We start from the raw sequence: 57671 nt of genomic DNA on the forward strand, positions 1-57671 counted from the left end.
GATGATAGTGTAGCATTTGCTATGTGAAAGTAGGACATTACCAGGCTTCAAATTGTAGAAAGCCCGACTAGCGATAGTCGGGCTTTTTTACGTCTACAGAAAAGTAAAATTAAGCATTCCCTTCTCTAAAGCGTAGCGTCTCCAAAGCGAAGCGCCTCTTTGTGAACATTATTCTAGCTATCCAATACATTGAGCGATGAGAGTTCAGCATTGCACTGTGGCTCTCCACTGCTGTGGGCTCCACGACATTATCAGGCTTTAAATAAGCGAAACCCGTTACAGCAATGTGACGGGTTTTTTGCTGTTTGGGGTTTAGTAAATTCACTATCCCTATACTGAACAACTATTTCTTCATAGCTACCCGATAAATAACATAATTAGATGCACAGTGTTGCCCTAGTTAACTCCATATTTCTCAATTGTGCTAAATGCAGCAAGGTAATAACTTGTATGGTATTAAAAATAATGCGTCTGTTTTATATGCTCTAATTTATATTTCACACGTTCCTTATATCTCTCATCGACTCTTAATAGTTATTGATCTAAGCTAATTAAAAAATAATCTTGCGTACTACATTTCGAGATTATGTTTAATATAAAAATAACAAAGGCTTTAATATGGATAATTATCCTCAGGGTATTTTTTGTTGGTCAGAGCTTTGCACACATAATTGGAAAGAAGGTAAAGCCTTTTATACCTCTCTATTTAATTGGGATTGTGATGATCAGCCAATTGGCGATGGTATTTTTTACACTATGCTCCAGAAAGAGGGTGACGACATTGCCGCTATGTACGAAATGCCAAAAGAGCAAATTCAGGAGGGTGTTCCAAGCAGTTGGTTAACTTACATTGCTGTAGATGATGTAGATCATTGTGCAATTAAAGCGAAAGAGCTTGGGGCTAAAATAATTGCGGGTCCGCACAATGTTATGGATGCAGGTCGTATGCTGATGTTTACTGATCCGGGGGGAGCAACCGTTGCATTATGGCAAGGAAAAGATCATAAAGGATGTAAACGTTTATCAGAGCTATCAACGCCTTATTGGCATGAGTTAGCGACGCGAAATAGCAAAGTAACTAATGAGTTTTACTGTGCTTTACTAGGTTGGAAGAGCGAAGTGAAACCTATGGACAACATGGAATATACTTTATTTATGGTAGATGGTAAGCCGATTGCTGGAATGCTGGAAATGAGTAGCGAATGGCCTGATGATGTCCCACCTCATTGGATGATTTACTTTGCAGTTGACGACTGTGATTCTGCCCTTAATAAGGCGAAAAAGCTGGGAGCCCAAGTATGTGTACCTTCTACTACAGTACCAGACGTTGGCCGATTTGGTGTTCTTTGTGATCCTCAAGGTGCTGTTTTTTCGGTGATCCAAACGAAGGATTAAAGCGTTTACAATATGCTGATAAGTACATGAGAGAGTTGTCTTGCACTTAGCTACTTTGGTTATTGGCATTAACGTTTAATTTTTTGTTATTTTGTTATAATGCCAGTTATATAAATTATGCATGTTGAGTAGACCATGGAATTTGAACAAGATAGCAATTTAACGCTCCCGTTATTTTTATTAAACGAGTCCTTAAGTGAAAGGGATGTAGAGCAGCCTGATTTTGAAATATCAGTAGCGCTCGATGATGAGTTACTTGCTCAAATTTGCCAAAATCCCTCAGAAGACAGCAGCATAGCTATTACAATAACAAGTTATGAGCTGTTGATTACCGATCTTTCTTACAAATATATGTTAGAACAATCACACAACGCGCAAATAACTTTAAATCATGGCCCTCTATTGAGTGTTGTACTAAATACTGAGAATCAAGATGTATTTATATCTCCGCAAATGGATATGATGCCGACCTTTGATTTAGGTGATGAAGGCGAATGAATAAACTCATAGGCATCGTTACATTAGTTATTTTAAGTGGTTGTGCATACTTAGGTAATGCTCATTACAATGAGCTATTTGGCACTGAGCAGGCCCAGCAGCGTATCGTATCTCATACTACTGGCGAAGGGGCTAATTTTTTACAGAATGTGAAGCCGGTGCTCGATACTCGGTGTGTTGTGTGTCATGGTTGTTACGATGCACCTTGTCAGTTAAAGCTATCATCCCCTGAAGGAATAGATAGAGGGGTAAGCAAAGACCTTGTCTACGACGGAACTCGTTTACTTGCTACAAAGCCGAGTCGATTGTTATTTGATGCTACAACCACAGAGCAATGGCGAGAAAAGAACTTTACTCCTGTTTTAAATGAGCGAGTACAAACTGAGGAAGCTAACTTAGCTGGTAGCGTCTTGTTTAATAGTTTAGTACTGAAACAAAGCCATGAATTGCCTGCAAATGAAATATTAAATAATGAATTTGATTTTTCGCTGAGCCGCTCTCAAACCTGTGCCACTATGGGAGAATTTGATCAATTAGCGGGTGAGCAACCTCATGCTGGTATGCCTTATGGATTACCGGGCGTATCCCGTGATGAATTTAATCACTTGCAGAAGTGGCTCAAAGCAGGTGGTAAAATGGCGCATATTGACCCGCCAACAGAGTTTGAACTTGAGCAGGTAAAGCGTTGGGAAGCATTTTTAAACCAAGATGACTTAAAGTATCAGTTATCGGCTCGCTATATATACGAGCATTGGTTTTTAGCTCATATATATTTTGACCAAAAGACCCCAGATAACTTTTTTAAGCTTGTTCGCTCGAGCACGCCACCGGGTGAAAAAATAAAACTAATAAGCACTCGTCGACCTTATGACGACCCTAAGGTTAACCGTATTTACTACCGATTTTTGCATGATCGCAGCACTGTTTTATCTAAAACTCACTTACCGCTTAAGCTAAATGATGAAAAGTTGGCCCGTTTATACCAACAGTTCATTGCACCAGAGTATACGGTTAAAAGCATGCCAAGCTACCAGGCAGAGTCTGCATCTAATCCGTTTAAAACGTTTGAAGTGATCCCAATTAATTCTAAGTATCAGTTTATGCTTGATGAAGCTGAGTTGATTATTATGGGCTTTATTAAAGGGCCAGTTTGCCGTGGTCAAATTGCGTTAAATGTGATTAACGACCACTTTTGGGTTGCTTTTGCTGATCCAAAAAAAGTGGCAACCCCAGCGGTTGGACAAATGATAATGCAGCATGAAGACGCACTTGAATTACCAGCTGCAGAAGAAAGTAATGCGTTCCCAATTGCTAATTGGGTTAAATACTCAGCTCTGGAGCAAAAATATTTAAAAGCAAAGGTCAATTTAGCTAATGAGATGTTTAAAGGCGGTGAGCATTTAACAACAGATCTATTGTGGAAAGGAGATGGCCACAATAAAAATGCAGCGCTGACTATTTTTCGTCATTTTGACAGTGCCACCGTGGTGAAAGGTTTTATTGGCCAAGAGCCAAAAACAACTTGGATTTTAGATTATGCCTTATTTGAGCGCATACATTATTTACTGGTTGCAGGTTTTGATGTTTACGGCAATATTGGGCACCAGTTAGTTACGCGTTTATATATGGATTTTTTACGCTTAGAAGGAGAACAAAACTTCTTAGCATTATTACCAGAAAACAAACGAGATAAAATCAAAGACCAGTGGTATCGTAAATCACCACCAAGTCTTGCTGAGTTTTTTAAAAATAACCGTGAGTTTAGCCAGCCAAGCGGGGTAACTTATAAAACAAACACCCCTCAAAAAGAATTGTATGCACTAATGAAAGAGGCGCTAAGTCCAGTGCTAAGTGAGCACTACAATTATAAGCAAGTACCTAAACCGCTAAGTGCTATTAATGCTATGCCGGCTAAAGCAGTAAATTTATTACCTCAGTTATCGTTTTTATTAGTAAAGCAAGATGACGATAGCCATAAGGCTTATACGATTATTCATCACAATGCGCATTACAATATTTCGAGCTTGTTAAATGAAGACGGTCAACGAGCTTTTGAAGAAGACACTGCAACAATCGTCCCCGGTTTTATAGGTGACTACCCAGCTTCCATTTGGTATTTGAATAATAAACAACAGGTTGAGGCTTTTGCTGAACAGTTACCTATGATGCAAGTAGAAGCTGATTACGCAGCCTTAAAAACTAAATTTGGAATTAGACGCTCTCATCCACAGTTTTGGCAATACAGTGATATTTTACACGCTACAGCAAAAAAATACCGTGGTGTTGAATATGGCTTATTCGATTACAACCGTTTAGAAAATAGGTAGTAAATCCTCTTACATAGCCCAGCTTTGAGTTGGGCTTTTTTATATTTATAGATTAAGCATAAATATTGATATAATTGGACTAAACTTAAACCAAAAAGTTAGGCTAACTATGTTTGAAATTGTTGCAAATATTCGCCTACGTAATCGGTGGGCGTTAATCGCTATTGCGCTATTAATTAGTGTTTCTGTATCACTAATGCAGTACTTTTTTTCAGTACAAAAAAATGATGCAAACATTATTAACATTGCTGGTAAACAGCGAATGCTGTCGCAAAAAATTGCATGGCATGGTGATAAGTTATTAGCCTCGCAAGTACGTAGTACAGATCATCAGCAGTCTTTAGATGCATCGCTCAGCCTATTTAAAGCAAACCATCAATATTTATTGTCAAAAAACGATAATGGTCAATATAAATATCTCAGCCCTGAGCTTACCAAGTTATATATACAATCACCTATTGAGCTAGATTTGCGTGTGCAAAAATTTATCCAACAGGTCGAAGAGCTACTGTATAAACAAGAAAAAATAGACCCCAATGTGTTTTCTGTTAAGCACATGGAAGAATTACTAAAATATTTAGACCAAGCTGTTGGCTTATTTGAAAAAGAGTCTGTAAAAAAAGTAGCGTGGGTGTCTTCAGTCGAGTTACTTTTTTGGTTGTTAACTATGTTATTGCTTATTGGTGTATTACGCTTTGTGTTTATGCCGATGGAAAAGCAGGTCACTAAGGCTTTATCAAAGTATCAACAGCAAAAAGATTTTGCGCAGCAAGTGAGCAAAAATAAAGAGCACTTTATAGCTCGGGCAAGTCATGAATTTAGAACACCCCTACAAGGCTTTATCACCTCGATTGATTCATTAGAGGTTAGTAATAGCCAAAAATCGATTAAAACACAGGCCTCTTATTGCGCATCAAGAATAATAGCAATGCTTGACGAGCTACAAGATTTACAGGCGCTTAGTTTAGGTCGTTGGGCATTGAAACCGTCAAATGAAAACTTACTTCAGTCATTCAATAAAGTGCTTTTAGGGTATGAATTTGGTTACAGCCAAAAAGGCATTACCTTAGTTACAACTCTTGATTCGACACTTGATCAAGCTATAAAACTAGATCATCAACGCTTTCAGCAAGTGTTAGCTGAGTTAGTTGGCAACGCATTAAAGTTTACAGAAGAGGGGGCTGTTACTGTTAAGGCTTGTGTTAGCAATAAGCAATTAACAGTAACAATCACGGATACAGGTTCAGGATTAACCAAGCCAGTCAGCAGGTTAACTTTTAATTCATCTAATCAAAATAATCACTTTCAAGGGTTAAGAACAGGCCTTGCAAGGGTGCAGTATATTGTTGATGCTTTTGACGGGAATATTGTGTTTGAAAATACATCGCCAAATGGGGTGCGCGTTACGCTGAAAATGCCCGTTGAGATTGATGAAAATACACCTTCGTTAAGTGCGCTGTTACCTAAAAATCTGCATTGTTTAGTTGTTGAAGATAACCCCTTAAACATGCACATATTAACGCGTATTCTTTCACAACTTAACTACAGCTATGAATGTGCAGAAAACGGAAAGGTCGCTTGCGAGATGGCCACTAAAAACGAATACCAGGTTATTTTTATGGATTTAAATATGCCAATAATGGATGGCTTTGAGGCTATAAAAAAAATACGCATTTTTGACGCTAATACGCCTATTATTGTGGTTACCGCTAATACATCTACAGAGGATATGCAGTTAGTATATGAGTATGGTGCCAGTGGGCATATTCATAAACCAATTGGTAAGCAAGCAATTGTCGATGCGCTAGTTAATGTATGTATGAGCAGTGAAATAAATTAAAAATGTGTAAAATACACTGAATTACATAATTAGCCTTATGTTAACTTGGCAGTACAGTAAGTGCTATAATGTAGGCAAATCAACACTATTTGTAGTGCTAATTGATAAGGTTAAATTAGTACTGCAAGCATAGAAGCACCTTTACCCAGATGAAGTTATTGCTACCTGAGATACAATTTTTTTTAGGTTTTAGAACATTTTTTATATTTTTTATTAATACTTTCTATTGCGTAAATAATAATTTCGATCACAAGAAGTAAAGAAGCAATGATTAACCCACCACTTGGTTTAAAGTGTCCCTCTTGATAGTAATATATTCCACTTATAAAAAGCATTGAGAGAAAAAATAAAATCTCGAATTGAATACGTTTCATAATCCACCTAAATATTATTAGCTTACGCAGGGTAGCTATTTACGTAAGCTTTATTGGAGTTCTTAGTTTTAAAGACGAGTAACACTAAAACCTTTGTCTTTTAGCTGCTTAATTAAGCCATGCTGCTCTGGTAAGTGCAGTGCACCTACCGCAATAAATAGTTTTTCGTTACTTAAACGAGGGACAAGTTGCTCTACCCATTTGTTATTACGATTTATTAGCATGACTTGCTCGCTTATTTCACCGTAATTACTATCGTCAAAGCTCATATTGTAGTACTCGGTAAGCGTATCCATATCGCCATTTTTCCACGCGTTTACTAGCTTAATAAAATAAGTATTAATGTCGGCAAGCTGTTCAAAGGTTTCTTCAATCATTTCATTACTTAATAACCCCATACCATCAAACATTTGCAACTGCTGCTCGAGGGTTTCTAGTTCGCCAACCTTAATTTTGTGCTCTTTAGCGTAAGCAAGTACTTGCTTGTCTATACCGGTTTGATCAGAAAAGCCTGCATTTTGAAACTCAATTTGCATCATAGTCACCATTACAGCCCAAGGTTTGAAGTTGCTAAACATAGCAATATCAATCGATTTTTTTGCAAAGTAATTTTTGAGCTTATTGTAGTTTTGTTTTGATAGTTCTGTTTGTAATGTTTTGCCATTTTTAAGCATCATTAATGGCATAGAACGCTGTTGCATTTGAAATGGAGTCAGTTTGCTAATATCCACTTCTACAATAACGTGTTCGCTCTCATCAATTGCTTTGGTAATGTTTGATGGTAAGCCTTTCATGCTGGCGTCACCTACGTGTACGGTGCCAAATAAATACGAGCTAGTGCCATTTTTTTCTACTTTATATAAAGCCGGTGCCGCAACGCTATTAAAACTAAGTGCTGTAAATAGCACCATAATAAAAAAATGACTAATGCGAGGTATCGCTTTCATGGTTTGTCCTTCAAATCCTGTTGTTGAGTTAAACAAATATTAACCTAAATTTACCTATACAGCAGTGCTAAATTCAGTATTTATCAATCGTCTTTTGTGAGGATATTGGTACTAATATGTGCGCTCAGTGGAGTATTTATTCTATTTACGTTTTTTGATTTAGTACAGTTGCAAACCATGATTATTAAAACTATTCGGAAGGTCTAAACATTATCTGTATAAAAAAATTAATTTAATTTTTACTAAAACTCAAAAATTAATCAAACCATAAATGGGGAATATAAGAATAGTGAATTTCTATACTTTAAATTAAAACATAAAAATTCCTTTATGGTTGTATTTAGTGAATTTTAAAACCACTTAATTTGGTTTTTCGTGCTTTTTTTGAATTGAGTTTGGTGTTGACTTAAGCCGCTCAGCGCGGTACTAATACATAACAGAGCGAAAGATGAACTTTCGCAACAGATTATTTAAATTTGGTGTCAATTACATGCTTACAACTGCACTTAAACTAGTCCTGATTATTATCGTGGTGATTATTCCCGCGAGGGCTTTGTAGTGCTATAAACTTGAGCATTAAAAAGCCCTCCGCACTTAACAGTTCGGAGGGCTTTTTAGTTTTAAGGGTAAAAATTAATTAGGTTGTCACTGAAGAATGAGGATTTATTAATGACAGGCGCAGAACTCACAATCGACTTATTAGCCAAACACGGCGTAAAAGAGGTATTTGGCTACCCTGGTGGAGCCATTATGCCAATTTACGATGCGCTGTATGGTGCGCCAGTCAAGCATTACCTCACTCGCCACGAGCAAGGTGCTGGTTTTGCTGCTGTAGGTTATGCCCGCAGCACAGGTAAATTAGGTGTATGTTTAGCAACATCAGGCCCTGGGGCTACTAACTTAATAACAGCACTTGCAGATGCAATGATGGACTCAGTGCCATTATTAGCAATTACCGGCCAAGTACCGACTGCCGCTATTGGCTCAGATGCATTTCAAGAAGTAGATGTACTAGGTATGTCGCTTTCGTGTACTAAACACAGTTACATGGTAGAGCGTGCAGAAGATTTAGCCGAAATACTACAAGAGGCCATACACTTAGCCCTAAGTGGTCGCCCAGGTCCTGTACTTGTTGATATTCCAAAAGATATTCAAATGTCGCAAGTGCCTTTTAAACCTTGGTTAGCCTCTGATGAATACTTACCGCAACTTGATTTAAACCAAGTTGCCATTGCCAATCAGTTATTAAGTGAAGCTAAGCAACCTGTGGCGTATGTAGGTGGCGGTGTACAAGCCGCTGATGCGCAAAATGAGTTAATGCAGTTTTTAAATAAAACGCAGATGCCTGCGGTATCAACACTTAAAGCGTTAGGTAGCGTATTACCAGATTACGAACACTACCTAGGCATGCTAGGCATGCACGGTACACAAGCCGCTAATATAGCGGTGCAAGAGTGCGATGTATTAGTGTGTATAGGCGCTCGCTTTGATGACCGCGTAACAGGTAACTTAGCTAAATTTGCAGCCAAAGCAAAAGTAATCCACTTAGATATTGACGCGGCTGAAGTAGGTAAACGTAAACCAGCTAAAGCCTCATTAATTGCTGACTTAAAAACCTCATTACCGGCACTTGAGTGTTTTGTAACCTCTAAAGCATGGTGCGATATAAATAAGCAGTTAAGCGTAAAACATGCGTGGCGCTACGACTACCCAGGCGAAAAAGTATTTGCCCCGTATTTATTGAACCAATTAAGCCAACGTATGCCAAAAACAGGCGTAGTGTGCTGCGATGTTGGTCAGCATCAAATGTGGGTAGCGCAACACATGAAGTTTAGCCACCCGAGCAACCATTTAAGTAGTGGTGGCGCAGGCACTATGGGCTTTGGTTTACCAGCGGCTATTGGCGCACAAGTAGCACGCCCAGACGATTTTGTAATAACGGTGTCGGGTGATGGCTCAATCATGATGAACATTCAAGAGCTTGCGACTATTCGCCGTAACAATTTACCAGTAAAAATACTAATATTAGATAACCAACGCTTAGGTATGGTTCGCCAATGGCAGGAGCTATTTTTTGAAGGACGTTACTCTGAGACAAACCTTTCAGATAACCCTGATTTTGTTCAGTTAGCCGCTGTATTTGGTATTCCTGGGCAAACAATTACCCATGCCAATCAAGTTGATGATGCAATAACAGCATTAGTTAACAGCAAAGGGCCGTACATAGTACATGCCTGCATAGACGATAAAGAAAACGTATGGCCACTTGTACCACCAGGGGCTGCAAATGACGAAATGATTACGGAGAAAGCACAATGAAACACAGCCTAACTATTGCATTAAAGAGCCAAAGTATAGCGGTCGAGCGTTTTTTACGTGTAGTGCGTCACCGTGGTTTTGATCTTACGCATTTTCAGCTCAATATGGATGATGGCCACTACAATGTTGCAATGACAGTAGACAGCGATAAACCAATTCATCTTTTAACAAGCCAGTTAAATAAGCTGGTGGACGTTAAAGAAATCACTTTACAAAATTTACAGCAACAAGCTGTGTAATTGCTAACAATACAAATTTACGAGTAATTGAATAACTGTTACTCACCAATTTTTAGAATGAGGAATGCCCGCTTACACAGCGGCAAAACAGAGGTAACTATGGCTAAATTAAGAAGTGCAACAACAACTGAAGGACGTAAACGCGCAGGCGCACGTGCATTATGGCGCGCAACAGGCATGACCGACACCGACTTTGGTAAACCAATTATTGCTGTAGTTAACTCGTTTACGCAATTTGTGCCAGGGCACGTACACCTTAATCAGCTAAGTGAGCTAATGGCTGAAACAATCACGCAAGCGGGTGGTGTACCAAAAGAATTTAATACTATTGCAATTGATGACGGTATCGCAATGGGCCACGGTGGTATGCTTTACTCACTCCCTTCGCGCGATCTCATTGCCGACTCGGTTGAGTACATGGTTAACGGCCACTGCGCCGATGCGATGATCTGTATTTCTAACTGTGACAAAATTACCCCAGGGATGATGCTTGCAGCGCTACGCTTAAACATACCGGTTATTTTTGTATCGGGCGGACCAATGGAAGCGGGTAAAACGAAACTTGCTAACATTGATATCAAATTAGATTTAGTCGATGCCATGGTAAAAGGCGCTGATGAAACAGTAAGTGATGCTGATTCAGAACAAGTAGAGCGCTCTGCGTGTCCTACTTGTGGGTCGTGTTCAGGTATGTTTACTGCAAACTCAATGAACTGTTTATTAGAAGCTATTGGCCTTGCACTACCGGGTAACGGTACAACGCTTGCAACCCATAAAGATCGTAAGCAACTGTATGTAGAAGCGGGTGCTCGCATTGTTGATTTATGCCGTGAGTACTACCAAAAAGATAACCAAGACGTATTGCCACGCGCTATTGCTAACAAAACAGCCTTTATGAACTCTATGGTTGTTGATATTGCCATGGGTGGTTCATCTAACACCGTACTGCATTTACTAGCAGCCGCACAAGAAGCTGGCGTAGATTTTGACATGTCGCACATTGACGAGCTATCTCGTAAAACCCCATTTTTATGTAAAGTAGCTCCAGCAACAGCACAGTACCACATTGAAGATGTTCACCGCGCTGGTGGCATGATGGCAATTGTGCGTGAGCTAGGCAAAGCCGGTTTAGTTGATTTATCGGTAAACCACGTTGCAGGTATGACTATGGGTGAGCTTGTTAAAAAATGGGATGCGACAGATCCTAAAAACGAAGCGGCACAAAAGTTTTACCGCGCGGGACCAGCTGGCATTCGTACTACAAAAGCAATGAGCCAGGAGTGTCGTTGGGATGAAGGCGATAACGACCGCGAACACGGTTGTATTCGAAGTGTTGAACACGCATTTAGACAAGATGGCGGCTTAGCTGTACTTTCAGGAAACTTAGCGGTTGATGGCTGTATTGTTAAAAGCGCAGGCGTAGTTGACGAAATGCTGCATTTTGAAGGCACTGCAGTGGTATACGAATCACAAGATGATTCAGTAGAAGGCATTTTAAACGACGAAGTAAAAGCCGGTGATGTTGTGGTTATTCGTTACGAAGGCCCTAAAGGCGGTCCTGGTATGCAAGAAATGCTTTACCCAACGAGCTACTTAAAATCAAAAGGTTTAGCTGAAAAGTGTGCGCTGATCACAGATGGACGCTTTTCGGGCGGCACGTCTGGTTTATCTATTGGCCACGTATCGCCAGAAGCGGCAAGCGGTGGTGCTATTGCGTACGTTGAAAATGGCGACAAAATTATTATTGATATTGCAACGCGTGAGATCACGCTTGCACTAAGCGAGGAAGAGCTTGAAGCGCGTAAGCAAAAGCAATTAGCGCGTGGTAAGCAGGCGTATAAGCCCCTTGACCGTGAGCGTTATGTTTCGTCGGCATTAAAAGCCTATGCACTACTTGCAACAAGTGCAGATAAGGGCGCAGTGCGTGACTTAGAGAAACTGGAGGAGCTGAGCTAATTATGGTTTCTCAAGAGCTCGATTATTTTCGTGCAATTATTCAAGCAAATATGGAGCCCTTGGCTAAAGTCACTGAGGTCAGTGAAATGCCTGACCTCAGCGCTAAACTTGGCAACCATGTATGGCTTAAACGTGAAGATCAACAGCCAGTGTATTCGTTTAAATTACGCGGCGCATACAATAAATTAAATAAGTTGCCAAAAGGGTCTGTTGTAATTACTGCATCGGCTGGTAACCATGCTCAGGGTGTTGCATTAAGCGCTTCGCATTTAGGGCATAAGGCAACGATTGTAATGCCTGTTACAACGCCAGAAATAAAAGTTAACGCCGTACGCGCTTTAGGCGGTGAGGTTGTATTGCATGGACATCAGTTTGATGTAGCTAAAGCGCACGCGCTTGAGCTTACAGAGCAGCGTAATGGCATTTTTGTCCCACCATTTGACGATCCTGACGTTATTGTTGGGCAAGGTACTGTAGCGCGAGAACTCATGCAGCAGCTCAATGAGCTTGATGCGGTATTTATTCCCGTTGGAGGCGGTGGCTTACTGGCAGGCATGGCTGTTTATATAAAGTCACTTCGTCCTGATATCAAAGTCATTGGCGTAGAAGCTGATGAGAGCGCCTGTTTACAAGCTGCATTTGAAGCGGGTGAACCGGTAGAGCTTGACCGAGTAGGTAGTTTTGCCGATGGTGTAGCGGTTAAAATTATTGGCAAGGAAACATTTCGCTTGGCACAAAAGTTTTGCGATGAAGTAATCACTGTGACTAGCGATGAAATTTGCGCCGCCATGCAAGATATTTTTGTGTCTACTCGTGCAATTGCAGAGCCTTCTGGCGCTCTTGCAACGGCAGGACTTAAAAAGTGGAGCCAACAATCGCTCTTAAAAGGGTTGCATTTAGCAGCGGTTCTTTCGGGTGCTAATTTAAACTTTGATCGCTTACGTTATGTCGCTGAGCGCACTGCGCTAGGTGAAAAAAACGAAGCGTTATTAGCCGTTACCATCAAAGAAGAAAAAGGCAGTTTTAAACAGTTTTGTGCGTCTTTAGGTGGACGTGCTATTACTGAGTTTAACTACCGTTATGCAGGGCCTGGTGAAGCACAAATATTTGTAGGTATTGCCCTGCGTCAAGGAGAGCAGGAGCTTAATGAGCTCAAGCAGGACCTAACTAAAAACGATTACGCGTTTTGCGACTTATCAGATAATGAACTTGCTAAGCTACACGTACGTTATATGGTTGGCGGTAAAGCACCCGAAAAACTGCATGAGCGTTTGTTACGTTTTGAGTTTCCAGAATACCCCGGCGCACTAGCGCGCTTTTTAGATACGTTAGGCAACGATTGGAATATCACGTTATTTCATTATCGGAGTCAAGGCGGCTCAATGGGTTATGTATTAGCCGGTTTTGCTATTGAACCTGAGCAATTTGAGACTTTTAACGAGCATTTAAATGACTTAGGCTATAGCGTGCAAGATGAAACGCATAATCCGTGTTTTACACAGTTTTTAACGACGCAACCTCTTTCAGAAAAAACCGCAAAGCTCGCTTCAGTTTAACAGCCATTAAAGAGCAAGTACCTTACAAGGGTGCTTGCTTTATCATTTGTTTTACATATAGTTACTGATACCGTCATTAACTTGAGGAAACTTGGTTGTTACTTAAAGGATTAATACTTGGATTGTGTTGTTTTTGTGCCCAAATTGCGGCGCAAGAATCGGTCACTCTACAATTAAAATGGACGCATCAGTTTCAGTTTGCTGGTTACTACATGGCCAAAGAAAAAGGGTTTTATAAAGATGTGGGTCTTGATGTAACCATAAACCCAGCAGATCTAACAATGCCCGATGCGTTTAGTGCTGTGGCTAATGGCGACGCCGAGTTTGGTGTAGGTCACTCGGGTATTTTACAGGAACGTATAAACGGCCAATCTTTTGTAGCAATGGCGCCTATCTTGCAATATTCACCTTATTGTTGGATGGTCAAAGACACCTCTGATATTTTTCACCCTCGTGATTTTGTAAATAAGCGTATTAGTAAAGTGAGTCACAATGATAGCAATGAGTTAATGGCTATGCTGACTCGCAGCGGAGTTAATACGCGTTTGCTTAGTGTATACAACGGTGACAACCCAAGCCAAGCCTGGATCGAAAACAGGCTCGATGCGATGCAAGTTTATCTATCTACTGAGCCCTACAATATGACTCAAAGAGGTATATCACATCGCCTAATATGTCCTCAGCGTTACGGCATAGACGTTTATGCAGATATCTTATATACCACTGGGAAAATGTTAAGCACATCCCCTGAAACCGTTGAAAAATTTTACCAAGCCAGCCTGAAGGGGTGGCGCTACGCAATGATGAATATGGATGAGGCCATTGCGGTTACCCAAATACTTTACGCACCTAACAAAAGCTTCCATGAATTAGCATACGAGGCAGAAGTATTAAAAGAGTACATTATGCCTGCAACAACTAGCTTGGGGCATATGTCTATTCCAAAATGGCGCCTAATTGCAGACTTGTACGGTATTCACCAAACTGAGTTTGATAAGGTTAAAGCCAGTTTTATTTATAAATATCAGCGACCGGAAAAAATGGAACTATCGTGGATGTTAATTGCAGCGATAATTGTGAGTGTTATCTCTATACCGTTGTATTTGCGCTTAATGTTTAGTAAAAAAATAACCGTTTAATGGCTGTTAATGTTACTGATACAATTGGCTTCCTTTCAATAAATTAAGCTGTTATGACATTAGCCGAGCAATTTACTTCACTTGACTCTATTTTAAAGCGTACTCGCATCTATTGGCAGTGCACCGCTTTTGATTTTGATGCGATCCCTTGGCCTGAACTGCGAGGCATATTAAATAGTTTAACAGATGAGCAAGTAGCAACGCTTGATACCAAGCAGAATGAGTTAATAGACTTCTTTAATCCACACATTAAGTTACTTGATGAATTACAGCTATTATGTAAATTACCTCAGGCAAATACTCCCCGATATGATTACCCTTTTTGGATTAGTAACGGCATAAAAGGGCGTAAATTCGAACAACTCCAAGACTTTGTATCTGCGTTGCCAAACACAAAATTACCGGTATTAGAATGGTGTGCGGGTAAAGGGCACTTAGGTCGTATGCTCGCATTTAACGGTGCCACGCAGGTCAGCAGTGTTGAGTTGCAATCAACATTATGCGAACAAGGCCAAAAAGCAGCACTGCAACAAGGCTTGGCAATGCAATTTAGCCAAGTTGATGTATTAAAAGATGATACTACATCACTTTTTAATACACAGATGCATGCTGTGGCGCTTCATGCATGCGGCGCTTTACATCAGGCTATGATGCGCAAAGCAATAGCTGCAAACGTGCAGCAAATTAGCTTTTCACCTTGTTGCTATCATTTATTCACACCTAACGATTACTTACCAATGAGCGAGCTTGCCAAGCAAAGTCAGCTTAGGTTAACTCATCGTGATTTAAAACTAGCCTTGCAAGAAACAGTAACCGCGCCAACTCGTGTTGATAAAATACGAAAAACAGAACTTGAGTGGCGGTTGGGCTTTGATGCACTCAGGAGATCAATTACTAATGAATTACACTATGTTAGTGTTCCCTCTGTTAATAAGGCCGTGTTCTCAGGTTCATTTAAATCATTTTGTGAGTGGGCGGGCGATAAAAAAGCCTTGAAAATACCGCAAGGTATTGATTATGAGTATTTTTTATCTGTGGGTATTGCTCGAAAAAAGGTCACTGACAGAGTTGAACTGGTTCGACATGTGTTCAGAAGAGCAATTGAGGTTTGGCTTGTGCTCGATCGTGCTTTATATTTGCAACAGCATGGCTATCAAGTAAGTATTAAAACCTTTTGTGAAAAGCAGTTAACGCCTCGGAATATTTTAATTCTTGCCAATACTAACCCTTCAACCAACAACTAGTCGTTTTGGCTTAATAAGAGATGCAATGAGAAAATTAAAAAATTTGTTCGATAATAATAAAAACTGGGCTGCGCGAACAAGCGAAGCGAATCCAGAGTTTTTTAAAATTTTATCTATGCAGCAAAACCCTGAGTACTTATGGATTGGTTGTTCAGACTCTCGTGTACCCGCAAACCAAATAGTTGATTTATTACCCGGAGAATTATTTGTACACCGTAATGTAGCAAATGTCGTTGTACATACCGATCATAACTGTTTATCTGTTATGCAGTATGCGGTAGAAGTACTAAAAGTTAAACACATAATGGTCGTTGGCCATTATGGGTGCGGTGGCGTTCAAGCTGTACTAAGCGATGCAAAGTTTGGTTTTATTGATAACTGGCTTCGACATGTTGGCGATGTAAAAGAAAAGCACATAGATCAACTCAACAGCATTGACGAAGAGCAGCGCTTAAGTCGCCTTATTGAGCTTAATGTAATAGAACAAGTACGTAATGTATGCCGTACCAATATTGTGCAAGATGCATGGGAGCGCGGCCAAGATTTAACAATACATGGTTGGGTTTATGGTTTAGAAAACGGCCACTTACATGATTTAGAAGCCGTTGTTACGTGCGCGGAAGAAGAGTCGGACAGTTATAAGCGTGCAATACAACATGTTTTTAAAAAAGCAGGTTGTGAGTAAATAAATGACAAAAACGGCGGTTGTTATTGGCGCAACAGGTTTAGTTGGGTCTGAGCTTTTAACTGCATTACTCAGTTGCGCTGAGTATAGTCAGGTTGTGGCGATAACACGCCGAGCGTTACCACTTTCCCATCCTCAGTTAACTAATCACGTTATTGATTTTGAAAAGTTGACTCAATACCGCGATTTCTTTAAAGGTGATGTGTTTTTTTCGTGCTTAGGGACAACGCTTAAGCAAGCGGGCTCTGTAGATGCGCAGCGTAAAGTGGATTTTGACTATCAATTTATCGCCGCACAACTTGCAGCATGCAATGGCATAAGCCATTATTGTTTAGCGTCATCAAGTGGTGCTAACGCAAACAGCAATAGCGCTTATTTAAAAATGAAGGGGCAGCTAGAGCAACAGGTTGTGCCATTAGCATTTAATAAAATAAGTATTTTTCAACCGTCGTTGTTAATAGGTGAGCGAGATCACTTTAGATTAGCTGAAAAAATAGGCAGTGTGATTTTACCATTGCTTACAAAAATTGGTTTCCTAAAGCGTTATAAACCTATAACAGGAAAGCAAGTTGCTTTAAAAATGTTAGCGGTGAGCTTAGAGCAAAAAGAAGTGCAACAATATTATGTGCTTGATGAGCTATTTATCTAGATTTTGTTAGACATAAAAAAGCAGCTCAGGCTGCTTTTTTATGTGTTGAATTAATTATTCTGCGTTTGTATTTTCGTTTAGTTGCTGTTCAAGAATAGCGACTTTAGCTTCTAGCTCAGTTAGTTTTTCGCGTGTACGAATAAGTACTTGGCTTTGAATATCAAATTCTTCTCGGCTAACAAAGTCCATCTCAGCAAGTTTGTTTTGTAAAACTTGCTTTGTTTTACCTTCTAGCGTGTCTGCTAAATTTTTTACACCTTGTGGCATATTACTCGTAATTTGCTTAGCAATTTCTTCTAGTTTTGCTGGGTTGATCATAATTGTCCCTTCGGCCTTGCCTAAAATGAATATAACTAATGTTACCTTATACCCACCTCATTTAACACATGATCATGTTTAGGTAATTAATTATGGCAATTGCTATGCCTGTAGTAATGGTTACGTTAAAATTGCGCGTCTTTTAAATCTTTCTGGTCGTTATGAAACTCAATCCAAAACAAGATGAAGCAGTAAAATACATTAGTGGTCCATGTTTAGTACTTGCTGGTGCCGGTTCTGGAAAAACCCGCGTTATTACAAATAAAATTGCTTATTTGGTACAAAAGTGCGAGTACAAAGCACGTAATATTGCGGCTGTTACCTTTACTAATAAAGCGGCTAAAGAAATGCGTGAGCGCGTATTACAAACGCTTGGTAAGCAAGAGGCTAAAGGGTTATGGGTATCGACGTTTCATACACTGGGTTTAGAAATAATAAAAAAAGAATTGAGCACACTCGGCTTTAAACCTGGTTTTTCGTTATTTGACGATCAAGATACCAACCAGCTGTTATCGGAACTCACCGAAGATGAATTGAAAAAAGACAAAGATTTACTCAAACTACTTAAAATGGAAATTGGTAGCTGGAAAAACGAATTAGTATTGCCAGAGCAAGCAATACGTGAAGCGCGTGACGCGCAAAAGGCGTTATTCGCGCAGCTATACGCGCGCTATCAAACACAATTGCGTGCTTATAATGCATTAGATTTTGACGATCTAATAATGATCCCTACGTTACTACTTACTAGCAATGCAACATCTCGTGAGCGTTGGCAGCAACGCTTTAAGTATTTGCTGGTGGATGAATACCAAGATACCAACACCAGCCAGTATCAGCTTGTAAAGCTACTCGTGGGTCAGAGAGCACGCTTTACTGTAGTGGGCGACGATGACCAATCGATTTACTCATGGCGTGGTGCACGTCCGCAAAACCTTGTTCTTTTGAGTAAAGATTACCCCGGACTTAGGCTTATAAAGCTTGAGCAAAATTACCGAAGCGCGCAGCGAATACTTAAATCTGCCAATATACTCATTGCTAACAACCCGCACGATATAGAAAAAAAACTATTTAGTGAATTAGGGTACGGTGAGCCGATAAAAGTTATTGGGTGTCGTGATGAAGAGCATGAGTCGGAGCGTGTAGTTGCTGAAATTATTTCGCATAAATTTATGAAGCGCACCAGCTACAAAGACTACGCTATATTGTATCGTGGTAATCACCAAGCACGTGGCTTTGAAAAGTCATTAATGAGCAACCGCATACCCTATAAAATAAGTGGCGGTATGTCGTTTTTTGCGCGTTCAGAAATTAAAGACATCATGGCGTACTTGCGCTTGCTCGTAAACCAAGACGACGATAACGCATTTTTACGTATAGTAAACACACCTAGACGAGAAATAGGCACGGTAACACTTGAAAAACTGGGCACTTTAGCCAACGAAAAACATCAAAGTTTGTTTGCTACTTGTTTTGATAACGACCTGGGTTACAGGCTAAAAGGGCGTGGTTTTAACGCTTTAGCTGGGTTTGCTCGATGGGTTGTCGAATTGTCAGATAACGCGGTACGCAGTGATACGTTAGAGGCAGTGAAAGACTTAGTGCGTAATATTAATTACGAAGCCTACCTTTACGAATCATCGCCCAGTGCTAAAGCGGCCGAAATGAGAATGAAAAACGTCTCTGAATTATATCGTTGGATCACAGACATGCTAACCGGAGACGCTGACAATGAACCGATGACGCTTGCCGAGGTGGTTAGTAAACTTACACTGCGCGATATGCTTGAGCGTAACGAGGAAGAAGATGAGTCTGATGCAGTTCAGCTACTTACATTGCATGCTTCTAAAGGCTTAGAATATCCGTATGTGTTTATGGTTGGCATGGAAGAAGGGTTATTACCTCATCAGGTAAGTATTGATGAAGACAATGTAGATGAAGAGCGCCGACTCGCTTACGTGGGTATTACGCGTGCTCAGCAAGAGTTAACACTAACTTATGCAAAAATTCGCCGTCAATTTGGTGAAACTTCTGAAACAGAGTTAAGTCGATTTGTGCAAGAGTTACCGCAAGATGATTTAGCATTTGAAAACAAAAAGGCGCCTAGTTCGCAGGCAGAGCGAATGGAAAAAGGGCAAGCCAGAGTCGCAAATTTACGGGCTATGTTTAAAAAGCCTGAGTAATACACAGGCTTAAATAGACTGACTGAGGTGTCCTTGATTTGGCTTAGAGCACGTTAGTGTATGCTGTTTGCCAACAAAATATGACAAGCCATGTTTCTCCAATAAGGCTCTAAAATTAAGAATAGAGGGCCCTTTTGCAATGACCTTCATTTTTTTGAGCTTAGTGATAGGAAGCACACCTTGTAGTTGCAGGTCGTAACTATCTTGTTGCAATATTCGCTTGCTAAAGGTGGAGCTAAGCAATAGATAGTCAAAATTTACATCGGTTAATAGGTTAAGTTCACATCTGTCTTTAGCAAAATTATTTAAGCCAATTGAGTAGCCTAACAAAGATAATTGCTTAAGATTTTCTAGCTGAGTAGCACATGCATGGCGAATTTCTTGCTCATCAAAAAGTAAACAAAGTTGGCTTGGGCCACGTTGTTTATTTAACACATCAACAAATAAAGTAAATTCGTGTTTTTCAAGTAATAAGCAAGAGCATGGTACTAATGCCATTGCTACATTTGCATTTATGGCCTGCGTGTAAGCACACGCTAGCAGTTGCAACTCTACTTTTAAGTGTTGCTCTTTGTCGGTAGCAAACTTTTTCAAAACCTCAAAACTGGTAAACCCTAAAATAGGGTGCTCACCGAACGCTTCAAATAGCGATTCAGATTGCTGTTGCTCGTTTAGTGTAATAATTTCTGAGCTTCTAAAGCTCATTGGCATGACATCAAGATGATGCAGTGCTTTTTGCCCTACATCAGCTATTGATTGAGTGAGTAACGGATGAAACAGCTCGTAACGATTTTTACCAGAATTCTTTGCATGATACATCGCGGCATCAGCATCACGAATAATTTCGTCGGTATGCTTATAGCTTTGTTTTGAGTAGTTTATCCCAATGCTAGCGCCGCTTTGCAGCAAAGTGCCTTTAATATTAAAAGGCTTTTTCATTAAATCGATAATACGATTAGCTACATCTTCGGCCTGTTGTGGTTCAGTTAAATGCGTTAGTAAAATAACGAATTCATCTCCACCTAAACGGGCTAATAAATCATGTTCACGAATGCATTGTGAAAACAGCTCACTCACATTAATTAAGAACTGATCGCCAGCTTGGTGACCCAGTTGGTCGTTAATATCTTTAAACTTATCTAAATCAATAAACAGAACAGCAAATTGACGCTCTGGAAAACGCTGAAAATGTTGAAGTGTTTTTTCTAATTGGGTTAAAAATAAACTGCGGTTTGGCAAGCTTGTTAACGAATCGTGATGGGCGTCATGATAAAGCTGCTGCTCTATTTTTTTTCGTTCTTCAATTTGCATTTGCAAATGCAAATTAGTTTGTTGCAGTTCTTTTGTTTTTTCGTTTACTCTAAATTCAAGCTCTTGGTGACTTTTAGCTATTGCCTGATTTGCTAGCTTAGTTTGTAAAACAGCCGCTATTTGGTGCGATACAAACGTAATTAATTCGTTATCGTCTTGACTAAAAATATGTTTATTGTTGTATGCTTGGCACACAATAAGGCCAATAACACCCTGCGATGTTTTTAAAGGTGCACCTAGCCAGCTCGTCGCTTTTTGTTTGTTAGGAACGGGGGCTGAACGTTGTACCACGCCACTATTTAATAATGCTTGTGCTTTTTCTGGGTTAATAAGCTGCGTTTCTTCGGTGCTTATTACTAATTCGCTGTAGCCTTTGGCAAACTGACGGGGCTCAGTGTTTTCTTTGTATTCGTCAACACAGTAAGGGAATGTTATCCAACCTGAGTCTCTGTCATATAAAGCAATGTAGAGGTTTTCTGCGTAGGTAATTGTTTTTATTATGCCATGTATTTTAACGTAAGCATCATCAAGGTTTTTAGCTTGAGTGGCGATTTCAGATACTTTAAATAAAATTTGTTGACGTTGCAGCGCGCGTTTACGGTTAGCTACTTCAAGATTAAGTGCATCATTACTTTGAGTAAGTGCTCGAGTGCGAATTTTTACTTCTGACTCTAAATACTCACGTTTTTTTACACGTTCTATCGCCGTTGCTAAATACAGCGACATCACTTCAAGAAGTTGTATTTGCTGGGAGTTATAACTTTGATTTACGTCATAGCTTTGAGCGGCTAACACACCAATAATATTTTTTTCTTGGTACACAGGTACACCTACCCAATGTTCAGCGGGTGTGCCTAGCGCTTTGAATAAGCCGTTAGCAGCAGCGTCTTGCATTTGCTGTTTTGTAAAGTATGTGGTTTTACCTTCTTTAAATACGTAACCGGTAGCACCTTCATCAAAACTATTAGAGTGGTTTAGTGGTACTGCAATGCCATCTTTTTCATCTGAAAAATAAGAAAGCTCTAATGTTTGGCACTGCTGGTTTTGTAAAACGACATAAAAACTTTTACTGGGGACATACTTTTGTAAAATATCGTGTATAGCGGGATAAAGTAGTGTTAACTCTGCAACCGTACTCGCGCGCTCAGAAAGTTGGATAAGCGCATTTTGCAAATGGTGTGATTGCTTGTACTTTTCGAGTAGGGTTTTGAGGCGTTTATTTTGATACGCTAATCTACGCGATGAAGGGAGTTTATCTTCCAATGATGTAACCGATATTATTACTGTATAGTTATTAGACTTATACTTTCACTTTTAGTGCTTAGCGTCAAGCTGATATTCTAATAAAAATAATGGTTAACACGGTATTTCGGGCATAAAAAAAGGCTTAACAAGTTAAGCCTTTTTTATGTATAACTGAGCGTTATTCTGCTGTCATGAAATCGATTGCTGCGCTTATTTCATCGTCAGAACAATCCATGCATGTGCCTTTAGCAGGCATTGCATTAAAGCCGTTAATAGCATGCTCAAGTAGTGTATCTTTGCCTTTGGCAATACGCGGTGCCCAATCGTCTGCAGATTTAGGTGCTCCTAAAGCTCCTGTACCATGACATGCAAAGCACGCAGCCTGATAAACTTGCTCACCAGAGCGAGGCCCTGTAGGCGCAGCAGCTACTGCAGCTTTATCACCTTCAAGGTATACAGCACCAACGGGTGCTAAACGCTTTTTAATTGCATCTTCAGTCATAGAGTTATCATATGGCTGTGCGTATGCTGTAGTTGCTAACACTAATAATGCTAATGCTGTTAATTTTTTCATTTTGCCTTGCTCACTTCGATTTGAACGTGATCAATCACGATATAGATGACGGAAATTACGCCGATTATAACTCTCTGAGGCAATTTATAAAATGCTAAGAGGTATTTTTATTACTAAAAACTGACTACTTTTTGCGTTAGCTCAATAAATACCAGTGGCTTAGCGCAATTTTATTACCCATTGAGCTTGTTCTTATAGTAAGTAAATGCCCATCACGACTATAGTCAGTTTATTTCTAATACGCGATTAACGAGCTTAGCGATCCCGGCATCGGCTTCAATAATTGATTGAGCAAGCATATAAGCAGGTGTAGTCACAATTTTATTGTGCTGGTCAATCACAACGTCATCAACGTCACAGTTTAAATGTGTTGCGCCAAGCGAAGTGAGTGCGGCAGCCGTGTCATTATCATTGCCAATAGTGAGCTTTGCATTATCGTAAATAAATGGAATTAACGCAGGCGCAATACACATATAGCCAGCTGGTTTATTAGCAGTAGCGAATTTTTTACACGCGTTTAATACGTCACTATTAATAGTCGCTTGCGCACCTTTTACAGCAAAGTCACACAAGTTTTTTGCAGCGCCAAAACCACCAGGGACTATTAATGCGTCAAACTCATCAATATTGAGGTAGTTAAGCGCTTTTATATCGCCTCGGGCAATACGTGCAGCCTCAACTAATACGTTGCGTTTCTCACTCATTTCCTCACCTGTTAGGTGATTAATAGTGTGAAGTTGCTCTACATCTGGTGCAAAACACTGGTAGGTTGCGCCGTTTTTAGCTATGTGTAAAAGCGTTAAAATAGCTTCATTAATTTCAGCACCATCGTAAACACCATTTCCAGCTAATAACACTGCTACTTTTTTCATGCTTTTGTGCTCCTTGATTAAATTTATTCAGTCTATAGTTTGAAGTTTAGCACGAGCTAAATTGTCTCTTTAAATTAATTTTTGTGTGAAAATTATCCGCGAAGTAAGTTGCAATGCGGCATATGCCATTTCACAATTAACACTAATAAAAAAAAGTATAAAGGATCGCTATGATCTTCGATCCATTATGCTAGAATACTTCTCCGGTTATTTAAATGGACGAGAATAACTAAAGTAGGTGATGGCATCAGCAGCCATAAAAAACCTTTTTCCACATTGGTTTAAAAATAATAAAAAAAGAACTTCGTATTATCTTTTTTAAATTAAAACATATAGTTAATCATTTTTCTAGGCGTTTAAATATGCTTTGGAAGAATTACTTGTGTCTGTTATCTACATACTTATCCACAGCTTGCTCTTATTTAAATAAAATGCCTAGCATTAATTGATAGTCGTTTTATTTTAACCCTTGTGGCATGCTTACAATTATCATAATTTTTAGCATTTAGGATCCAATTTCACCATGGCTCAGATCCCCGAAAACCCACTTATTTTAGTTGATGGCTCGTCGTATTTATTCCGTGCTTATCATTCTCCTCCGCATCTAACTAATTCTAAGGGTGAGGCTACGGGCGCTATTTATGGCGTTATTAATATGCTTAAAAGCCTGATCAGACAATATGATCCTTCGCATATGGTGGTTGTGTTTGACGCGAAAGGTAAAACATTTCGTAACGACATGTACAGCGAATACAAGGCTAATCGTCCTCCTATGCCTGACGATTTACGCACGCAAATAGCACCTATACACAGTATTATTAAAGCAATGGGTTTTCCACTTATTAGTATTGAAGGGGTTGAAGCCGACGATGTCATTGGGACCTTTGCGCGAATTGCATCTGAACAAAAACGCCATGTACTGGTTTCGACCGGTGATAAAGATATGGCTCAGCTTGTGAATGAGCATGTTACACTTATTAATACCATGACCGACAGTATTTCAGATCCTGACACTGTGGTTGAAAAGTTTGGTGTTGGCCCTGAACTGATCATTGATTACCTGGCTCTTATGGGCGATAAAGTTGATAACATTCCAGGCGTTGAAGGCTGTGGCCCCAAAACAGCCGTAAAATGGTTGCAAAAATATGGATCTCTGCAAGGTGTAATGGATAACGCAGGCGAAATTAAAGGCAAAATTGGTGAAAAATTAGCAAATGCATTAGATCATTTACCTTTAAGTTATGAGTTGGCGACCATTAAGTGTGACGTTGAGGTTGAATCAGATCTTGATACGTTTAAATTACAAGAGCCAAATAAAGACGAGTTAATTGCATTATATGGTGAATGCGAATTTCGTCGTTGGTTAGCAGAGCTGCTAGATAACCCAAGCGATGCACAAACCCATTTAGCGGTTCCATCTGATGAGACAGAATTACCAAAAGTTGAAGAGGCTCATTACGAGACTATATTAACAGAGACGCAGTTTGATACGCTAATAGAGCAGCTCAATAGCGCTGAGCTTTTTGCATTTGATACAGAAACAACTAGCCTCGATTACATGCAAGCGCAACTAGTAGGCATGAGCTTTAGCGTTAAATCAGGCGAGGCGGCATATTTACCGATCGCGCACGATTATCCTGATGCGCCAGAACAACTAAGCCTTGAATTTGTGATGCAAAAGCTTGGACCAATTTTAGCTGACCCTAATAAAGCAAAAGTAGGACAGAATCTTAAATACGACAAAAGCGTATTAGCCAATGCTGGCTATGAACTTAATGGTATTAAATTTGACACTATGCTTGAGTCTTATGTTTTTAACAGCGTAGGTACGCGTCATGATATGGATTCGTTGGCACTAAAATACCTAGGCCATAAAAATATTAGCTTTGAAGATATTGCAGGCAAGGGTAAAAAGCAGCTAACGTTTAATCAAATTGAACTCGAAAAAGCAGCGCCTTATGCAGCTGAAGATGCAGACATAACACTTCGCTTACACGAAGTGCTATGGCCTAAAATTGAGGCGGATGAAAAGCTTAAATCGGTATTTGAAGATATTGAAATGCCATTGGTAAGCGTCATTTCAGATATTGAGCGTACAGGGGTTGCGATAGACAGTAATATGCTTGGCGCGCATAGCCAACGCTTAGGTGAGCGCTTAATTGAACTTGAAAAAGAGGCGTTTGAAATTGCAGGTGAACCTTTCAATTTGAGTTCACCAAAACAGTTACAAGTATTATTGTTTGAAAAGCTAGAGCTGCCAATAATTAAAAAAACGCCTAAAGGTGCACCTTCAACAGCTGAAGAAGTACTTCAAGAGCTCGCTCATGATTACCCGTTACCTAAAGTGATAATTGAGCACCGTGGTTTATCAAAACTTAAATCAACATATACCGATAAACTACCCCTTATGGTTAATGAGAAAACGCAACGTGTGCATACGTCATATCATCAGGCTGTAACAGCAACAGGGCGTTTGAGTTCTACCGATCCTAACTTGCAAAATATTCCAATTCGTTCAGAAGAAGGTCGCCGTATTCGAGAGGCCTTCATTGCTGCTGATGGGTATAAAATAGTGGCAGCAGATTACAGCCAAATTGAACTGCGTATAATGGCGCATCTTTCACAAGATAAAGGTTTACTTAATGCTTTTGCGAATGGCCTAGATGTTCATAGTGCGACCGCCGCAGAAGTGTTTGGTGTTGATTTAGATGACGTAACAACAGATATGCGCCGTAAAGCAAAAGCCGTAAACTTTGGTCTTATTTATGGTATGTCGGCTTTTGGTTTAGCCCGTCAGTTAGATGTTCCACGCCATGAAGCTCAACATTATATTGATAAATACTTTGAACGTTTTCCTGGCGTATTAGAGTACATGGAAACAACACGCGAAAAAGCAGCAGAAAATGGTTATGTTGAAACAATATTTGGACGCCGACTACATTTACCTGAAATAAATGCGCGTAACGGAGCCCGTCGTAAAGGCGCAGAGCGCGCTGCTATAAATGCGCCAATGCAAGGCACCGCTGCTGATATAATTAAAAAGGCCATGTTAAGTGTTAATCAGTGGGTGTATGAGCAAGCTCCAAATACTGTTAAGTTACTCATGCAAGTACATGATGAATTGGTATTTGAAATCAAAACTGATTGTGCAGAGACTTATACTGCAAAAATTTGTGAGCTAATGTCACAAGCTGCTTCACTCGATGTACCGCTAATAGTAGAGGCTGACGAAGGTGAAAATTGGGAACAAGCCCACTAAATTCTACAAACAATAAAAGCGCCGATAGGCGCTTTTTTTATGTGTATTAAAAATATGAGTAACTTATTCTTCAAATTTTTATAAAAAAATTTAGTTAAAAATAGGTTAAAATAGGTAATTATTTATGCTAAATGGTTACATGTTCGTCAATTCTAACTATTAATGCAGAATATGATTGTATTTTTATGCGTGCTTTTGTTAAAGTGCCGCCCGTCCTATTCTGTAGGACATCCTGTTGATGATGCGTCTGTAAAGGTGCAACAAATTGTTAGCAACTCCCCAGTTTGCTATATCGGCCTAATAACCTTTTATTAGGCCGTTTTTTATTATGCGCTTTTCAGTTTTCTTGCTTTATTCTAATGTGATCATTCTTATGCTCAAATGTCGTAGTTATATCGGGTGTTAATTGCGATATTGTAATCTCATATTTTAGTATGGTTTAAGCTATTTCTAAATGATAGTATCCAATGAGATTTCTCTTGATTTATATATTTAAAGGAGTGCGTTATGTTTAAAGCGTTAGCTATTACAGGCCTTTCGTTATCAAGTTTATTTATGTCTAATTTTACCTTTGCCAATTGGCAGTTAGACAACGATAAAAGCCAGATAAGTTTTGTTTCTATAAAAAAAGACACCATTGCTGAAGCTCATCACTTCACTGCGATCGAAGGCAAGCTTAGCGACGAGGGTGAGTTTAATATTCATATAGATTTAGCATCGGCAGAGACGTTTATACCTATCCGTAATCAACGGCTTACAAGCCTGTTATTTGAAGTAAATACTTTTCCAAAAGCCGTACTAACAGCTAATTTGAAACAGTCGTTATCAACAATTAAAAAACCGGGCAGTTACGTGCTAAAAGGAATTAGTGCTGAGCTTGATTTTCATGGCAACAAAAAATCACTCGTAATTGATGTGCTCGTAAATAGCAACAAAAGTGGTGATTTGACGCTGGCTTCATTTACGCCAGTTATTATAAATAGTGGCGACTTTGGTGTGACAGAGGGGGTTAAACAATTACAAGAACTTGCTGGTTTACCTTCTATTGCAACCGCTATCCCCGTTTCATTTGCATTAACACTTAAAAAACAGTGATTTCGCTTAATGAGCTCAGTAAACAGTTAAGTGAGCCGAGTAAGCCCTTTGATAGCTGGCAACCCTCGCATTGTGGTGAGTTGCCGATAGTTATTAACGAGCAAGGTGAGTGGTTTTACGGTGGTAGTAAAATAACAAGGGCGCCTATGGTTAAGTTGTTTGCTTCTGTGTTGTGCAAAGAAGATGAATATTTTTATTTAAAAACACCTATCGAAAAAATTAAAATTACAGTAGTAGATGCGCCATTTATTATTGTTGACTGGTTTTTAGAGCAGACATCTGAAGGTGAGGCATTATGTTGTATTGATAATTTAGCCAGGCAGTGGGTTGTTAGTCAGCAGCTGCCTCTGCAGGTAAAAAGTTATAAAGGCGCTAAAGTGCCTTATTTAATTTTACCTTTTGGCTGTAGTGCACGCATTTCAAGAAGTGTATTTTATCAGTGGGCTGAAAAAGCCGAGTCTGATGAGCTCGGCTATTTTATTCGATCTTCGGGTGAGGCGTTTTACTTAACTTAGCTTGCGGTACTGGTGTCTGAACTACTTTCGTCAGATGATTTGTCTGCTGGCGGTACTGCGATCACGGGGCCTAAAAACCACTCGTCTAGTTTTTTAGCTACTTCTGGTAATCCAGTGCCTTTTAAAGATGAAAATGCATGGACAGTAATATCACCGTCCAGTTCGCTTAGTTCGCGGCGAACTTGTAGTACCTGTGCCTTTCTTGCACCTTGTTTTAATTTATCAGCTTTTGTTAGCAGGGCCAATACTGGAATTTCGCTTCCAATCGCCCAATTAATTAAGTCGCGGTCTAAATCTTTTAACGGATGACGAATATCCATTAAAACAACAATCCCTTTTAAGCTTTGGCGCTTTTGAAGATATTCACCTAGTGACTTTTGCCACTTTTTTTTCATTTCAATTGGTACTTTAGCAAAGCCGTAACCGGGTAAATCTATTAGCCGCATGTTATCAACGTCGGCTAACTCAAACGTATTAATTAATTGAGTTCGGCCAGGGGTTTTACTTGTACGTGCTAATTTTTGATCGGTTAATGCATTTAGCGCACTTGATTTACCTGCATTAGAACGACCCGCAAACGCAACTTCAATTCCCGTATCAGCAGGTAATTTAGTGATGTCTGGAGCGCTTGTAACGAAAGACGCGGTATTATATTTGATACGAGATTTGAGCACAGGCTCTCCTAAAACTTTAAAGTAACGTTAAGTAAACCAAATTTACTTAGGGTGCGTATTTTATACTATAAAGTATGTATTAAAAAGCGTATTTGAGTACCTAAAAGCACTGGCTGTGGTACATTTAAAGCATATTAAAGCTTCACCTTAGTCAAAACCCTGTAAATTATAAGCTTAATATGTGTAGAAAACGTGCCAGAGAATTTATTATCGTGTAGAATATATGTATTGCAACATCATGATTGTAGATGATACAGGGTCGGGAACAGAGAATTCACCATGAAAAAAATAGCACTATCTTTAACAATACTGCTTGGTGCGTTGTCAGCAAGCAACGCAACAGCATTTGATGGCGATGTAAACGCAGGTAAACAAAAATCAGCAACGTGTGCGGCATGTCACGGCCCAGACGGCAATGCGCCGGTTAATATTTACCCTAAAATTGCAGGCCAACACCCAGATTATATCCTCAAGCAATTGCAGGAATTTAAACTAGGTATGACTTCAGGCGGAAAAGAAGGCCGTATGGATCCTGTTATGAGCGCAATGGCAATGCCATTAAGCGAACAAGACATGAAAGATCTGTCAGCTTATTTTTCGTCATTAAATATGTCAGAAGGTTCAACACCTAAAGACGTCGTTGAAGTAGGCGCAATGCTTTACAAAGCGGGTGATGCAGAGCGAGGAATTCCTTCATGTGCTTCATGTCATGGTCCTCGTGGTAACGGTTCATCGTTAGCTAAGTTTCCAAAAGTATCTTTTCAGCACCCAGAGTACATCAAGTCTCAGCTTGAAAAGTTTCGTAATGGTACTCGTAATAATGACCTTAACGGTATGATGGGTGACATAGCTAAAAAGCTAACAGACAAAGACATTGAAGTGCTTTCTAAGTACTTAGGTGGTTTACACTAAAGTCGTATTTATCTAAATTTAGATATCAACTACAGTGTAATATGAAAAAAAAGCAACCTCGGTTGCTTTTTTTTGTGTCTGAAATTGGCGATATTGTCTTTTACTTTGTGAGACATTGACCATGCCAATGTATGGTAAAAGTCTTATTTTAAACGTCTTTTTTTTGTTAAGTTATTGTTATTTAAATAGGCTTTTATTTGAACATAGGTGCAATGTAAGAAAAAAGATATAAACCAGTTGTAACAAAATTATTAACGAGTAAATTAACACTTGTCGCAAAAAACAATAAAAAAATGGAAACAGCTATAAGGACAGTAGCGCGGCACGACTACATAGCACAATGATAGTGCTACTAAAGGAAATACTACAAAAGAGTCAGGATGACCGAAAATAATAAAATAACTCATGGAAGTTTAATAATAAAAACAAAATGGAATGAAACAAGGAACGTAAAAATAATAACAATACGGACTGATAATAATAAAAATAACAAAGACTAAAAAGTCGAAGGGAGAAGTGTCCATTCAATGGCGCTCAGATTAGTAGGCGGTAGAGATGTTTTCTCTACCGCCTTTTTATTTGTCCTGTTACAATACCTACCGTTTAGCAATTTGCTAGTGCGTAATTTTAAAGAGTAGCCCAACCTCTTAAGCGCAAACTGAATTCTTCTGGCTTTGCCAGCATTGCGATGCCTATTAATTTGCGCCTCGCTCAAAACCTCTTAAGTGAGATGATCAAGATATGAGTAGAAAGAAAAAGTCACGTAAAATCCCATCAAATGGACCTGTTCGCTTAAGCCAAGATAAGCTTAAAGAAATGCGTGCGTTAAAAGAGCAGCGTGTTAAAAAAACCAAAGGTGCTAAGCCAGGTTCGCGGAATGCGCCAGATTTGCTTGAAGAACAAAGCCAAACATCGCATTCAGGTTCAAGAGATAAACGTATTGGTAGTAAAAAACCGGTGTCTTTAGTGCCTGTTGCTGCTGAACCAAAAGTAGAAATGAAACGTAATTTAAAACCAGTGGTTGAACTTAAAAAAATAGTTAAGCCAGAGCTTACACCAGAGCAAGAGCTTGAAGAGCTTGAAAATGATGTACGTTTACTTAAGTTGGTTGAGCGTCATGAAGGCGGTGAGATGCTGACTGGAAAAGATGCTAAGTACTTTAATAGTCGCATTGCTCGTCATCAGGTTCTATGTAAGTTATTGGGTCTTGAAGACGAAGATGAGTTTGATGATGAAGATGATTTTGGCGAAGAGAGCAATTCAGACTTCGACCAGTATTTATCAAATGATCTTGCCAGTGAATGGTTAGACGATGATGAAGACGAAGATAAGTAATTAAGGGTATTTAATGAGTACTGCAGTTATCGTGGCTTTATGTTTAGGCGCTATCATTATAGCTGGTTTGGCATTTTATGCGGGTCAGTTGTTATATAAGTTAAGTGCGCAAAAAAAGTTAATAGCTAAAACACAAGCAGAGCAGAAGCAAAAGCTTGCAGCGTCTCGTTTAAAGCGAAATGCTAAGCTTGCCGACAGTATTCATTTAATCGCACGTGCAATGAATGAAGAGCAGTGTGAGTTTTCAGAGGGATGTTTGCGCGTGTGGGTGCTTATGTCGCAATACGGTTTTGAAGACGAACGAGATTTAACCATGCAGTATCCTGGCATTTATAAGATGTACCAGGTGGTAAAAGAAATGCCGACACACGATGCCCGCAAAAAATATTCTAAAAAAGAAATATTTAAGCAAGACACGGCGCGTTGGCGCGCAGAAGAAAGCTACAGTGATGAGATTAAGGCCGATTGCGTTAAGATTATCTCTGAGTTCAAAGCTGCTCCAGGTAGTGAAAACGTAGTTTTTAACTAAATCTCGTACATAACATTAAAAAGCATACCTAGGTATGCTTTTTTTGTGCCCAAATAATATTTAATTAGGGGGCTAAATGACTCGAGAAAAACGCGTTGCGTTGATTTTATTTTGTAAGTGGGCATCAAAACACATACAAATTATACGAATGAATAAGTTACCCCGTGGTGTGACACTGATGTGATTGTTTTCAATAATCACCATGTTCTCGTCTATAAGTGGTTTAAGAGAAACCAATGCCTCCGCAAAGTAGGTATCAAATTCAATATGATACTTTTTAGCAAACTCGTCTATATTTAGTTCAAACTGACAAATAAGCTGCTTAATAGCATCCGCTCGAATAACATCATCATGGGTTAAATGCATACCTTTACTAAGTGCGCAGCCGCTTTGCGTTTCAATGCTGTGGTAGTAATGCTTTAGCTCTTTTTTATTTTGTAAAATAGCGGTGCCAATTTGTGAAATAGATGATGCACCCAGCCCTAATAAATCACAATTACCATGCGTTGTATAACCTTGAAAGTTTCGATGCAATTGGCCTTCATTTTGTGCGATAGCCAGCTCGTTGTCTGCTTTCGCAAAATGATCCATACCAATAAACTGATAACCTGCTTGTGTCATCTGCTCTAAGGTATTTTTAAACATGGTTAACTTGTCGTGAGCGTTTGGTAAGTCGTGCTCTTTTATTTTGCGTTGTGCGGCAAATCGCTCTGGTAAGTGAGCGTAGTTAAATACCGAAACACGATCGGGGCTAAGCTCAATGAGTTGCTCTATTGTTTGTTTAAAGCTTTCGGGGGTTTGCAGTGGAAGCCCGTAAATCATATCGGCGTTAATTGATTTGAAGCCCAGTTCACGTGCCTGAGTAATTAACTGCTTAACGGTATCGGCATGTTGAGGGCGATTAACTGCAAGTTGCACGTCGTCATTAAAGTCTTGGATCCCAAACGACACTCGGTTAAAACCAAGCATTCTTAAATCAACCAACATATTTTCAGCAAGCGATCGTGGGTCAACTTCAATACCGCGCTCTGTTGTGCTGGTAAAATTAAAGTGCTGTTCGAGCAGGGTAATTAAGCGCTTCATTTGTTGGGTGGTTAAAAAGGTAGGAGTGCCTCCACCTAAATGCAGTTGCTCAACGCTATAGTGCTTAAACAAAGGTGCTTGTGCGGCAATTTCTTTTGCTAAAAAGTCTATATATGTATCGGCTTTAGATTGGTGGCGAGTAATTATTTTATTACAACCACAGTAGTAGCAAAGCTGACTGCAAAATGGAATATGAACATATAGAGAAAGCGAACGAGATTGAGATGATTCTACAGCCTTGATTAAATCGTGTTTATCGTATCCCTCATTCAAAGACAATGCGGTAGGGTAGGATGTATACCGCGGACCAGACACATTGTATTTATTAATGAGAGCTTGGTCCCATTGAGGAAGTTTTATCATCACGCACACCTAAGTTTTAACTAGAGCCGTGATTATAAAAAAGTAACGAAGGAGATATGTTGATCTATAACAAAAAAGGTGCCGAAGCACCTTTTTATCACAACGCATTACGCGTTAATACGTGACGGTATGCGCATCTTTTAAATACTGAAAAAGCTCTTTATAGCCTTTACCTGGCTTTTCGGCTTTGACTTCTTTTGCTGCATTACGTACTAATTGACGCATTTTTTGACGATCAAGCGATGGGAACTGCTCAATAGTCTCGTTTATAAGGCTATCACCTTGTTCTATTAGGTCTGAGCGCAGTTGCTCTATTTTTTTAACCAATACTTCAGCTTGGTTATTTTTATTAAGCATTACATCGATAATAGCTTTAATATCTTCAATGTTTTCTACTGTGCGCAGCGTTTTTGCAATGTAATTTAAGTGACGACGGTATGCATCACTCTTGTTACTAATTTTATCAGCAACAACCATCGCTTCTTTTAAATCGTCGTTTAATGGTAGGCGCTCACGCTGTTTTTTACCCATTTTGGCAATTTCAGAACCTAACTGATGAAACTCTTGCGCTTCGCGCTTAAGCTCTGTTCTTGATACGTATTCAATTTCTTCTTCAATTTCAGCAGGCTTGCCTTTTTTCTTCGCCATGGGGTGCTCTTAAATAAAAATAACTGGCGCCATTATACGCCATTCTTTTAGTGATTAATATTAGCTGATGTGGTGCAGTGAGTGTGTTAGCATTTAACTATAAGAAATGCATGCATTATGCCTCTAAGGCTCAGGACTTAATTTATGAAAAGCCAACAAAACGATCCAATTTATTCTCAAATATCGCAGGTTAAAGATGCGGTAGCCGAAGTACTCGAACATGCTAAAAAATTAGGTGCTACAGCAGCTGAAGCTGCAATGTCTAGTACGTCGGGTTTATCGGTGAGTACACGAATGGGTGAAGTAGAAACCATTGAGTTTAACCAAGATGGTGGCCTGGGTATAAGTGTTTATGTTGGCAATAATAAAGGCTCTGCCTCAACGGCTGATTTAAATCCTAAAACATTGCGCACAGTAGTAGAAAAAGCCATTGATATTGCAAAGTTCACATCAGACGATCCATTCAATGGGGTCGCCGATAAAGAGCTACTTGAGTTTAACCCACAAGATCTCGATTTATACCACCCTTGGGATGTAAGCCCAGAGCAAGGTATTGAGCTTTGCCATACTGCCGAGCAAGCGGCATTAAATGCTGATGAACGTATTGTAAATTCTGATGGCGCGAGTTTTTCATCGCATCAAGGGCTTCGTGTTTATGGGAACAGCCATGGTTTAATTGCTGGCTTTCCTCGCACACGTCACAGTATCAGTACCATGGTTATTGGTAAAGATGGCGAACAAATGCAACGCGATTCAGCATACACGGTTGCCCGCGATCAAGCAGGTTTAACAGATGCAGCAGCAGTCGGGCTTGAAGCCGCATCAGAAACATTGGCTAAACTAAACAGCCAAAAATTAGGAACAATGAAAGTCCCTGTTGTATTTAGGGCTGATATTGCAAACTCATTATTTGGCCATTTAGTGTCAGCGATTGGTGGTGGTGCACTTTATCGTAAGTCGAGCTTTTTACTCGACAGCCTTGGCACACAGGTATTTAGTAACTGTGTAAATATTGCTGAACGTCCACACATATTAAAAGGGTTAGCTTCATCACCGTTTGACAGCGAAGGTGTTAAAACGGTTGATCGTGAAATAATTCAAGGTGGTGAGTTACAAACTTATTTATTAGCAAGTTACGCCGCGCGTAAAATGAATATGACCCCGACAGGTCATGCCGGCGGTATTCACAACTGGTTAGTAGAACAAACGCATAATGATTTACAAGCATTGTTAAAAACAATGGGTACCGGCTTGTTAGTTACCGAGCTTATGGGGCAAGGCGTAAACACAGTAACAGGTGATTACTCTCGAGGTGCTGGTGGTTTTTGGGTTGAAAACGGAGAGATTCAATATCCAGTAAGTGAAATTACGATTGCCGGTAATTTAAAAGATATGTTTAAAGGTATTTCTGCTATCGGTGGTGATATTGAGCGCAGAGGCGGCATTCAAACTGGCTCTGTTCTAATTGAGCAAATGCAAATAGCGGGTGCTTAATACCTAAGTTATGCTTAATTATGGACACACTTAAGTTTACTCTGATGGTGCTAAATTTAAGTGTGTAAATAAGTACGAGTTGAGATATTTAATGGCTAAAGATAGATACGCACCAAAACCACTCACCGATATTATGGCGGGCCTAAACAACCGTCTGTCGGCTTACGCTGGTAAAAGCCAAGCTCTTGATACTCAGCAAACTTTACTAAAAGATTTTTTAGGCCCTAAATTAGGGGATAAGTGTCGCGTAAGTAATTATCGCGATGGCACTTTAATGATTGAAGCGGTATCGGCCCCGATAGCGCTTCGACTTAATTATTTAAAAATGGATATGCTTTCGCACTTTAGGGCGGCAGGTATGGCCGAATTAGGGCAAATTAAAATTACAGCTAATCCACAGGCAACTCAGCGATTAAGTTCGGCCAACAAACCCGCATCAGCCGCCGTCACAAATTCACGTAAAATGAGTGAACAAACAGCCGATTATTTAAATGCGATTGCCGACTCAGCACCACCTTCATTAAAAGAGAAGTTACAACGTTTGGCCCTACACGGTAAAAATAAGGGTTAATTGCCGGCTGCTTTATTAAGTTATTGGTAGGGCAATTTAGAACGTTTATCTCATTCAAAATACTTTGTTACATAATCTATTTCAATGTTGTCAAAATCAGGTTTAATATAGCGTTATTGCACTCAATAATTAGTGTAAGTTGATGCCCATTCCATTAAGTAAAAGCTGATTGCTATCTTGTTAAAGAGCTTAATGGAGTTGGTATGAGCAATTTATAAAATTGACTAACAAATGGATTAATTATGAATAAAGTAACAATGGCCGCAGCAAGTATTGCACTTGCGCTTGGCTTAGTGGGCTGTGGCGAAAAACAACAAGAAACCCAAGTAGCCGACACGCAAGCAGCAACAGCACCGGCAGAGAAACCGTTAGAGCTAGGTATTGAATTGGCTAATATGGACAGCTCAGTTCGCCCGCAGGATGACTTTTACTATCATGTAAATGGCACTTGGTTAGCAGCAACCGAAATTCCAGGTGACAAGTCTAACTATGGTTCTTTTTCGCAATTATATGATGAGTCGCAAAAAGCGATGAAAACGGCGCTTGAGAACGCCGCAGCCAATAAGTCGGCTGAAAAAGGCAGCGACGAGTATAAAATTGGCGCATTTTATAAAAGCTATATGAATAAAAACGCCCGTAATGAGCTTGGAATTACCCCGTTACAGCCGTCGCTAGATAGTATTGATAGCATTGAGTCTAAATCTGACTTAGTTGGCCTTATGGCGTCTATTCAACAGCAAGGTGGCACTTTACCGTTTGGTTGGTTTATTAACAACGATGCTAAAAATTCAAGCGAATATGCTTTGTATTTATCTCAATCTGGCTTGGGTTTACCTGATCGCGATTACTACTTAAAAGACGATGAGAAGTTTACTAAAATTCGCGCCTCTTACGAGCAATACATGACTGATGTGTTGACTAAAGCGGGTGTCAAAGAGGCCGCCCAAGCAGCAGCAAGCGTACTTGCTTTTGAAAAAACCATTGCTGATGCGCAGTGGAGCCGTGTACAAAGCCGTGATGCAACTAAGTCGTACAACAAAATGACTGTAGCCGAGGCAAATAAATTAGCAGGTGAGCTTGATTTAGCTGCATTCTTTAAAAATGCAGGTGTAAACACAGCTGATATTATTGTACGCCAACCTAGCTATTTAGAAGCGCTGGGGAGTATTTATCAAAACACTGACTTAGCAACCTGGAAAAACTACCTTAAGTTTCATTTTGTGAGTGGCTATGCGCAACTATTAAATGATGATTTGGTTGACCTTAAATTTAACTTTTACAGCACCACTTTACGTGGTGTAGAAGAGCAAGCACCACTTTGGAAAAAAGCCGTAGATGCGTCTAACAGTGTGTTAGGTGAAATTTTAGGTAAAGTGTACGTTAAAGACAATTTCCCGCCAGAAGCTAAAGCACGTATGGAAGAGCTAGTTGATAACGTAATTAAAGGTTACAGCGTTGCAATTGAAGGTCTTGATTGGATGGGACCTGAAACAAAAATTGCAGCACAGGAAAAACTAGACAAATTTATTCCTAAAATTGGCTACCCAGATAAGTGGAAGGATTACTCTGAGCTTGAAATTAATTCAGACGAGCTGGTAGGTAACTACATTCGTTACAGCCAATGGGCGTATAAAGACATGATTGCCAAATTAGGCAAACCTGTTGACCGTTCAGAATGGTACATGACACCGCAAACAGTGAATGCCTACTACAATCCGGTAAACAATGAAATTGTATTCCCTGCTGCTATTTTACAACCGCCATTCTTTAATTTAGAAGCGGATGATGCGGTAAACTACGGTGCTATTGGCGCGGTAATTGGACACGAGCTAGGCCATGGTTTTGACGACCAAGGCTCTAAGTACGACGGCGATGGTAATTTACGTAACTGGTGGACTGAAAGCGACCTTAAACAGTTTGAAGAGCGTTCAGGTGCGTTAGTTGAGCAATTTAACAAGTACAAACCGTTTGACGATGCAAATGTAAATGGTGAGCTTACGCTTGGCGAAAATATTGGTGACCTAGGTGGGTTAACAGTCGCGTATAAGGCATATCAGCTATCATTAGGTGATAATAAAGCGCCAGTTATTGATGGTTACACAGGCGATCAACGCTTCTTTATGGGGTGGTCGCAAATTTGGCGTCGTAACTACCGCGATGAAGAATTACGTAACCGTTTAATGACCGACTCGCATTCACCAAGCCATTATCGTGTAATTGGTATTTTGTCTAATATGCCAGAGTTTTACGAAGCGTTTGATGTAAAAGAAGGCGACAAAATGTATATCAAACCAGAAGACCGCGTAAAAATTTGGTAATCAGATAATTTTATACCAATCCGCAATAATACTTGATTATTTTTAGGGGCTAAAAGTGTCGTTATCTGCGTTAAAAAATTCTCATTTAGAATAACTAAATAACGAATTTTTTGCCTAGCTATCAACACGTTTATCTATCCTCAAAATAGATCACTTAATTAAGCAGATTGGTATTAGTTAACTAAAAACCAGTGAATAAAAAAGCCAGTAAGTTTAACTTACTGGCTTTTTTGATACGAAGATTTTAACGCTTACTTTATTGTTTCATTAGGGTTTCGTACATCCATGCTTCGTTAACTAAAATGTTTTTATATAAAGCGAGTTGGTTTTGAGTGCGTACTAAGTTGTGTTCGGGGTATGCGGTTTTAAAGTATATATCGTTATTTAAGTAATCTGTTAAAAATCGCACACTGAGCATCAGGGGCATTATTTTAGCGCCTAACAATAAGCTGGCCTGCTCTTTTTTACTCATTATTGATTTGAGTGGCGCTAAGTAACCTTTAACTAACGCTTCAAAAATCTCTTTTCGAATAATAACCTTATCAAGACTTGTCGAATCCTCTGCTTCTGCAGAGCAAAATGTACGTACCATATCGCCAAAATCATACAGTAAAAAACCAGGCATGCAGGTGTCTAAATCAATAACAGCTTTCGCTTTATGGGTTTTACTGCAGTACAGCATATTATTGATTTTAGTGTCGTTGTGGCAAACTCGAATAGGTAAATGCTGAGTTATAGCTTTTAGTTCAGTCACTAAGTGTTGTTGTGATAAGCAATATTCTATGTCGTTTTTACAGCGGTTAAGTCTGCTTTTATTACTATTCGTCATTGCTGTATTTAGCTGCTCAAAGCGCATTGCCAGATTATGAAAATCATCAATAACAGTATGTAGTGTGGCTGTATCAAAGTCGTGTAAGGCGCTTGCAAAAGTACCAAAGGCTAAAGCGGCTTGATATGCTTGCGCTGGATTTTTAACCACATCTTCACTGTAACTGTGCTCAATAAAGTTAAGTACACGATACGGCTCTTCATTAAGCATGGTTAAATACGCGTTGTTGCATGTATTAATGTGCTTAACAATATCGAGTGGATAGTTATTTTGCTGCTGCTTGGTATTCAGATGCTGCTCAATAAGTTGTGCGTTACTGACAAGTTGAGCAGGGTGTTTAAATACATGGGTGTTAAGCTTTTGCACAATGAATCGCTGATCAAAATGTGTTAGTAGCCATGTGCTATTGATATGGCCGCTACTTATGGTACTCAACTGAGTTGTTTCAGGGTTGAGTTTTAGCAGTTTACTTAACGTATTTTGTACAGTGTTATTCATTGTAACTCACTTAATTAAGCGTATCGAGATTGCAGTTTTTCAATTATTTCAGCATTAGCTGCGGGGAAGTCATAGTTAGTTAACTCACTAATATTTACCCATTCACTAGGTTGCCCTTCAGCGCCATGTGCTTGACCGCTAAAGTTACTGACAACGTGGATATCGAGTCTCACGCATTTGTCGCCATAATCGTGTTCAATTACCATGAGTTGGCTAGAGCTATGAATAGTAATACCTACTTCTTCAATTAACTCACGTTTTAGCGCTGCAAATACACTTTCACTTGCTTCAACTTTACCACCAGGAAATTCCCATAAGCCACCTTGATGCTGCTCGTTTGCACGTTTACAGATAAATATTGCATTATTTTTTTTAATTACACCAACGGCTACATTTACTATTTTTGTTGTCATATTTTTATCCCATAAAAAAAGCGACGCAAGCGCCGCTTTTTAATTACTTACAATGCGTCGTTATTTTAATTTACCACAACATTGCTTGAATTTTTGACCCGAACCACAAGGACACGGATCGTTGCGGCCAACTTTTGGCTCTGTTCTTGCCATAACCGTAGCACTTGGAGGTGCTTCGCCGCCTACGTGCTCAGCTTCTTCATGTTGGTACTCGCGAGGGGCATTTTCACTCTTACGGTGTTGCTCTTCTACTTTTTCAACATCTTCTTCTGCACGTACTTGTACTTTACTTAAAATGCTAACTACATCAACTTTTAAGTTTTCAAGCATTTCAGAGAACAGTTCAAACGATTCGCGCTTGTATTCTTGCTTAGGATTCTTTTGTGCGTAACCACGTAAGTGAATACCTTGACGTAAGTGATCCATCGCCGCAAGGTGATCTTTCCAGTGTTGGTCAAGACTTTGCAGCATAATTGCTTTTTCGAATTGACGTAGAACTGAATCACCAACTTGCTGCTCTTTTTGCTTGTAAGCTTGATCAACAGCTTCTTCAATACGCTCACGAAGTTTTTCTTCGTATAGTTTATTGTCGTCTGCTAACCATTGAGTAATTGGTAGCTCAATTAAGAAGTCTTGTTTTAAGCGCTCTTCAAGACCTGGTACATCCCACATTTCAGCAAGGCTTTGTGGAGCAATGTATTGATCTATTGTATTGCTTAGTACGTCACCACGAATTGCTGTGATAGTTTCTGAAATATCACCTTCTTCAAGTAATTCATTACGCTGAGAGTAAACAACACGACGTTGATCGTTTGCTACGTCATCGTATTCAAGTAGCTGTTTACGAACATCAAAGTTACGTGCTTCTACTTTACGCTGTGCATTTTCAATTGCGCGGTTAACCCATGGGTGTTCAATTGCTTCACCGCGTTGCATACCTAGTTTACGCATCATGTTAGTCATGCGCTCGCCGGCAAATATACGCATAAGCGCATCGTCCATCGAAAGGTAAAAACGGCTAGAACCAGCATCACCTTGACGGCCAGAACGCCCACGTAATTGGTTATCTATACGGCGCGATTCATGGCGCTCAGTACCAATAATGTGCAAACCGCCAGCATCAATAACTGCATCGTGGCGAAGTTTCCACGCGGCTTTAATTTCTGCAATTTGTTCATTAGTTGGGTTTTCTAGTTTTTCAACTTCGCTATTCCAGTTACCACCTAGCACAATATCGGTACCACGACCGGCCATGTTAGTTGCAATGGTAACAGTACCAGGTAAACCTGCATCTGAGACGATATCAGCTTCTTGTGCGTGGAATTTAGCATTAAGTACATTGTGCTTAATTTTTTCTTTGCGTAAAAACTGTGATAGGTACTCAGAGCTTTCAATTGAGATAGTACCTACTAGTACAGGCTGTCCGCGTTCTTGACAGTCTTTAATATCAACTAAAATAGCTTCGTATTTTTCTTCTTGCGTTAGGTAAACTAAATCAGCGCGATCATCACGGATCATTGGCTTATTAGTTGGCATAACAACGGTATCTAGGCCATAAATTGACTGAAACTCAAATGCTTCTGTGTCGGCTGTACCTGTCATACCCGCTAATGTTTCGTACAAACGGAAGTAGTTTTGGAACGTAATAGACGCCAATGTTTGGTTTTCGTTTTGAATTTTAACACCTTCTTTAGCTTCCACAGCTTGGTGTAAACCTTCAGACCAACGACGACCTTCCATTGAGCGACCAGTATGCTCGTCAATGATGATAACTTCGTTTTCTTTAACAACGTAATCAACATCTTTTTGATATAATTTGTGCGCGCGAAGGGCTGCGTAAACATGGCTTAATAACGTGATGCTGGCGGCAGAATAAAGCGAATCGCCTTCTTCAATTAAACCACGTTCGCTAAGTAAATCTTCTACTTTAACTTGGCCGCGCTCAGTTAAATGAACTTGCTTAGACTTTTCATCGATTGTGTAATCGCCGTCGCCTTCAACACCTTCCTCGTCTTCTTTTTCTTGGAGTTCAAGTAAAGGAACGATGGTATTTATTTCAGTGTATAGCTGTGAGCTGTCCTCGGCTGGACCTGAGATGATAAGCGGTGTACGCGCTTCATCAATTAGGATTGAATCCACCTCATCGACTACAGCGTAAAATAATGGACGCTGAACGCGCTCATCAATACTAAATGCCATGTTGTCGCGAAGGTAATCAAAACCAAACTCGTTGTTTGTACCGTAGGTGATGTCAGCAGCATACGCTTGCTTTTTTTGTTGTGGCATCATGCCAGGCACATTGCAGCCAACCGTTAGGCCTAAAAATTCAAATAACGGACGGTTAGTTTCAGCATCGCGCTTTGCAAGATAGTCATTCACGGTAATAACGTGAACCCCTTTACCTGTTAAGCCGTTTAAGTAAGCAGGTAAGGTTGCCGTAAGTGTTTTACCTTCACCGGTACGCATTTCTGCAATACGGCCTTCGTGTAAAACCATGCCGCCTAGTAACTGTACGTCAAAGTGGCGCATGCCATTAACGCGTTTAGATGCTTCACGAACTACTGCAAATGCTTCAGGTAGAATATCGTCAAGGCTTTGTCCGTTATCGTAACGTTCTCTGAATTCTGCTGTTTTAGCGCGTAAATCTTCATCAGAAAGGGCTTCTAACTGCGTTTCTAGCGCATTGATTAGCGCGACCGTCTTTCTAAAGTTTTTAATAGTGCGGTCGTTGCGACTACCAAAAATCTTGGTAAATAAATTAGATATCATGATAAAACCGTTACAATCAATTCGTTGTTAGCCGCGTATCGGCTAACCCATTTTTAACAATTGGTAATTAATATGTGCTTTTAAGTAACACTTAGTACATATTAATTAGCAATTTTGTATTAAACCATTCAAAAAGCACTGTTTATTACGTGCGCTACTATACCAGACTCTGCCAAACAACAAACTATCTCAGCAAAAAGATCTGTATATAAAATAGAAAAATTTGATCTGCATTCTAAAAAAGCCGTGGTATTAACTCATTACTATAAAAATAGTAATGAACTGTGAATATATGGTGCTTAAAAAATTAAAAACAAGGGGGGCGTTACATTTGTGAACTTTGGCTATTTATGCTCAGATAATAACATTGAGTAACGATGCGTTTAACATAAAGGTGTGTGTAAACATGCAAAATAAAGTAAATAAATTAGTGGTATTGGGCGCTGGCTGGTTAGGTCATGCTCTTTGTGTGAATGCACAACAGGCAGGTTGGAAGGTGCAGGGTACTCGTCGGTCAAATACACGAGAATTTGATTTTGAACGCCAGTTTAAATTAGCAGGTAATCAGCTAATACATCAGGTTGATTTAGAGGGGGCGTATTGGGTGTGTGCCATTCCACCACGAAGTCGTCATAGCGAGAGTAATTACCCAGAAACACTTACTGCAGCCTTGGCGTTGTCTAAAAAGTTAAATGCAAAAGGGTTTTTATTATGTTCATCCACAGGGGTTTACGACCAAGAACCCGGTGTATACAGTGAAAGTAGCGATATTGCTTGCGCCAATCCAAGGCAAACAAAGTTGTATCAGGCCGAAGAGCAAGTCCTTGAGCAAAACGGTAAGGTACTGCGTTTAGCAGGATTACTTGGCCCAAACAGAGAGCCGGGTAAGTTTGTTGCGGGTAAAGAGCTTAATACTTCAAGTCAGCAAGTGGTTAACATGGTGCATCAGCAAGATGTAATAAATGCTATTTTTGCGGTAATAGCGCATTGGCAAGTAGGACAAAATATTTACAATATCGTTAACCCCGAGCACCCAACAAAAGCCGATTACTATGCATTAAAGTGTAAGCAGCATGGTGGCGAAATGCCAAAATTTACGAGCGATGAAAAAGCTGAGCGCAAGGTTATTGGCTCAGCTATCGAGGCGTTAGACTTTACTTACCAGTACGGTATTTAGGGCATATTTTTAATAAGAAGGGAGAGGGTTGCGGTCAATAAAGTCGCACAATTTACCTTCGCTCAATAGTGCGTTAGTTTGCTCTATATCGGGGGCGAAATAGCGATCTTTATCGTAATAGTTTACGTGTTCGCGTAATAAATTTTTTGCCTTTAAGACTTTATCACATGGGTTTAGCGGTTTTCTAAACTCTAAGCCCTGTACCGATGCAAGCCACTCTATAGCCAAAACACCTTGTGTATTATTTGCCATTTCTTGTAATCGCCTCGCGGCAAACGTGGCCATTGAAACGTGATCTTCTTGGTTTGCAGATGTTGGTAAGCTATCTACAGACGCGGGATGCGCAAGCGATTTATTTTCAGATGCCAATGCTGCTGCTGTCACTTGAGCAATCATAAAGCCAGAGTTTACGCCACCGTTTTCAACTAAAAAGGGTGGTAATTTTGATAAGTTAGAATCAATAAGTAGGGCAATTCTGCGCTCTGCTAGAGCGCCAATTTCAGCAATTGCAATAGCGAGGTTGTCGGCGGCCATAGCGACAGGTTCAGCGTGAAAGTTTCCGCCAGAAATAATATCGCCCACATCAGCAAATACGAGTGGGTTGTCGGTTACCCCATTTGATTCGCACAGTAATACTTCAGCTGCTTGGCGTATTTGTGTTAAACACGCGCCCAATACCTGAGGTTGGCAACGTAAACAATAAGGGTCTTGTACTTTTTCACAGTTAACATGTGAGTCGCTAATTTGTGATTGAGTATTAAGCAAATCTCTAAACACTTGCGCAGTATCTATTTGACCACGTTGCCCACGAATTTCGTGAATACGTGAGTCAAAAGGTGCGCGGCTACCCATTGCTGCCTCAATACTTATAGAGCCTATTACACAGCTTTGTGCATATAAATCTTCTGCTCTAAATAGCCCCTGTAATGCAAAAGCGGTAGACGCTTGGGTACCGTTAAGCAGTGCTAAACCTTCTTTTGCTGCAAGCGTAAGCGGTTCAAGCCCTGCTATTTTCAAACCTTCAGCCGCACTGATTATTTTACCCTGATGGCGCATTTGGCCTTCGCTTAGTAAGGGTAAGCACATATGTGCAAGTGGAGCTAAGTCACCTGAAGCGCCAACAGAGCCTTTTTTAGGAACGCATGGGTAAACTTCACTATTAAGCAGTTGTATAAAAAACTCGATGACTTGTAAGCGAATGCCTGAAAAGCCACGAGAAAGCGAGTTGATTTTTAGTGTAACCATCAATCTCACTGTGCTGTCGTCCATGTACTCGCCAATGCCAGCGGCATGAGAAAGCACAATTGAACGCTGAAGTAGCTCAAGCTCGTCATCGGCAATTTTGGTATTAGCAAGCAGGCCAAACCCGGTGTTAATCCCGTACACTGTGCGTTGCTCATTAATGACATTTTGAACGGTTTGTGCGCTGGCAGCGATTTGAGATTCGGCATTTTTTTCAAGGTTTATTTGTACACTTGATGCATTAATCTTTCTTAGACTATTTAAATCAAGCGAGCCGGGTGTGAGAGTTAGTTCGACCATGATTATTCCTCGTTCAGCATTGGTAAGTCTAAGTTTTGCTCTTTGGCACAGTTTTTTGCGATGTCGTAACCGGCATCTGCATGGCGCATTACACCGGTAGCGGGGTCATTCCAAAGCACGCGACCAACACGTGCTTTCGCTTCGTCTGTACCATCGGCAACAATAACAACACCTGAGTGTTGGCTAAAGCCCATTCCTACACCCCCACCATGGTGAAGTGATACCCACGTAGCGCCGCTTGCCGTGTTAAGCAGAGCGTTAAGTAACGGCCAATCAGAGACGGCATCTGAACCATCTTTCATGCTTTCTGTTTCACGATTAGGACTTGCTACTGAGCCAGAATCAAGATGATCACGACCAATAACAATGGGGGCTTTAAGCTCGCCATTTTTTACCATTTCATTAAATGCAAGTGCTAAGCGTGCTCTATCTTTTAACCCCACCCAGCATATGCGAGCCGGCAAGCCTTGAAATTGAATGCGTTCGCGCGCCATATCAAGCCAGTTGTGCAAATGTGCATCATCAGGAATTAACTCTTTTACTTTAGCATCTGTTTTATATATATCTTCTGGATCGCCCGATAAAGCGACCCATCTAAACGGACCAATACCTTGGCAAAATAATGGACGAATGTAAGCAGGAACAAACCCAGGGAAATCAAATGCGTTTGTAACACCTTCTTCAAATGCCATTTGGCGAATATTATTACCGTAGTCAGTGGTTGCCGCGCCGGCTTTTTGTAATGCTAGCATGGCATTAACTTGCACTGCCATTGATTGCTTGGCTGCTTTTACAACCGCTTTTGGGTCTTGTTCACGCATTTTAGCGGCGTGTTCCATAGTCCAACCTTGTGGTAAGTAACCATTAAGTGGATCGTGTGCTGAAGTTTGATCGGTCACTACATCGGGTGTAATACCGCTGCTTACAAGTGTGCTAAATATATCTGCGGCATTGCCCAGCAATCCAACAGAAATTGCTTTTTCGTTAACACATGCGTCAGTAATTAACTGCAATGCATGTTCAAGGTTTGTGGCTTTAACATCAACGTAGCCAGTTTTAATGCGAAAATCGATGCGGCTTTCGTCACACTCCACAACTAAGGCGCAAAAGCCGGCCATAGTTGCCGCCAGTGGCTGCGCGCCGCCCATGCCACCAAGGCCGCCTGTTAACACCCATTTACCTTTGGCTTGACCATTAAAGTGTTGCTTAGCCATGGCTACAAATGTTTCGTACGTGCCTTGTACAATGCCCTGAGAGCCAATATAAATCCAAGATCCAGCCGTCATTTGGCCGTACATCATTAACCCTTTTTTGTCTAGCTCGTTGAAGTGCTCCCAGTTAGCCCAGTGGGGTACCAAGTTTGAATTTGCAATTAAAACGCGAGGAGCATTGCTGTGTGTTTTAAATACGCCAACAGGTTTACCTGACTGAACAAGCAATGTTTCGTCATCATTTAATCGGTCTAGGGTTGCTATTATTTTATCAAAACTTGGCCAATCACGTGCTGCTCTACCAATACCACCATAAACAACTAATGCGTGAGGATGCTCTGCAACTTCAGGGTCTAAATTGTTCATGAGCATGCGTTTTGCTGCTTCAGTTTGCCAGCTTTTTGCGCTTATCATATCGCCATGCGGTGCACGTATTACGCGACTTGTGTCGAGTCGGTTAGTCATGTGTTGCTCCTGTTGTATATACAAGGTGATTTGTCACAAAAAAAGCGCATGATGCGCAATTTTGTTTATCTTATTTTTTAAACGTTAAGTGTCCGCCCAAGCGGTATTTGCTACCAGGCGATACAAGGCGTGCAAAACTTACAATACCGTTAACTGACCATGTTCTGCGAATAACTTGCAGGCAAGGCTCTTCGTTATATAGGTTTAACCATTGGCACATTTCGTTGTTGGGCATAATGGCTTCTACTGTGTGTCTAGCTTGGGTGAGAGGTGCAACACTTGAAAGATACTCATGAGGAGTCGTTGCACTAAAGTCTTGTTGTAAATAGCCGCTGGCAAGCGCGGGATTCACAAAGCGTTCTTCAAGCTGTAATGGGCTGTCGTTTTCGTTATGAACCAGTACGCTTCGGTACACAACGCTATCTACTTCTACTCCTAATGCGATAGCAATAGGGGCAACCGCGTTTATTGATTCAAGTATAAGCACGCTACAGGTGTAGTTGCCGTTACGCTCTTTAACTTCATCGGCAATATTTTTAATTTCAAGTAATGAAGACTGCGACTTAAACGAAGCAACAAATGTTCCAAGGCCTTGGCTACGCGTAAGTATTCCAGATTCTGTTAATTCGCTAAGTGCGCGGCGAGCGGTCATTCTGCTAACGCTAAATTGTGTGCTTAGCTCGTTTTCAGAGGGAACGCGTTGGTTTTCTTGCCACAAACCGCTGCGAATTTTATCAACAATAAATTGTTTTATTTGCGCAAATTTAGGTGTTGTCATTAACTGGGTAGCTGTATTAGGAGTAATTTATATTAAATAAGATGACACAATCCTCTTGTATATACAAGATGTGTTGTTAGACTATATTTCAATCATGTCAGGGTATGTATGGACTGCAATATGCAAAACACTCAACAAAATAATAACTTAGAAAATATCGATTTACTTTTAATCGATGCAAATATTGCCACAATGGATCCTACTAGAGATACACCTTATGGGATCATCGAAAATGCAGCCTTAGCGATTAAAAACGGTGAAATCGTGTGGCTGGGTGAGCAAGCATCGCTGCCGCCATTTGACGTTTTCGCAACGCCAACCTTGAGCATAAAAGGGCAATGGTTAACACCTGGGTTAATAGATTGTCATACCCATTTGGTGTTTGCAGGATCTCGTGCGCAAGAATTTGAGCAGCGATTACAAGGTGTAAGCTATGAACAAATTGCAACTCAAGGCGGAGGCATTGCAAGTACAGTAAAAGCAACCAGAGCTGCACATAGAGAGCAACTATTTGTTGATGCCAAAGACAGACTAAATACACTGTTAAAAGAAGGCGTAACAACGGTTGAAATTAAGTCGGGTTATGGGCTCGATACCGCGAACGAAGTTAAAATATTAGAAGTGGCACGATTGCTGGGTGAACATCATCCCATTGATATCAAAACAACATTTTTAGGCGCTCATGCATTACCTAATGAATACAAAGGCCGTGCAGATGAATATATTGATTTGGTGTGCAACGAGATGCTTAAACAAGTTGTTGCAGGTGACCTTGCTGACGCCGTTGATGTGTTTTGCGAAAATGTGGGGTTTAGTCATGAGCAAACTAAGCGCGTATTTGAGGCGGCGGCTAAACATAATTTGCCAGTAAAATGCCATGCAGAGCAGTTATCTAATCAGTATGGTGCTGAGCTGGTGGCCGAATTTAATGGGTTATCTGCAGATCATATAGAATACCTTGATGAGCAAGGTGTAAAAGCCATGGCAAAGGCTGGCACTGTGGCTGTGCTGTTACCGGGGGCATTTTATTTTTTAAGAGAGACAAAACAGCCACCTATCGCGTTATTAAACCAATACAAAGTGCCAATAGCTATTGCTAGCGACTTCAATCCGGGTACTTCACCGCTGTGCTCGGTACAATTAATGATGAATATGGCATGTACTCTATTTAGGTTAACACCAGAACAAGCGTTAGCAGGTGTTACCAGCAACGCAGCTAAGGCACTGGGTTTAAACGATAGAGGAGTGTTAAAAGTGGGAGCCAGAGCCGACATTGCACATTGGCAAATAAGCCATCCATCGCAATTAAGTTACCAATTCGGCGTAAATAAACTGTCAAATTTATGGATTTTGGGTAGACTTAATTAGTTTGTATTATTTTTGTTCATATTTAACAAGTTGTTGTTAAAGTTTTTTTACGAATACGAGTGCCGTTAACTTGAATATATTAACCGACAGTAATTTTCCGATTTTTTTCAGTGGTGCGCTTTTAATGGCGATGATCACTACTTTATTTTCGGTTAAAAATACCAATATTAAATTTAGTTATTTATGCACAGGTGTTGTAGGTTTAGCTATTTTAAGTAGCGGTGAAGCATGGCTAGCTATTTTATTGGCCTTTGGTTTTTGCTTTCATTTATGGCAATCATTTGAGCGTAATAATTGGAGTATGATTATTACCAGCTCCGCCGCTGGATTGTTATTTGTGGTGCTGTTTTCAGCGCATCTATTATTAGACGTACCGTTATTTTGGGTTGTATTAGCTATATTATTATGCGCTGTTGTGGGGTTGTTAAACGATGAAAGCGACGATCCCAAAGTGACCATAGAACCCAAAAAGCTTGATGACGCGTTTGTTGAAGAGTCACCGCTTTCGGTATTTGCCAGCAAAAAAGAGTTACGCCAAGGGTATTACACATGGTGTGATAATACCCAAGTTGAAGCCGTGCTCATCATTATCAGGCTTGAAGGTTTTGAGCAAGTGAATCAGCATATTGGCCGTGGGTTTGGTGATGTTTTATTAGCGCAATCAGCAAATAGAATACAAGAACAATTAGAAAACAAAGAAGTGATTACTTTAGTGGGTAATGAAAAACTAGCTCATTTAGGTGGGTTAAATTTTGCGTTTATTTGCAGCTTAGCCAACCACAAGCATTTACACGAACAAATTATTGATACCATACTCGGTGCAACACTTAAGCCTTTTAATGTCGCCAATTGTACGATTGAGGTGAAAGCGAGAGCAAGCTATGTTGCCTGTAATGAGCAAGATACTAACTTTGACGATTTAATTTCCTATGCCTACTTAGCGCTAGATAGCCAGCCTACTCAAAAAGTGGTGCCTTATCACCAGCAAATGATGATTGAGCAATTAGAACAGCAAGCGCGTTTAAAAGAACTTGCTAACATTGACTTTGCAAGCGAGCTTGAGTTGTATTTTCAACCGGTTATTTGTAATAAAAATGGTCAAATTGAGTTTTTAGAACTGTTATTGCGTTGGCAGCATCCTAAACAAGGGATTTTATCTGCTAATCGTTTTATTGATGATATTAGAATTGCAGGGCTTGGTTACCCACTTGCTAAGTTTGTTATAGAGCGGGCTGCAGAACTTGCTATGGCACTTAGAATAGAAGGCATAGCCATACCGCTAAGCATTAATGTATTTGGCCCAGAAATGCTTAATGAAGAGTTTGTTGAGTTTGTTGATAATGTAATAACTGAGCACAACTTGCAAATGGGGGATTTAATTGTTGAGTGTCCATTACATATATTTACGGGGCTCGATGATAAAGGCAGAGCAATGATCGCAAGGCTGAACAATATTGGCTTAAAGCTTTGTGTTGATGGCTTAGGTGATAACCCTGTACTGCTTTCTAAGTTACCTAGCTTAGCGGTGGAATATATAAAAGTAGCGCCGTCATTAACTGCTGATTTTAGCAACCAAAATAATATCCGCAGTTTAGTTGGTGGTATGGTTGAAATGCATAATCAGCAAAAAACAAAAGTCATTTTTGAAGGGGTGGAAACCCTTGAGCAACTTAAATTTGTTAAAAGTTTAAATGCGTATGCCGCACAAGGTTATTATTTTGGGCATCCGCTGAGCAGTATCGGTTTAATGAGCTGGTTAAAAGAGTGGCGACAAGCGCAAGAATAATAAAACAAAAATTGAGTAAGTAAGCTTTACCCGACCTTTCACCATTCTTAAATGACTTTAAGCTATAAACAGAACGCAAGGGCGTTTTTAACTCAGAGTATAAACTCGCCTACAATTTTATTGTCTCTAAAATAAACCTCAACATGAAAGGCTAAGGTGCCTTCGCTTCTCTTGCGAGTATAAAACTATTTACCAATGCACTGATCACTTGTCCTACATGTGTGGCACCTGTTTCAGGTCCGTTTGGATGTTGGCTTGGTGATGCCTCACATAAGTGTAAGTATTTAGCGTTTCGATTACTTGCTGCTTTATATATAAAATGTTCAGTGTCGCTGACACTAAACCCACAGCATGTATAGGCACTTACAGGCATAAATGTAATACTGTCTAGATCTACTTCAATGCCTAGGGGTAATGAATCAAAACCGTTAATAGCCTTATCAATAGACTGAGTAAGCGTTATGTCGCGTTTTACTTTGAGTGACTGGTAGCTATCAAACGTAAAGTTTGCCTGCGTCATGGCATCAATAATTGCTTGGTTATTTTTCTGCTCGTGTAAGCCAATAACATGGTAATTATTGAGTAGCTTCTCGTTATAAGCATATCGAAACCCATTGCCACTGTGGCGTCCTTCGCATTCTCTAAAGTCAGCATGAGGGTCAAAGTTTATTGCATTAACTAGTGTATGCTGTGAACCACTAAGTGCACGAATAATCCCTAAGCAGTTATTATGCCCGCCACCAATCACAATTGGCTCAAGACCCGCTTTAAATATCAGATTTAATACGCTTTCTACGCGCTCATCTAACTGTTGGCATAGCAAACGCAATTGCTGAAGTTGTTCAGGGTTTTTGTTGTTTAGCAGGTTACTTTGCGCCATTAGGTCATCAACGTGAACTTCGCCAAGTAACAACACTTTTTGAGTGGCAATAAATTGATTATGGGGTTGGTTTAAAAATTTAGATAAAAAAGCAGGCCAGGCTTCACTTGCTCCATCATTGCCTAAATTGGCTTTAGGGCCAATGTCTTCACATATGCCTAAAAGCACATAGCGCATACCAAACTCAGCGGCATCAACAAGGGCTTGTTGAACATCTACGTGAGTGTCGAGTAAAGACATGGCTTGCCATGCTTTTTTTTCGTTTGCGCGGGTAGAGCAAAAAGCTTTAACCGCGCTTTCATCATATACTTTTAACTGAGTGGTCACGTTATACTTCTACAACTTCCAACTCAAGTTCCTCAGCAGATAACACAATACCCGTGCTATCGGCATAGATAAAGTCATCATCGAAAAACGACACACCAGCAAAGTTAACACCAATGCCATTTTCGCCAGCGCCTTCGCTGTCGGCAGCCACAGGGATTGATGCTATGGCTTGAATACCTACATCAAGCTCTTCTAGCTCATCTACATGACGGACAGCTCCGTACACAACAATGCCATTCCAATTGTTTTCAAAAGCAAGTTCAGCAAGTTCAATATCAATAAGTGCACGGCGAGTAGAGCCACCACCGTCAATTAATAGCACCTGGTCTGTACCGTCTTGAGATAGTATTTCGCGGATCAGTTCATTATTTTCAAAACATTTAACCGTTTTAATGCGGCCACCAAAACTGTGTCGACCACCAAAGTTGATGAACATTGGCTCTAGCACGTCAACCACATCAGCAAAGTGGTCACATAAATCAGAAGTGCTGTAATCCATTATTTTATCCTCAAAAGGTACATTAATTTATAACTCAGTATACCTGCCTTATATCCAATAACAACGACTTAATCGTAGTAAATTTAAGCAAAACAAGGAGTAAATCAATAATAGCAACAATAGTGTCTTAAAAGCGTCACTCAATTGTTATTTACAACACCTAAGCTAGTTCAGTGTTCATATATTATGCAATGGGGAATAAGCAATGAGTGAGAATAATATACTGAAAAAAGTAGCTCAGTTTGATGAGCGACTATTTTTAACGTTGTTTAATTGCAACTCACCTAAGTGGTTAAAAAAATTGGCATTTGGGTTATCTAAAAGTGGCGATGGCGGATTGTATTTAATTATCTGTGCAGGCGTGTGGTGGCTTAGTAAAAACGAGCAGTACCAGTTACTCCCTATTGCCATAATGCTTGGCTTTATTATTGAACGCCCCATTTACTTTTTAGCTAAAAAGTATTTTGCACGAATAAGACCATGCGATTGTTTAGTAACCAATGCCTACATAGTACCAAGTGACAAATTTAGTTTACCGTCAGGTCACAGTGCTGCCGCTTTTTTAGTTGCTATTATTCTGTGCCATTTTTTCCCTCAATATGTATGGATATTCTTAGCATGGGCTGGTGGCGTGGCAATATCGAGGGTGGTATTGGGGGTCCATTATCCGGCTGATATTATCATTGGTGCGCTTATAGGCAGTTCATGTGGTTTATTTGCACTAGCGGTGGTGGTGCCAGCATGAAAATATTATATGGTATTCAAGGCACAGGAAATGGCCACATAACACGAGCCCGTGTAATGGCAAGTTGTTTTAAAAAGTTGAATATTGAAGTGGATTATGTTTTTTCAGGACGTGCAAATAAAGACTACTTTGATATGCAAGACTTTGCGAACTATAAAAGCTTTAGAGGGCTATCGTTTAATACTAAAAACGGGCAAGTGAAAAGCCTGCAAACAGTAAAAAATGCACGTATTTGTAGATTAATAAAAGACATAAAAACACTCGATGTTAAACAGTATGATTTTGTACTTAACGACTTTGAGCCTATTACGGCTTGGGCAGCTAAACGCGCCGCTATACCGGTGGTTGGTATTAGTCACCAGGCGGCATTTTTATCAAGCAGTGTGCCTATGTTTAGCCGGGGAATTTTACGTAAATCATTAATTAAAAATTATGCCCCTGCCGATACCTATTTAGGGGTTCATTGGCAGCCATTTGCTGAAAACATTATTCCACCATTTATTGCACATCATGAGCATAGTAATCCTGTTGCGATTATTAACAAAGTGTTGGTGTACTTGCCCTTTGAAAACCTTGCTAGCATTATTGACTACCTAAAGGACTTTCCCGAAAAAGAGTTTTACTGTTATCACCCCGATGCGCAAAATAGATCGCTAGGTAATATACATTTACGTTCGCCTTCAAGATCTGACTTTTTAAATGATTTAGCCAATACAAGCGGCGTGATTGGTAATGCCGGATTTGAACTTGCCAGTGAGGCATTAAAGTTGGGTAAAAAGTTATTACTTAAACCTTTAAATGGGCAATTTGAGCAGGGTGAGAACGCACAAACTTTACGCTCTATGGGAATGGCCCATGTGATGAATTATTTAAACCCTCAAGCATTAGATGATTGGAATAATGCCCCTCAAAATAAGCAAATTAATTTTCCAAGTGACCCAGAACCGCTTTTGAATTGGTTATTACAAAAGCAATGGCACAAAACGCAATTACTTCACAAGGGATTATGGGGAAGTGTTAACTTGTAATATTAGGTTCTGGTCAGGTATGACCAGTTTGTCAAAAGCTAAAAAAACTGAAGCAGTTTAAGGCATTAGTCTATAATAAGATTGCATATTAACCAAAGGTGTTTGAAATGAGTTTTTTAGAAAATTTGACGATTAAGAGGCGACTGCAACTTAATGCTTTGGTAGTTGGTTTAGCAATGGTTATTCTACTATGTGTAATTATTTTTGAGGGAAGGGAAAATCTTAAGTTAAATCAGACTATACAGTTAGCGAAAGAGCTGAACATTCAGCAATTAGAATTGAGAAAGAACGAGAAAAACTTTTTGTTTTACAAAACTGAGAGTTCTTTAGAGTCGTTCGAAAAAGAGTATGCAGTCTTGGATACAAAGTTAGCTGAATTACAGGCTTTAATGTCTAGTCTAAATATTGATACTCAAAAAGCAGCGCATTTAAAAAGCTTAGTTGCTAAATATAATAGCGATTTTAATAACGTAGTCTCTCTTCAAAGAAAAATAGGCTTAAATCCTAAAGACGCGCTTTATGGTGAACTAAGGGATGCAGTGCATAAAGTAGAAACCTTACTTAACGAGCAGCAAAGCGATGAGTTGCTAGTACTTATGTTGCAATTAAGACGTGCTGAGAAGGATTTTATGCTGCGCTTAGATACCAAGTATCTCCCCCGTTTTGACGACACTATTACGAAGCTTGAACAAAGCCTTTCTAGTTCAACAATAGACTCAAGCACCAAATCAGAACTCAATAGTTTAATTGCTACTTATCAAAATTCTTTTCAGGCGCTTGTAAAAGCCCAAGTTGAATTAGGGGTAAACTTAGAGTCAGGAGCTCTTGGCAAAATGCGGGAAAGTGTGTCGAAAAGTGACACTGTTGTTAGCCAAATTGTTGAGGAAACAGTAACTCATGTTAAAAACAGCGTAAGTGAGGCGCAGTTTTTGGCAATTACTATTTTCGTTATTGCAGGCGTTATTGTTTTATTACTTGTTTACTTTACTAGCCATTCAATCATTGTTCCTATTGAACGCGTTTATCACAGCATAAATGACATTAGGCGCAATAACGACTTAAGCGTAATGATTGAGCAAACAGGTAAAGATGAAATCACAATCATGACGACTGACTTTAATAGTTTAATAGGTGATTTTAAAAACCTGATTTACGAAGTAAATGGCGCATTAAACACACTCAATGTAGCAACAGATCATTTATCTGAGAGCACTGCAGCCACAAGCTCAGGTATGCAAGAGCAATTACACGAAGCTGACATGGTTGCTACCGCAGCCACAGAAATGCAAGCGACTATTCAGGATATTTCGCATAATACTGAAGCGGCAGCTAAAAAAGCGGAGTCTACAAACTTGAGTGCTCAACAAGGCCGCAGCGAAGTTGAATCAACCGTTAACCATATCAGAGAATTGTCTGGATCTTTAGGCAGTGCATCTGATGTGGTGTCTCAACTAGAAAAAGACGGTGAAACGATTGGCTCGGTTCTTGATGTTATTCGTGGTATTGCTGAACAAACTAACTTACTTGCGCTCAATGCTGCAATTGAAGCCGCTCGTGCTGGCGAGCAAGGTCGCGGCTTTGCGGTGGTTGCTGATGAAGTACGCTCATTAGCCCAGCGTACGCAAGAGTCTACTAGTGAAATAGAAGGGATTATTAATACCCTGCAGCAACGTACTCAGGAAGTTGTAAGCATTATGCACCAATGTCGCTCACAAGGTGATGAAAGTGCATCTCAGGCAATTAAAGCGGGTGAGTTGTTGGGTGCTATTACTGAAGATGTGCAAACCATCATGGAAATGAGTACACAAATTGCCGTTGCTATTGATGAGCAAAGCCAAGTTGCATCAGAGGTTAATAAAAACGTGGTACGTATTAGAGATATAGCACAAGATGCATCAGAGCATGCATCGCGTAACGCGCAAACTAGTGAAGAGGTATCTGAGCAAGGTCGCGTACTATATGCTGCGATAGATAAATTTAAAGTCTAAACTTATTGAAGAGCCAATAAGGTTTAAGGAATAAACTTTATTGGCACACTGTCTTTGTTTTTTGTGTTTTCGCTTACACGTTCTAAATACTCATCCCATAACTTAGTCTGCTGTTCTTGCAGCTTAGCAAAATAGTTCCAGCTAAATAATCCGCTATTATGGCCATCGTCAAAATCTAGGCGCAATGCGTAATGCCCAACCGGGACGATTTTTTTTATCCCGACTGATTGCTTGTTTAAAACCAGCTTCATAGGGCCAGAGCCATGACCTTGTACTTCTGCTGATGGAGAGTGAACACGTAAAAACTCACAACTAAATACGGCTTTACTATCATCGTCAAAGTAAACATCTAAATTTTTGCTCACGCTATGATAATGCACTTTTGTTACGTGTTTCATGTTTTGTATCCCATTAAAAAAGCCCCCAATATGGAGGCTTTTAGTATAACTACTTATAGTACCAATTAAAGAATAAAGCGGCTTAAATCTTCATCTTCAACTAGTGCACCTAAATGTTTTTCAACATAAGCCGCATCAATAACTACCGACGATCCAGCTTGCTCAGACGCATCGTATGAAATCTCTTCCATTAGCTTTTCCATCACAGTATGAAGACGACGAGCACCGATGTTTTCGGTTTTCTCGTTAACTTGCCATGCCGCTTTTGCAATACGCTCAATAGCGTCATCACTGTACTGGACATCAACTTGCTCTGTTTTAAGTAGCTCGCGCTGCTGCTCTGTGAGTGATGCATGAGGCTCTGTAAGTATACGTTTGAAGTCGTTTGCAGTGAGTGCTTCAAGCTCAACGCGAATAGGTAAGCGACCTTGTAGTTCAGGGATCATGTCTGATGGTTTAGCCATTTGGAATGCACCAGAGGCGATAAATAGCATATGGTCAGTTTT

47 protein-coding genes (1 of these 47 running past the window's edge) are annotated in these 57671 nt (G+C 40.0%); 28 read left to right on the top strand and 19 right to left on the bottom strand.

Annotated features, from left to right (window positions below; all coding sequences use genetic code 11):
* The first annotated feature begins 618 nt into the window (after positions 1-618).
* The 4 genes from ACFI34_RS11280 (at position 619) to ACFI34_RS11295 (ending at position 6060) form a co-directional block, all read left to right on the top strand.
* The gene (locus tag ACFI34_RS11280; RefSeq protein WP_462673557.1) at positions 619-1395 is read left to right on the top strand and encodes a VOC family protein; all 777 of its coding nucleotides are present in this window, start codon (positions 619-621) and stop codon (positions 1393-1395) included.
* 135 nt (positions 1396-1530) lie between these two features.
* Positions 1531-1893, top strand: a complete 363-nt coding sequence (locus ACFI34_RS11285) for a hypothetical protein (RefSeq protein ID WP_462673558.1) — start codon at positions 1531-1533, stop codon at positions 1891-1893.
* On the top strand, positions 1890-4220 hold the full coding sequence (locus ACFI34_RS11290) for a fatty acid cis/trans isomerase (RefSeq protein ID WP_462673559.1): 2331 nt from the start codon (positions 1890-1892) through the stop codon (positions 4218-4220). Before ACFI34_RS11285 ends, ACFI34_RS11290 begins: the two co-directional genes overlap by 4 nt.
* Positions 4221-4329: 109 nt before the next feature.
* Positions 4330-6060, top strand: a complete 1731-nt coding sequence (locus ACFI34_RS11295) for a response regulator (protein ID WP_462673560.1) — start codon at positions 4330-4332, stop codon at positions 6058-6060.
* Positions 6061-6242: 182 nt separating this feature from the next.
* Here ACFI34_RS11295 and ACFI34_RS11300 read toward each other — a convergent pair whose 3' ends face one another.
* Together ACFI34_RS11300 and ACFI34_RS11305 are read right to left on the bottom strand one after the other, a co-directional pair.
* Entirely contained in the window at positions 6243-6434 is a 192-nt protein-coding gene (locus ACFI34_RS11300; RefSeq protein ID WP_462673561.1) for a hypothetical protein, read from the bottom strand.
* Positions 6435-6502: 68 nt separating this feature from the next.
* Positions 6503-7381 (bottom strand): TraB/GumN family protein, encoded by an 879-nt coding sequence (locus ACFI34_RS11305; RefSeq protein WP_462673562.1) that lies wholly within the window; start codon positions 7379-7381, stop codon positions 6503-6505.
* Positions 7382-8050: 669 nt separating this feature from the next.
* Between ACFI34_RS11305 and ilvG the strand changes: the two genes are divergently transcribed.
* From ilvG to ACFI34_RS11345, 8 genes are all read left to right on the top strand, one after another.
* Positions 8051-9700, top strand: coding sequence for an acetolactate synthase 2 catalytic subunit (gene ilvG, locus ACFI34_RS11310; protein WP_462673563.1), 1650 nt, complete (start codon positions 8051-8053; stop codon positions 9698-9700).
* Positions 9697-9939: an acetolactate synthase 2 small subunit gene (gene ilvM / locus ACFI34_RS11315; RefSeq protein WP_006793049.1), complete on the top strand. Its 243-nt coding sequence runs from the start codon at positions 9697-9699 to the stop codon at positions 9937-9939. Before ilvG ends, ilvM begins: the two co-directional genes overlap by 4 nt.
* A 99-nt stretch (positions 9940-10038) precedes the next feature.
* On the top strand, positions 10039-11895 hold the full coding sequence (ilvD, locus tag ACFI34_RS11320) for a dihydroxy-acid dehydratase (RefSeq protein ID WP_008133264.1): 1857 nt from the start codon (positions 10039-10041) through the stop codon (positions 11893-11895).
* 2 nt (positions 11896-11897) lie between these two features.
* Positions 11898-13451 (top strand): threonine ammonia-lyase, biosynthetic, encoded by a 1554-nt coding sequence (gene ilvA, locus ACFI34_RS11325; RefSeq protein ID WP_462673564.1) that lies wholly within the window; start codon positions 11898-11900, stop codon positions 13449-13451.
* Between the two features lie 95 nt (positions 13452-13546).
* Positions 13547-14590 carry an ABC transporter substrate-binding protein gene (locus ACFI34_RS11330; RefSeq protein ID WP_271481133.1) on the top strand — a complete coding sequence of 348 codons (1044 nt, stop codon included), beginning with the start codon at positions 13547-13549 and terminating at the stop codon, positions 14588-14590.
* A gap of 53 nt (positions 14591-14643) precedes the next feature.
* Complete coding sequence (locus ACFI34_RS11335) at positions 14644-15834, top strand: methyltransferase (RefSeq protein ID WP_462673565.1); 1191 nt, start codon at positions 14644-14646, stop codon at positions 15832-15834.
* A 25-nt stretch (positions 15835-15859) separates the two neighbouring features.
* Positions 15860-16519 (top strand): carbonate dehydratase, encoded by a 660-nt coding sequence (gene can, locus ACFI34_RS11340; protein ID WP_006793054.1) that lies wholly within the window; start codon positions 15860-15862, stop codon positions 16517-16519.
* A 4-nt stretch (positions 16520-16523) separates the two neighbouring features.
* Positions 16524-17168 carry a Rossmann-fold NAD(P)-binding domain-containing protein gene (locus tag ACFI34_RS11345; protein ID WP_462673566.1) on the top strand — a complete coding sequence of 215 codons (645 nt, stop codon included), beginning with the start codon at positions 16524-16526 and terminating at the stop codon, positions 17166-17168.
* A gap of 54 nt (positions 17169-17222) precedes the next feature.
* Here the strand turns inward: ACFI34_RS11345 and ubiK are convergent, their stop codons facing one another.
* A complete protein-coding gene (gene ubiK, locus ACFI34_RS11350; protein ID WP_006793056.1) occupies positions 17223-17486 on the bottom strand; it encodes a ubiquinone biosynthesis accessory factor UbiK in 264 nt (87 codons plus the stop codon).
* Positions 17487-17647: 161 nt separating this feature from the next.
* Between ubiK and rep the strand changes: the two genes are divergently transcribed.
* Positions 17648-19666: a DNA helicase Rep gene (gene rep / locus ACFI34_RS11355; protein WP_462673567.1), complete on the top strand. Its 2019-nt coding sequence runs from the start codon at positions 17648-17650 to the stop codon at positions 19664-19666.
* A 9-nt stretch (positions 19667-19675) separates the two neighbouring features.
* Here the strand turns inward: rep and ACFI34_RS11360 are convergent, their stop codons facing one another.
* The 3 genes from ACFI34_RS11360 to elbB all read right to left on the bottom strand — a co-directional run bounded on the left by ACFI34_RS11360 (position 19676) and on the right by elbB (position 23668).
* Positions 19676-22240: a diguanylate cyclase domain-containing protein gene (locus tag ACFI34_RS11360; RefSeq protein ID WP_462673568.1), complete on the bottom strand. Its 2565-nt coding sequence runs from the start codon at positions 22238-22240 to the stop codon at positions 19676-19678.
* Positions 22241-22400: 160 nt separating this feature from the next.
* Positions 22401-22796: a c-type cytochrome gene (locus tag ACFI34_RS11365; RefSeq protein WP_058550559.1), complete on the bottom strand. Its 396-nt coding sequence runs from the start codon at positions 22794-22796 to the stop codon at positions 22401-22403.
* Positions 22797-23020: 224 nt separating this feature from the next.
* Positions 23021-23668: an isoprenoid biosynthesis glyoxalase ElbB gene (gene elbB, locus ACFI34_RS11370; protein WP_462673569.1), complete on the bottom strand. Its 648-nt coding sequence runs from the start codon at positions 23666-23668 to the stop codon at positions 23021-23023.
* 523 nt (positions 23669-24191) lie between these two features.
* Here elbB and polA point away from each other — a divergent pair.
* The 3 genes from polA to ACFI34_RS11385 all read left to right on the top strand — a co-directional run bounded on the left by polA (position 24192) and on the right by ACFI34_RS11385 (position 28537).
* Complete coding sequence (polA, locus tag ACFI34_RS11375; protein ID WP_462673570.1) at positions 24192-26927, top strand: DNA polymerase I; 2736 nt, start codon at positions 24192-24194, stop codon at positions 26925-26927.
* A gap of 507 nt (positions 26928-27434) precedes the next feature.
* Complete coding sequence (locus tag ACFI34_RS11380; protein ID WP_462673571.1) at positions 27435-28022, top strand: YceI family protein; 588 nt, start codon at positions 27435-27437, stop codon at positions 28020-28022.
* Positions 28019-28537, top strand: a complete 519-nt coding sequence (locus tag ACFI34_RS11385) for a DUF1285 domain-containing protein (RefSeq protein ID WP_462673572.1) — start codon at positions 28019-28021, stop codon at positions 28535-28537. Before ACFI34_RS11380 ends, ACFI34_RS11385 begins: the two co-directional genes overlap by 4 nt.
* On the opposite strand, the gene yihA is transcribed toward ACFI34_RS11385, so the two are convergent.
* The gene (yihA, locus tag ACFI34_RS11390; RefSeq protein WP_462673573.1) at positions 28534-29211 is read right to left on the bottom strand and encodes a ribosome biogenesis GTP-binding protein YihA/YsxC; all 678 of its coding nucleotides are present in this window, start codon (positions 29209-29211) and stop codon (positions 28534-28536) included. The two genes, ACFI34_RS11385 and yihA, sit on opposite strands and share 4 nt — an antisense overlap.
* Positions 29212-29490: 279 nt before the next feature.
* Between yihA and ACFI34_RS11395 the strand changes: the two genes are divergently transcribed.
* The 3 genes from ACFI34_RS11395 (at position 29491) to ACFI34_RS11405 (ending at position 31987) form a co-directional block, all read left to right on the top strand.
* A complete protein-coding gene (locus ACFI34_RS11395) occupies positions 29491-30123 on the top strand; it encodes a c-type cytochrome (protein WP_058403879.1) in 633 nt (210 codons plus the stop codon).
* A gap of 741 nt (positions 30124-30864) precedes the next feature.
* Complete coding sequence (yihI, locus tag ACFI34_RS11400) at positions 30865-31458, top strand: Der GTPase-activating protein YihI (RefSeq protein ID WP_462673574.1); 594 nt, start codon at positions 30865-30867, stop codon at positions 31456-31458.
* A 13-nt stretch (positions 31459-31471) separates the two neighbouring features.
* Positions 31472-31987, top strand: coding sequence for a DUF2489 domain-containing protein (locus ACFI34_RS11405; protein WP_462673575.1), 516 nt, complete (start codon positions 31472-31474; stop codon positions 31985-31987).
* A gap of 72 nt (positions 31988-32059) precedes the next feature.
* Here the strand turns inward: ACFI34_RS11405 and hemN are convergent, their stop codons facing one another.
* Together hemN and yjgA are read right to left on the bottom strand one after the other, a co-directional pair.
* Positions 32060-33433, bottom strand: a complete 1374-nt coding sequence (gene hemN / locus ACFI34_RS11410) for an oxygen-independent coproporphyrinogen III oxidase (protein WP_462673576.1) — start codon at positions 33431-33433, stop codon at positions 32060-32062.
* A 114-nt stretch (positions 33434-33547) separates the two neighbouring features.
* Positions 33548-34081, bottom strand: coding sequence for a ribosome biogenesis factor YjgA (gene yjgA, locus ACFI34_RS11415; protein ID WP_006793069.1), 534 nt, complete (start codon positions 34079-34081; stop codon positions 33548-33550).
* 144 nt (positions 34082-34225) lie between these two features.
* Here yjgA and pmbA point away from each other — a divergent pair, with 144 nt between their 5' ends.
* The 3 genes from pmbA to ACFI34_RS11430 all read left to right on the top strand — a co-directional run bounded on the left by pmbA (position 34226) and on the right by ACFI34_RS11430 (position 38464).
* Positions 34226-35575, top strand: a complete 1350-nt coding sequence (gene pmbA / locus ACFI34_RS11420; protein ID WP_462673577.1) for a metalloprotease PmbA — start codon at positions 34226-34228, stop codon at positions 35573-35575.
* Between the two features lie 91 nt (positions 35576-35666).
* Positions 35667-36146 carry a DUF721 domain-containing protein gene (locus ACFI34_RS11425; protein WP_006793071.1) on the top strand — a complete coding sequence of 160 codons (480 nt, stop codon included), beginning with the start codon at positions 35667-35669 and terminating at the stop codon, positions 36144-36146.
* 242 nt (positions 36147-36388) lie between these two features.
* Entirely contained in the window at positions 36389-38464 is a 2076-nt protein-coding gene (locus tag ACFI34_RS11430; RefSeq protein ID WP_462673578.1) for a M13 family metallopeptidase, read from the top strand.
* 256 nt (positions 38465-38720) lie between these two features.
* On the opposite strand, the gene ACFI34_RS11435 is transcribed toward ACFI34_RS11430, so the two are convergent.
* From ACFI34_RS11435 to secA, 3 genes are read right to left on the bottom strand one after another with little or no spacing between them, the layout of a single operon-like run.
* The gene (locus tag ACFI34_RS11435) at positions 38721-39791 is read right to left on the bottom strand and encodes a phosphotransferase enzyme family protein (RefSeq protein ID WP_462673579.1); all 1071 of its coding nucleotides are present in this window, start codon (positions 39789-39791) and stop codon (positions 38721-38723) included.
* Between the two features lie 14 nt (positions 39792-39805).
* Positions 39806-40204 carry an 8-oxo-dGTP diphosphatase MutT gene (gene mutT / locus ACFI34_RS11440; protein ID WP_058550573.1) on the bottom strand — a complete coding sequence of 133 codons (399 nt, stop codon included), beginning with the start codon at positions 40202-40204 and terminating at the stop codon, positions 39806-39808.
* Between the two features lie 60 nt (positions 40205-40264).
* Positions 40265-42973 carry a preprotein translocase subunit SecA gene (gene secA, locus ACFI34_RS11445; protein ID WP_462673580.1) on the bottom strand — a complete coding sequence of 903 codons (2709 nt, stop codon included), beginning with the start codon at positions 42971-42973 and terminating at the stop codon, positions 40265-40267.
* Positions 42974-43379: 406 nt separating this feature from the next.
* On the opposite strand from secA, the gene ACFI34_RS11450 reads away from it, so the two are divergent.
* Complete coding sequence (locus ACFI34_RS11450) at positions 43380-44150, top strand: Rossmann-fold NAD(P)-binding domain-containing protein (RefSeq protein ID WP_462673581.1); 771 nt, start codon at positions 43380-43382, stop codon at positions 44148-44150.
* Between the two features lie 9 nt (positions 44151-44159).
* Here the strand turns inward: ACFI34_RS11450 and hutH are convergent, their stop codons facing one another.
* From hutH to hutC, 3 genes are all read right to left on the bottom strand, one after another.
* Positions 44160-45692, bottom strand: coding sequence for a histidine ammonia-lyase (gene hutH, locus ACFI34_RS11455; RefSeq protein ID WP_462673582.1), 1533 nt, complete (start codon positions 45690-45692; stop codon positions 44160-44162).
* A gap of 2 nt (positions 45693-45694) precedes the next feature.
* Positions 45695-47368, bottom strand: a complete 1674-nt coding sequence (gene hutU / locus ACFI34_RS11460; protein WP_462673583.1) for a urocanate hydratase — start codon at positions 47366-47368, stop codon at positions 45695-45697.
* A 70-nt stretch (positions 47369-47438) separates the two neighbouring features.
* Positions 47439-48146 carry a histidine utilization repressor gene (gene hutC / locus ACFI34_RS11465; protein WP_006793079.1) on the bottom strand — a complete coding sequence of 236 codons (708 nt, stop codon included), beginning with the start codon at positions 48144-48146 and terminating at the stop codon, positions 47439-47441.
* A 120-nt stretch (positions 48147-48266) separates the two neighbouring features.
* Between hutC and hutI the strand changes: the two genes are divergently transcribed.
* Entirely contained in the window at positions 48267-49514 is a 1248-nt protein-coding gene (gene hutI / locus ACFI34_RS11470) for an imidazolonepropionase (RefSeq protein WP_462673584.1), read from the top strand.
* A gap of 124 nt (positions 49515-49638) precedes the next feature.
* Complete coding sequence (locus ACFI34_RS11475) at positions 49639-51300, top strand: EAL domain-containing protein (protein ID WP_462673642.1); 1662 nt, start codon at positions 49639-49641, stop codon at positions 51298-51300.
* 151 nt (positions 51301-51451) lie between these two features.
* Here ACFI34_RS11475 and ACFI34_RS11480 read toward each other — a convergent pair whose 3' ends face one another.
* Both ACFI34_RS11480 and rraA read right to left on the bottom strand, forming a co-directional pair.
* Positions 51452-52507 carry a formimidoylglutamase gene (locus ACFI34_RS11480; RefSeq protein ID WP_462673585.1) on the bottom strand — a complete coding sequence of 352 codons (1056 nt, stop codon included), beginning with the start codon at positions 52505-52507 and terminating at the stop codon, positions 51452-51454.
* 1 nt (position 52508) lies between these two features.
* A complete protein-coding gene (gene rraA, locus ACFI34_RS11485) occupies positions 52509-53006 on the bottom strand; it encodes a ribonuclease E activity regulator RraA (protein ID WP_058403865.1) in 498 nt (165 codons plus the stop codon).
* A gap of 205 nt (positions 53007-53211) precedes the next feature.
* On the opposite strand from rraA, the gene ACFI34_RS11490 reads away from it, so the two are divergent.
* From ACFI34_RS11490 to ACFI34_RS11500, 3 genes are all read left to right on the top strand, one after another.
* A complete protein-coding gene (locus tag ACFI34_RS11490) occupies positions 53212-53751 on the top strand; it encodes a phosphatase PAP2 family protein (RefSeq protein ID WP_462673586.1) in 540 nt (179 codons plus the stop codon).
* Positions 53748-54779: an MJ1255/VC2487 family glycosyltransferase gene (locus ACFI34_RS11495; protein WP_462673587.1), complete on the top strand. Its 1032-nt coding sequence runs from the start codon at positions 53748-53750 to the stop codon at positions 54777-54779. Before ACFI34_RS11490 ends, ACFI34_RS11495 begins: the two co-directional genes overlap by 4 nt.
* A 107-nt stretch (positions 54780-54886) precedes the next feature.
* Positions 54887-56767, top strand: coding sequence for a methyl-accepting chemotaxis protein (locus tag ACFI34_RS11500; RefSeq protein ID WP_462673588.1), 1881 nt, complete (start codon positions 54887-54889; stop codon positions 56765-56767).
* Between the two features lie 23 nt (positions 56768-56790).
* On the opposite strand, the gene ACFI34_RS11505 is transcribed toward ACFI34_RS11500, so the two are convergent.
* Together ACFI34_RS11505 and hslU are read right to left on the bottom strand one after the other, a co-directional pair.
* Positions 56791-57165 carry a gamma-butyrobetaine hydroxylase family protein gene (locus tag ACFI34_RS11505; RefSeq protein WP_058550581.1) on the bottom strand — a complete coding sequence of 125 codons (375 nt, stop codon included), beginning with the start codon at positions 57163-57165 and terminating at the stop codon, positions 56791-56793.
* Between the two features lie 65 nt (positions 57166-57230).
* Positions 57231-57671 carry the end of an HslU--HslV peptidase ATPase subunit gene (hslU, locus tag ACFI34_RS11510; RefSeq protein WP_058403861.1) on the bottom strand. 888 nt of this gene lie beyond the right edge of the window, so the window shows 441 of its 1329 coding nt (coding positions 889-1329); the start codon falls outside the window, past its right edge; it ends in the stop codon at positions 57231-57233.

It is taken from the genome of Pseudoalteromonas sp. PSi26 (genome assembly GCF_054960575.1).

Excerpts from the sequence above, each read along its gene's own strand:
- ACFI34_RS11280 (WP_462673557.1), top strand. The coding sequence starts at position 619 with ATGGATAATTATCCTCAGGGTATTTTTTGTTGGTCAGAGCTTTGCACA.
- ACFI34_RS11285 (WP_462673558.1), top strand. The coding sequence starts at position 1,531 with ATGGAATTTGAACAAGATAGCAATTTAACGCTCCCGTTATTTTTATTA.
- ACFI34_RS11290 (WP_462673559.1), top strand. The coding sequence starts at position 1,890 with ATGAATAAACTCATAGGCATCGTTACATTAGTTATTTTAAGTGGTTGT.
- ACFI34_RS11295 (WP_462673560.1), top strand. The coding sequence starts at position 4,330 with ATGTTTGAAATTGTTGCAAATATTCGCCTACGTAATCGGTGGGCGTTA.
- ACFI34_RS11300 (WP_462673561.1), bottom strand. The coding sequence starts at position 6,434 with ATGAAACGTATTCAATTCGAGATTTTATTTTTTCTCTCAATGCTTTTT.
- ACFI34_RS11305 (WP_462673562.1), bottom strand. The coding sequence starts at position 7,381 with ATGAAAGCGATACCTCGCATTAGTCATTTTTTTATTATGGTGCTATTT.
- ilvG (WP_462673563.1), top strand. The coding sequence starts at position 8,051 with ATGACAGGCGCAGAACTCACAATCGACTTATTAGCCAAACACGGCGTA.
- ilvM (WP_006793049.1), top strand. The coding sequence starts at position 9,697 with ATGAAACACAGCCTAACTATTGCATTAAAGAGCCAAAGTATAGCGGTC.
- ilvD (WP_008133264.1), top strand. The coding sequence starts at position 10,039 with ATGGCTAAATTAAGAAGTGCAACAACAACTGAAGGACGTAAACGCGCA.
- ilvA (WP_462673564.1), top strand. The coding sequence starts at position 11,898 with ATGGTTTCTCAAGAGCTCGATTATTTTCGTGCAATTATTCAAGCAAAT.
- ACFI34_RS11335 (WP_462673565.1), top strand. The coding sequence starts at position 14,644 with ATGACATTAGCCGAGCAATTTACTTCACTTGACTCTATTTTAAAGCGT.
- can (WP_006793054.1), top strand. The coding sequence starts at position 15,860 with ATGAGAAAATTAAAAAATTTGTTCGATAATAATAAAAACTGGGCTGCG.
- ACFI34_RS11345 (WP_462673566.1), top strand. The coding sequence starts at position 16,524 with ATGACAAAAACGGCGGTTGTTATTGGCGCAACAGGTTTAGTTGGGTCT.
- ubiK (WP_006793056.1), bottom strand. The coding sequence starts at position 17,486 with ATGATCAACCCAGCAAAACTAGAAGAAATTGCTAAGCAAATTACGAGT.
- rep (WP_462673567.1), top strand. The coding sequence starts at position 17,648 with ATGAAACTCAATCCAAAACAAGATGAAGCAGTAAAATACATTAGTGGT.
- ACFI34_RS11365 (WP_058550559.1), bottom strand. The coding sequence starts at position 22,796 with ATGAAAAAATTAACAGCATTAGCATTATTAGTGTTAGCAACTACAGCA.
- elbB (WP_462673569.1), bottom strand. The coding sequence starts at position 23,668 with ATGAAAAAAGTAGCAGTGTTATTAGCTGGAAATGGTGTTTACGATGGT.
- polA (WP_462673570.1), top strand. The coding sequence starts at position 24,192 with ATGGCTCAGATCCCCGAAAACCCACTTATTTTAGTTGATGGCTCGTCG.
- ACFI34_RS11380 (WP_462673571.1), top strand. The coding sequence starts at position 27,435 with ATGTTTAAAGCGTTAGCTATTACAGGCCTTTCGTTATCAAGTTTATTT.
- ACFI34_RS11395 (WP_058403879.1), top strand. The coding sequence starts at position 29,491 with ATGAAAAAAATAGCACTATCTTTAACAATACTGCTTGGTGCGTTGTCA.
- yihI (WP_462673574.1), top strand. The coding sequence starts at position 30,865 with ATGAGTAGAAAGAAAAAGTCACGTAAAATCCCATCAAATGGACCTGTT.
- ACFI34_RS11405 (WP_462673575.1), top strand. The coding sequence starts at position 31,472 with ATGAGTACTGCAGTTATCGTGGCTTTATGTTTAGGCGCTATCATTATA.
- hemN (WP_462673576.1), bottom strand. The coding sequence starts at position 33,433 with ATGATAAAACTTCCTCAATGGGACCAAGCTCTCATTAATAAATACAAT.
- yjgA (WP_006793069.1), bottom strand. The coding sequence starts at position 34,081 with ATGGCGAAGAAAAAAGGCAAGCCTGCTGAAATTGAAGAAGAAATTGAA.
- pmbA (WP_462673577.1), top strand. The coding sequence starts at position 34,226 with ATGAAAAGCCAACAAAACGATCCAATTTATTCTCAAATATCGCAGGTT.
- ACFI34_RS11425 (WP_006793071.1), top strand. The coding sequence starts at position 35,667 with ATGGCTAAAGATAGATACGCACCAAAACCACTCACCGATATTATGGCG.
- ACFI34_RS11430 (WP_462673578.1), top strand. The coding sequence starts at position 36,389 with ATGAATAAAGTAACAATGGCCGCAGCAAGTATTGCACTTGCGCTTGGC.
- ACFI34_RS11435 (WP_462673579.1), bottom strand. The coding sequence starts at position 39,791 with ATGAATAACACTGTACAAAATACGTTAAGTAAACTGCTAAAACTCAAC.
- mutT (WP_058550573.1), bottom strand. The coding sequence starts at position 40,204 with ATGACAACAAAAATAGTAAATGTAGCCGTTGGTGTAATTAAAAAAAAT.
- secA (WP_462673580.1), bottom strand. The coding sequence starts at position 42,973 with ATGATATCTAATTTATTTACCAAGATTTTTGGTAGTCGCAACGACCGC.
- ACFI34_RS11450 (WP_462673581.1), top strand. The coding sequence starts at position 43,380 with ATGCAAAATAAAGTAAATAAATTAGTGGTATTGGGCGCTGGCTGGTTA.
- hutH (WP_462673582.1), bottom strand. The coding sequence starts at position 45,692 with ATGGTCGAACTAACTCTCACACCCGGCTCGCTTGATTTAAATAGTCTA.
- hutU (WP_462673583.1), bottom strand. The coding sequence starts at position 47,368 with ATGACTAACCGACTCGACACAAGTCGCGTAATACGTGCACCGCATGGC.
- hutC (WP_006793079.1), bottom strand. The coding sequence starts at position 48,146 with ATGACAACACCTAAATTTGCGCAAATAAAACAATTTATTGTTGATAAA.
- hutI (WP_462673584.1), top strand. The coding sequence starts at position 48,267 with ATGCAAAACACTCAACAAAATAATAACTTAGAAAATATCGATTTACTT.
- ACFI34_RS11475 (WP_462673642.1), top strand. The coding sequence starts at position 49,639 with ATGGCGATGATCACTACTTTATTTTCGGTTAAAAATACCAATATTAAA.
- rraA (WP_058403865.1), bottom strand. The coding sequence starts at position 53,006 with ATGGATTACAGCACTTCTGATTTATGTGACCACTTTGCTGATGTGGTT.
- ACFI34_RS11490 (WP_462673586.1), top strand. The coding sequence starts at position 53,212 with ATGAGTGAGAATAATATACTGAAAAAAGTAGCTCAGTTTGATGAGCGA.
- ACFI34_RS11495 (WP_462673587.1), top strand. The coding sequence starts at position 53,748 with ATGAAAATATTATATGGTATTCAAGGCACAGGAAATGGCCACATAACA.
- ACFI34_RS11500 (WP_462673588.1), top strand. The coding sequence starts at position 54,887 with ATGAGTTTTTTAGAAAATTTGACGATTAAGAGGCGACTGCAACTTAAT.
- ACFI34_RS11505 (WP_058550581.1), bottom strand. The coding sequence starts at position 57,165 with ATGAAACACGTAACAAAAGTGCATTATCATAGCGTGAGCAAAAATTTA.